The sequence below is a fragment of the Dyadobacter sp. AC419 genome, assembly GCF_979253085.1.
Map to the genome: position 1 here is coordinate 113234 of NZ_CEEDCD010000012.1, position 57671 is coordinate 170904.

Sequence of the window (57671 nt, forward strand, 5' to 3'; positions counted from 1 at the left end):
GCCTTTTAAGCGAAGCCTTGGAATAGCTGGTGAAATCGTAGCCATAAATGTCCAGCAAGTCATTCAGCAAAAGGTCAACATCCTCGTCCTCAATCATTATTCCTATATGTCTTTTAAAAGATGCAGTAATTTATCGACGTCAATCGGTTTAGAAATGTAATCGTCCGCTCCGGCTTGAAGGCACTTTTCGCGGTCGCCCACCATTGCCTGGGCCGTCACTGCAAACACGGGCGTCTGCTTCCTGTGTTCTATTTTTTTGATCATTGGAATCGCGTCATAACCGTCCATTTCTGGCATCATCATATCCACCAAAATGGCGTCCACCGTTTCGCTGGTGCGCAGCAAATCGAGTGCTTCATGCGCGCCGGTGCACGAAATGCAGTCAAACGACTTGGCTTTCAATGTTGCTTTCAATGCGAAAATATTCCTTGCATCGTCGTCAATAATCAACACTCTTTTCTTACTCATAAGAAGCTATCTTTTCCAGCGGATCAAAACTTTTCGTACAGCCAAACGCGCAGCAGCGACATCAGCTGGTCAATGTCAACAGGTTTTGTAATATAGTCCGATGCGCCTGCATTAATGCATTTCTCGCGGTCGCCCGTCATGGCCTTGGCGGTTACAGCAATCACCGGCAGGTTGCGCCATTTATGGTTTTCGCGGATCCGCCTGGCCGTTTCATAGCCGTCCATTTGCGGCATCATCATGTCCAGCAGCACCACATCCACATCCGGATTTTCTTCCAAACGCTGCAATGCTTCTTTGCCATCCAATGCGGTCAGCACATTCATTTTATATGTTTCCAGCGACTTCGAAAGCGAGAAAATGTTCCGGACATCATCATCTGCAATCAGGACTGTCTTATCCTTCAAAATCTCGCCTAATGCGCCCAGATTCGGTCTGTCAGATGATTTTTGTGAACCTTTCTTATTTTCTTCAACCACATGCAGGAAAAGCGAAACTTCGTCGAGCATGCGCTGGTAGGAGTGGGCAGTCTTTACGATAATGGAATCTGCATATTGCTTAATGCGCAATTCCTCAGTCATTGAAAGGCTTTTTCCAGTAAAAACAATGATGGGAATGTGCTCAAATCCTGGGCTTCTTTTGGCAAGCTCCAACATTTCGTAAGCCTTTTTATCCGGAATGCCCATGTCCAGGATCACGCAATCCACCTCATTATTCTGCAATGCTTCCACGCCTTCGTTAATGTCACTTTTTAGCTTTGAATTAATGTTAAAAGAAGACAGAAAGTAAGCCAATGCCTTGGCGTGCATGGAGTTATCTTCAACAATAAGCACTTTCTTGCTTTGCTTGCTGACAACAAATTCGATCTTTTTAAATATCTCCTGCAATTTGTCCAGCGCAACAGGCTTATCAATAAAATCCACGGCTCCTTTGAGCAGACTTTCATTTTTCATGCGGTGCGATGACATAATGTGCACAGGAATATGCCGCGTTTCCGGGCTCGCTTTAAGCTGATCCATCACAGCCCAGCCGCTAATCACGGGCAGCTCAATGTCCAGCAAAATGCCCATGGGCTTGAATGTCTGCGCTAGTTTCAATCCTTCATCTCCCCGCACGGCCACGATTCCTTTGTAACCTTGTTTGCGCGTGTAATCCAGCAGCGATTTTGCAAACATGGTGTCGTCCTCGATGATGAGAATTGTTTTGTCTGTCGCTTCAATGCTGGCCCGGTCATCGGCAATGCTTTCCGGAATTACGGTGCTGATAAAACGCGTGCTGTCGTCCACAGGCGCGGTTTTCAGATATTCTTCGCTGTGGTTGAGGAAATATGTTTTCGGCTCAGGCGCAGGCGCTCCGTAAGCCCTCGCAACCGGGACGGTTAGTGTAAATGTGCTGCCTTCGTTCAAGACGCTGCTCAATGTGATTTCGCCGCCAAGCAATTTTACAAGCTCCCGGCTGATCGAAAGTCCCAATCCCGTGCCGCCATATTTGCGTTTTGTAGAGCCGTCGGCCTGCTGGAATGCTTCAAAAATGTGCTGCTGTTTTTCAGGTGCCACGCCGATGCCTGTGTCGGTTACGGCGAAATTCAGCATGCGTTCATTGCCCGCTTTCGCGCTTACATTGATTTTAACCGAACCTTGCGACGTGAATTTCAATGCATTCGAGATCAGGTTTTTCAGGATCTGCTCCAAGCGCATCTTATCCGTTTCAATCACCGGCGGAACGGCATCTTCGATTTGAATCGCAAATTCGAGTCCTTTTTCCCTGGCCACAGGCGCGAATAATCCTTTCAGGTCATCAGTGATTTCTTTTACCGAAACCGTCATATAATCCAGCTCCATTTTGCCGGCCTCTATTTTAGACAGATCGAGAATCTCATCGATCAGCCCCAGCAAACCGTTTCCTGATGATTGAATGACCGTTGCATATTCAATTTGCTCACCACTCAGATTTTTCTCATCATTTTCAGCGAGTAAGCGGCTCAGCAACAGAATTGAGTTCAATGGCGTGCGCAGCTCATGCGACATATTCGCCAGGAATTCGGACTTGTAGCGCGTGGTGAGTTCGAGTTCCTCTGCTTTTTTAAGGATTTCGAGGTTTTTCTCTTCCAGCAGTCCGCTTCTTTCTTCAAGTTCTTCATTGGTCTGCTGCAATTCTTCCTGCTGCACACGAAGCTCTTCTTCCGACGCCTGCAATTTTTGCGATTGCGCTTCGAGCTCTGCATTCAGGTTTTCCAGCTCATTATGCTGCGTTTGCAGTTCCTCCGATTGCGCCTGCGTCTCTTCCAGGAAATTCTGCAATTTCAAGTAATCAAGCGCAGAGTTAATTCCCGTGGCAATGGATTCAAGGTTATCCTGCAAAAAGTGCTGTTCAAGTGTTCCGGGTGTTTTCAAAAAGCCCAGCTCAATGACGCCAATGCATTCATAAGCATAAATGAGCGGCAGAATTGCCAATGTTGCGGGTTTTGCTGTTCCTAATGTGGAAGTGACACGTAAATAATCGTCCGGCACATCGTGAACAAACATGGGTTTTTTGCTTGCGATCACCTGGCCCGCAAGGCCCGAGCCCGTTATTATAACGTCAGGTGCATTCTCGGCAGCATAACTGCTTGATAATCTGAAATTCCAGTCGTTATCGAGGATGTAAATCGTCCCTAACTGCGCTCCTGAATAAGTTGTAATGGTGTTGATCAGGTTATTCGTCAGCTTTTTCAAAATGCGTTCGCCCCGGATGGCATCGCTGATGTTCACGGCGCCGGTTTGCAGCCAGTTTTTGCTGTTCAGATCCAGGAAAGTTTGTTCGAGTGAAGCTGTCATCCGGTTTAGCGCAGACGAAATGCGGCCCAGGTCATCTTCGCTTTCGTCATTGCTTCTGATGGAATAATCTCCCTCCGAAACTTGCCGCGTAATCTGCTCTATTTGATTGATGCGACGCTCCGTATCAGCGTATTTCGCCATTTCAAGTTTTTGTGCCGCAATCCTTTTATCCATATCATTTTTGATACGCATATAGGCAAACACAGTGATCAGGATGGAAATAAGTGCCGCAAAAACAAGCAGTATGGGCGTGTATTTAATGTAAATCTGCTGCTGTTCAAGTCGGTTGGCAAGAACTTGATTTTCCTCAGCCTTAATGCGTTCGACGAGCAGGCGCAGATCGTCCATGATCTTTTTGCCCTTTGTCATTTCCCGCACCCTCGATTCCTGATCTTCGGTAAGGTTGGCGTTCTTCCGGGTTTGATCAATAATGTATTGCATTTGCCCGAATTTGGCTTCGTACAATGCTTTTACTTCACGGAGATTCTTTTGCTGGACCGGATTATCGGCTGTAATTTCACTGAGATTGTTGTAGCTGTTGGTGGTTTTTTCGTAAGCGTCGTTGTAGGGCTGCAAAAAAGTCGGATCGGCGGTGATCAGAAAGCCGCGTTGTCCTGTTTCCGCATCCTTAACGTGCGAGATAATGCTTTCGGCCTCAATCAAAACCTGGTTGGTGTGATTGACCAGCTCCGAGTTGTTGATCAGTTTTTGTGTGCTGTAATAAGAAGCTAATAAACTGAAAATCAGCAGCAGTATAGAAAATGAAAATACAATTTGTAATTGCTGAATGATCGAGTTAGAGGTTTTTGTCATGGATGCCTGTTACTAATGTTCAGTTTTTGTTTCGGTTAAAACCTGCTCTTGGACGAGGGGCAGGATCAGGATAAATTGAGCGCCATTGTTTTCTGCGCTTCTCGCGGAAATAATCCCGTTGTGCTTGTCCATAATCTTTTTCGCAATCGCCAGTCCAATGCCGGTGCCTTCATAGCTGCCCATATTATTGAGTCGCTGGAAAATCACGAATATGCGGTCCAAGAATTTTTCGTCGAAGCCAATGCCGTTGTCCTCAATCACAATGCGGCAGAATGCACCGTCAGCAGATTCCACAGCATCCATGTGTTTTTCGTCAATGATCGAAGAAGTAATGCTGATGACCGGCGGCGTCCCTTCTTTGCTGAATTTGAGCGCATTACTGATCAGATTCTGAAAAACTTGCCGGATCTGGCTCGGGATTGTGTCAATGATTGGCAGCCGGTCGAGGTGAATGGTCGCCTTTTTATTCAAAATGATCTCGTCAAAATCAGACAGCAGCTCTTCCAGCAGCAGATTCAGGTCCGTAGGCTGGAAATGTGCTTTTACGGAAAGCCGGGAGTAATCCAGCAGGTCACTGATAAGGCGCGACATTCTTGCCGACGAATTAATGGACCGGTTCAGGTAAGAAACTGCTTCCGCATTCTCATTCAGATATTTATCTTTTATCAAATGGCTGAAAGTCTGGATCTTACGCAGTGGTTCTTTCAGGTCATGCGACACGACCCACGCAAATTGCTGCAATTCATGATTGGTCGTTTCGAGCTCTAAATTTTTGTGCAAAAGCTCTTTCGTTCGCAATTCCACCTTATGTTCCAGCAGTTCATTGGCTATTTTTTGCTCATGAATGTCGGTAAAAGTGCCCACCCAGCGCACAGTGCTGCCATTTTGAAGGATAGGGATGATTTTGAGCAGGAAATATTTGTATTCCGCAGTTTCCAGATGTTTCAGGCGGGTTTCACTCGTGAATTCCAAACCCTGTTCGAAATGCGTTTCCCACCGCTCACAGATCTCATCTTCGGGCGGTGTCTCTGGGAATTTGGTAACATCTTTTGAATATTGAAACCAATGCTCGTTCACGAATTCAATGCTGCCGTCCATGCCGATTGTAAAAGCGATCTGCGGAAGCGATTCAAGGATGAAGCGCAATTCCTGCATTCTGCCAGCCAGTTCTTCCTGTGCTTTTTTACGGATTTCAATTTCATATTGCAGCGAATGCTGAATGGCTTTCAGCTCCTGCTGCTGCTCGAAAAGCTTGTAGAACGTCTTTACTTTAAGCAACAAGATATCGGGATCAACGGGCTTGGTCAGATAATCAATGCCCCCGGAAGAATATCCTTTAGTTAATAAAGCGCTTTTCCTTATTGACCGCAGAAAGGAAAATGATGGGCGTATCCTTGGCCCTGCTGTATCCTGAAATGGCTTCGGCGACTTCAAAGCCGTCCATACCAGGCATTTGCACATCCATGATGATCACGGAATAGCTGTTTTTCAATATTTTTTTTAACGCCTCTTCCCCTGACTCGGCACTGTCCGTCTCAAAATGGTGCAGTTCAAGAATTTTTTTTAAGGGTAATATATTTTCCGGCCTGTCGTCGACAATCAGAATCATAATATGGGTAAAATATTATCCATGCAATTTCCTGCTTTTTGTCAGCTGAGAAGTGAGTTTGCAAATCAAAAATTAACCGGTATGTGTATACGCTGGATTTCAATCAGTTATCACGCTGACAGTTACAAGCTCGTGTTTAGGGTATTTTCAAAAGTGGATATTCTTGTCAACAATACAAAAATCGTACCAAATTACGCTCAAATTTGTACTTTTTACTGATTTAAATCGGCTTTCTGATCAATTTTTTCCTGCACGATCAGCTTCAATTCTTCCACCCATTTTTGAATGGTGATCATGGGATGGATAAATGGTTGATCAAATTCTTCTGCAATGGAAGTGTGACCGTCCCCTTTTACAAGCGCAATAATTGCATTTACCAGATATTCGTCGGCTTCATTATAAACCGTATCTTCATTCATTTCGCTCACTCCTTCCAGGAATGTCTGCATTTTCGGCAATAGGCTCGTGTCCATAACGCAACTTGTTAATCTTAACGGTGACTTAATGTAGACCATTTGATGGCACAAGTTATGTGCCCGCTGGCATACTTTTATAGCAAACTGTGTTCTTTAATGAAGATTTCATCAATCTTTTTCAAAATAGTGCACCATGCGGACGTGCTGATGAGCGTGCCGCCGAAGATATGTGTTGTATGAAAATCACTCAAAATGAAGAAAGTATCCAACAATAAAGTAGTAAGAAGATCAGATCACTCCAACGTTACTGTATATCCCGGAGAGCCATATCCGTTAGGAGCCACCTGGGACGGTGAGGGCGTCAATTTCGCCTTATATTCGGAGAATGCGACTGGCGTTGAACTGTGCTTGTTCGAGAGCATGGAAAGTGAGTCGGAGCATATCAAGATCGAAATTCAGGAAGCTTCGCACCACGTGTGGCACGTTTATGTGCCGGGACTGAAACCTGGTCAGTTATATGGATATCGCGTTCACGGACCTTATGAGCCAGCTTATGGCTTGCGATTTAATCCCAATAAATTACTGATTGATCCTTATGCCAAATCCATTTCAGGCACCATTCAATGGCACGATGCGCTTTTTGGATATGAGATTGGTAACGAGCAGGAGGATTTGAGTTTTAGCGAACTGGACAGTGCACCTTACATTCCAAAGTCTGTCGTAACAGACCCGAACTTCGACTGGGAAGGAGTGGAAGCACCTGAGATTCCTTATCATGACACGATTATTTATGAAACGCATGTGAAGGGTTTCACATTCCTGAACCCGGACATTCCTGAGGAAATTCGTGGAACATACGCCGCAATGGCGCACCCTGCTTCCATCGAATATCTGAAAAAGTTGGGTGTTAACGCAGTTGAGCTTATGCCGGTCCATCATTTCGTTTCGGATCGCCATTTGAAGGAAAGAGAACTGACCAATTACTGGGGTTACAATTCCATCGGCTTTTTTGCACCGGATGTGCGTTACAGCAGTTCCGGAACGCAAGGCGAGCAGGTTAAGGAGTTTAAAAACATGGTTAAGGAGCTCCATAAGGCCGGAATTGAAGTTATCCTGGACGTGGTTTATAACCACACCGGTGAGGGAAACCAGATGGGGCCGACATTGTCTTTCAGGGGAATTGATAACATGTCCTATTACCGGCTTATGGACGGACGCTATTATATGGATTACACAGGAACGGGTAACACATTGAATGCCAGACTTCCAAGTGTTCTCCGGTTGATCATGGACAGTTTGCGTTACTGGATTACAGAAATGCACGTGGATGGTTTCCGGTTCGATCTCGCGTCCACGCTTGCGCGCGAATTGCACGAAGTGGACAGGTTAAGTGCATTCTTTGATATCATTCACCAGGATCCGGTTATTTCTCAGGTTAAACTGATTGCGGAACCCTGGGACATTGGCCATGACGGTTATCAGGTGGGTAAATTTCCAATGGGCTGGGCGGAGTGGAATGGCCGTTACCGTGACTGTATGCGTGATTACTGGCGGGGAGCGGATAGTATGCTCGCCGAATTCGCAGAAAGATTTACCGGAAGTTCTGACCTTTACAAAGGTGAATATCGCAGGCCAACTGCGAGCATCAACTTCATCACGGCGCATGATGGCTTTACGCTCAATGATCTGGTCTCGTATAATGACAAGCGTAATTTTGCAAACGGCGAAAGTAACAATGACGGTGATGACCACAACAGATCGTGGAACTGCGGCGAGGAGGGGCCAAGCGACAATCCGGAGATCATTGCGCTGCGAAATAAGCAGAAAAGAAACTTCCTGACTACGCTGTTTTTGTCACAAGGCGTCCCGATGCTGGTGGCGGGAGACGAGTGGGGCAGGTCGCAGGGCGGCAATAATAATGCTTACTGCCAGGACAACGAAATTTCATGGCTTAACTGGGACAAAGCGGATCAGGAACTGCTGGAATTTACGCAAAAGCTCATTGCATTCAGTAAGGCGCACCGCTCATTCCGAAGAAGAGATTGGTTCCGTGGATTGCCCATTAAGGGCATTGGTTTGGAAGATATCGCCTGGTTCTTGCCCAACGGACAGGAAATGCCGGAGGAAAACTGGGGGCACGATTATGCCAAATCGCTTGCTGTATTCCTGAACGGAAAAGGGATTCGCCATGTGAATAAAAAAGGCGAGCCGATTTACGATGACAGCTTTTACATGATTTTCAATGCGCATTACGAGCCCGTTGAGTACACATTGCCTCCAAAACGATATGGAACAGAGTGGAGAAAAGCGATTGATACAAGTGAAAACTGTGTGAGCGAGAATGGGCAGGTTTTTGGTCCGGACGCATCCGTGACCGTTGACAGCAGATCGATCGTTGTTTTTAAACATGCATTGGAAGAACAGAAAATATGATATCAGAATATAAAATGCCGGTCCCTGGGGTCCGGTTCGATGAAACAGGACAGGCAAACGTCGTGGTTTGGGCACCAGAGGCGGATCATGTGAAGCTGGTTTTACAAAAAGATCAGTCTCAAATTGATTTGGCAAAGGAAGATTTTGGTTACTGGACATTAAAAACGGATGCAGTTAAGCCGGGTGACTTGTATCAGTTCATTGTGAAAGACGAACCGCTGCCGGATCCCGCTTCGCTTTTCCAGCCGGAAGGTGTGCACGGCCCTTCGGGCGCCGTTGACCTGAACGAATTTCAGTGGACAGACAAAGACTGGGATAATGTTCCCTTAAAGGATTACATCATCTACGAGTTGCACACGGGCACTTTCACCGAAGAAGGAACATTGCAATCCATTGAGGACAAGCTTGATTATCTGATTGAACTTGGCATAACGGCGATTGAAATCATGCCCGTTTCACAATTTGCTGGACCAAGAAACTGGGGTTACGACGGTGTGTTTCCGTATTGCGTGCAGGATTCTTACGGAGGGCCGAAAGCATTGCAGCAATTGGTAAATGCTTGTCATGAAAAAGGGATCGCGGTGATTTTGGATGTGGTTTACAATCACATTGGGCCGGAAGGAAATATTTTGTCACAATATGGACCTTATTTCACTGACAAATACAACACGCCCTGGGGCAACGCCATCAATTTTGACGATGCATGGTGCGACGGTGTGCGCCAGTTTTTTGCAGAAAATGTGTTAATGTGGTTCCGCGATTTTCACATTGATGCATTGCGCATGGACGCCGTTCACGCAATTAAGGACATGAGCCCGGTTCATATTTTGCAGGAAATGCGGACGAAAGTCGATGAACTGATCGCGCAAACGGGCAGGAAGCATTTTCTGATCGTGGAAATGGATTTGAACGACACGCGCTTCATTAATCCTTTGACCAAAGGCGGTTATGGCATGGATGGGCAGTGGATTGACGAGTTTCACCATGCATTGCGTGTGTCGTCTGGTCAGGAGAAAAGCGGTTACTATTCTGATTTTGAGCCAATCACATCTTTGGCTAAATCATATAAAGATGCCTACGTTTTTGATGGCATTTACTCCGATCACCGCAAACGGATTTTTGGTGTAAAAGCCGAGGGCCGTCCGGGTGAACAGTTTGTTGTTTTTTCCCAAAACCACGACCACGTAGGAAACCGGATGTTGGGCGAGCGGACGAGCCAGCTTGTTTCATTTGAAATGCAGAAATTGCTCGCTGGGGCCGTTTTTGTAAGTCCTTATCTGCCCATGTTGTTCATGGGTGAAGAATATAGCGAGCCAAATCCGTTCATGTATTTCGTAAGTCACACGGATCCCGAGCTTGCGGAGGCTGTCAGAAAAGGCAGAAAGCGTGAGTTTGCAGCATTTCATTTGGAAGGAGAGGCGCCAGACCCTATGTCTGAAGAAACATTCGGCAAATCGAAACTGCAATGGGAACTCACCGATCAGGCTCCGCATCAGACGATGCTGCAATTTTATAAAAAATTGATCGAGCTGAGGAAGCAGCAGCCTGCATTGAATAGTGCCGATCGGGATGCGATTGAAGTGGAGGGTGATGAGGAAAACGAAACCATTATTGTCCGTCGCTGGTCGACGAGGCAAATTGTGGTGGCTGTGCTGAATTTCTCTAAAACAGACCGTGAGGCAACATTACCGGAAGACAAAAATGGATGGCGTAAGCTGATCGCATCATCTGATTCACAATGGAACGGAGCAGGCGATGTGCCCGACTCGCTTTCCGACCGGACGGTAAATGTGCCGGGCGAGTCATTCGTTTTATTTACAAATTCCGAATCTTAATCCTGATTTCTTGCGGAGCAACTTCGTCGCCGCCAAAGTAAGGAAGCAATTTATAAGCGATGCCTACGCCGCCTGAACAGTGGCGTGGCATTTTTGTTTCAACGCCGTGGTAAGTGAAAATGTACGCATTATCCTCTAATGCGATCTTGAAACTGTTTGTCTCATTCAGTTCCGCCGTGCCCAGCTCTTTTCTCCTGGCGCACGCCATTTGCATAAATGTATGCGTAGATCCGGATAGCGCCTTCGCGCCAGTTCCAGCCAAAACGCGCGCTGTTGTTCTGGTGCTGCGAGCTGCAATCTGAAAATCCGTAAAGCTTGTTAATGTCGTTCTGATTCTCTGGAATGGCGGTTTTGTAAATGCAGGAACTGTCGAAAACTGCTTGAAAACGGAGCGAGCTTGCAGAAAATGGTGCATTGCCGTTTTTCTCAACCTCATGGTCGCCCGCTTTGATCGTGTAAGTAATAAAGTCATCTCCGAAGCTGGGCGTGTTGCCGACCCATTCGCACGAAGACGCGATTACCAGCATAAACAGAGCAACAAAAAAGGATATTTTCATGGAAATGAGCATTAAATACGCCGACTAGAAACGAACGGTCAGCATATCAACGAAAGACGCTCCTGAAAATTGAATAACCGCACATTTCAAGCTTTGGCAATTTTATAAGTGTGAAATGTAACAGGCGCTTCTTTCAGCATTTCCCGGAACGTTTCGACCTTATCAAAGGTAAGCTGATCAAGTGTTTTTGATTCAAAATTAACGACAAAACTTTCGGTGTCAAAAGGCCAGGGCTCAACCGTGAGGCGGTTTTCTTCCGTTGACCAAACTTCGTAACATTGCTTGTCCGGCCCCTCACTGATCTGAATTCTCCGGCTCTCGGGAGGGATCAGATTTTGGCAAATGATCAGTGAAAATGCATCGCACCATTCAAGGATGGCATAGGCCGTTTCCAATTCTTTTACCGGAATGCTGGTTTCTTTAAGCCATTTTTTATCCCAGGATTTGAGCTTCTTGCAATAACTTACAATTTTCTCGTCTGTCTCTTTCTCGTATAAAAACTGAATGTGCCTTGACGTAAGCAATGCTACAAACCGGCTTTTGGAAAGTGCAAGCTGTAAGAGTTCTTCGCATTTGTCTTCGTCAAATTCGCGCATTTTGAAATTGACTGGTCCTCCGTTTTCATTAAGGAGCAGATCATCATTTACAAATTCATTAAAAGCGTCGTCGTGCTCGGTGGTTGCGATGATGGTTTCCAGCCATCGCTCGGGCCTGAATTCCTGTTTCCAATGAAAGCATATTTGCCCTGAAAGCAGTCCGTGCGCGCGCTGGGCAATGATCTGCCAGCTGTTTTCCTGATAATTAACGATCATTCGTAGTCAATTTTTCTGTTTGTTGATGTGCAAAAAAGGCCAGGAAAGATTCCCGGCCCGCTTTCAAAAACACATTGATCCAATATTATGCCAGCCGCTTAAACAGCCGGAGCGAATTCACGCCTTGTTCCTTCATAAAGCTCATATTCAAGTAACCGACAGTCAATTGTGCTTGTGTAAAACTCAATTCGGCGTTTGGCTTTCAATCCGATTTTCTTTGCAAGGTCGAGGTTTCCGGTAAAAACGTATCCGAAATAACCTCCACACTTTTGTTTCATAAAATCGCCAATGCGCGCGTAGGTGTCTTCGAGTTCTGCAATTTCACCGAGCCGGTCGCCGTATTCCGGATTAATGAAAAACACGCCTTTGTTTTCCCCTGGGCACTTCGGTGTCAGCGAAATCACAACATGCAAATTCGATCATATCCGCAACACCGGCTGCAATTGCGTTTTTCTTTGCATTGGCGATGGCCACATTGCTGTAATCTGTGGCGATAATGCGCAGGCCGGGCACTTCAATGATCTGCTGTTCGAGTAAATTTTGTTCAGCGAAATATATTTCCTCGTCGTAACCCAGAATGTGCATGAAAGCAAAATTGTCCCGGAAAAGGCCCGGGCGACTGTTTGTGGCGATCAATGCAGCTTCAATCGCTAATGTGCCCGAACCGCACATTGGATTAATGAATGTGGATTTGCGATCCCAGCGGCTGGCCAGGATTGTGGCGGATGCCAATGCTTCAAGCATAGGCGCGCGACCCGGAATCTTTCGGTAACTATGACGCGCCAGCGAGTCGCCGGACGTGTCTATGAAAATTTCAGCGGAATCATTTTTCCAGAACAAATGGATCACCGCACCGATCAGGTCTGAACCCGTGGTCGGCCTTGTGCCTTTTTTATCCCTGAACCGGTCCACAATCGCATCTTTTACACGCAGATTGGCAAACATGCTGTTGTTGATCGTGGGATTTTGAACATTGCTGGTTACGGAAAAATAACCTTCGTTCGGGATAATGTCTTCCCAGGGCATGGTTACCAAAAAGCGGTAAACATCATCAGGATGATTGGCCGTGAAAGAGCCGAGGCTGTACAAAACCTGGCTTGCACAATACAAGTTAAGATTGAGCTTAATGCATTCGTTTATAGATGCTTTGATCCGAATTCCGGTTACAAAAGCTTCCTCGATCTCCACGCCAAGGTCTTTGACTTCCTGTTCCAGATAGGGGGAAAGTCGCTTATGACAAGTAATGATGACGCGGGACGGAGTTGTGAAATAGGACATGCGTGAAGTTTTAAAAGAACAAACTTAGCGCTTTCTGGCTGAATCGCCTATATTCCGTTCAGCTCCGTTTCCGTAAATGCTTTCTCGCGACCGGTCAGTTTCTGACGGACTTTTTCAACTTCTTCTGTCGTGATTTTGTCCGCATCATTGCGCCATGATTTCCGGATAAAGCTGAGCAACTGGCCAATGTCTTCGCTTGGCATATCCTTATCGTAACCAATTCCGGGCATATCGCCGCTCACTTCCGGCGTCTGATACACGTGACCATTTACTCTCACCGGTCCGGTAAGGCCATATAAAACGATGGAAATCAGCTTGTCTTTGCTGCCCGTAACCCATTCCGACTGGTTCAATGGCGGCGCGAGTGATTTTACACCGCCGCCGTCTGCGCCGTGGCAGGTCTGGCATACGGAGGTGAACAATGCTTCTCCTTTCGGGAATTCCTTTTTCAGTGTCTCCGGATTCCGGTTACCGCGGGCGCTGCGCGAACTGGTGATAACCCTTTGCAGCTGCTTGTTAAAAACAAGGTCGGGATTTGTAAGCGATGCTGAAATTTCACCCTGAAAAACCTCTTCCTGATCTTGCAGATTGCTGATGACAGCGTCAGAAACAAATCGGTTGTCAGGATATTTTGTGGCCAGTTTTGTAAGCAGACCTCGGGAAACGGAAGCATCAAAGCGCTCGATCGTTTTCGCGATTAATGCAATGTAAGGCGCTGACAATGTATCGTTTTCGTCGATCATTGTGTTGAAAGCCGATGCAAACTGCTGATATGAACCCGGCGTCATTAATGCTGGTGTGGCCGTCAGGCCCTGCATTTTGAATGTCCAATTGGGCTGGCGAAGCCATGCCATCACTTCCTCAGTTTTTAACGAATTAAGTCCCTCTAATGTCCACAATGCATGAATGGCAAGCAATGGATTAGCAGTTTGTTTCACCGCTTCACGCAAGGCTGGCACCGTCTGGTTGTATTTGCCATCGATGAGCTTTTGCTGCGCACGGTCTCTTACCCAGCCATTCGGATGTCCAAGCAGTTTGACTAGATCGTCAGCATTGGAAGATAGTGTTACGGATTTCGTCTTCGTGTTTTTAGGAACAATCTTATAAATGCGACCACTGGAAAGGGGCTGCGTAAGATCTCTTTTTCCAATTTGATCTTTGAGATACGGCGTCAAATAGGTTTTGTGCTGAATAATCCCGCGATACATATCCAAAATGTACATCGCTCCGTCGGGTCCATTGTAAAGGCTCACGGGACGGAAGCGCTCGTCGGTGCTCGCCAGGAATTCTTTTCCTTTATAAGCTTGCTCACCTTTCACGACGTAACCTTTTTCCGAAAGAATGTTGCGTTTGATCAGGTTTGCGGAAGGCTCGGGCACGAATGCATTCCAAGCATAAGCATTACCAAAAAGATCGCCGCGGTAAACGATTGGCGCAGCGGCGGCAGTGAAATCATTCAGGCGCAGGCTGTCGTCCAGCACTTTGGCCATATACCCACGGTTAACTCCCGGAGTTGGGTGCAATGGATAAACTTTGTTGTTGGCCACCGCTTTTTCGTTGTAACCGGCTACGTTTTTCTGATTTTTATTGGAGGCGCCCAGGCCAGCAGGGAAGTAATCGCCCAGCAGGTTCTGTGAATTGTTGTTGTAATAAAGACGACCGTAATTGTCCTGGCAAATGCCCCACTGGCCCCGGAAATGAGTGTGTTCAATTTCCCATTTATTGCCTCTTTTGCGATAGCGCTTATCCGATTTGGCATTATAGATCCAGTTGTCCATTGCCCGAAGCAAGCCATTCGGCTGGTGCTCCACATTGCCGCCTTCCGTGTATTTGGGATCTACGAGTGTTTTTTTAACGACCTTATCATTTTTTAATTCAAAAAACCAAAGGTTGGTCGGCTCTGCCACGAGTATGCCGTTCTCGATCAGGCAAATGGCTCTTGGCAACACCAGCGAATCGATAATCACATAGCGATCATCGTAAACGCCGTCCTTATTTTTGTCATCCAGGATTACAATGTTTCCGTTCGGAATGTCTTCTCCGGTTCCGATCGTGTCTGGCATGTAACCTGTCATTTCCACAACCCACATTCTGGCTTTATCGTCAAATTGCATGGCAACCGGCGCGCTTACCAGCGGTTCCGCAGCAATGAGCTTCACTTCGAAACCTTCTTCGATCTGCATTTTCTCAATGGTCTTTTCCGGAACAATAAAAGGCGATTTCGCCGCAACCGGAGCTGGTTCCACTTTTTCCGTTGTCGTGCTGACAGCCTGATTTGTAACTGTCTGCTTATTGGACTTACAATAGATCAGGGAGACAGAAAGGGTCAGGAACAGAAAATAAGCGCTTCGTTTTTTCATCTTAATGTGTCAAATTCAGTTTCTTAACGATTCTTCAACCGGTTTCATATTTGTGGTCAGGAAATGAATGATCAGCCATGCAATAATGTAAGCTAATCCGCAGATGATGAACAGGATATTGTAACCTGCACCAATGTTTCCGGCAGCCTTGTAATAGTCGAGTAATGAGCCAACCAGCAGCGGAAACAGCGTTGAGCCTATCGAACCGGCCATGCCGCCGATTCCCACAACGGAACTTACGGCGCGTTTTGGAAAAATGTCTGATACAACCGTAAAAATATTTGCGCTCCAAGCCTGGTGCGCAGCTGCTGCAATGCTGATAATGCCCACTGCAACCCAAATATCAGTCGCATATTTGGCCAGAATGATAGGCAAAACGGCAAATGCGACGATCAGCAATGTTGTTTTTCTTGCTTGAAGCGGCGCATAACCTCTTTTGATCAAATAAGAGGAAAGATATCCGCCGCCAATGCTTCCGAAAGTCGTTGCCGTGTAAACAATGGCCAGGTGAAGACTTGGTTTTTTAAGGTCGAGTGAAAATGTGGTTGCGAAGTAGGAGGGAAGCCAGAATAGGAAAAACCACCAGATCGGGTCGGTAAGCAATTTTCCACTGATAAAAACCCAGGTCTGACGCAGTTGCAGCAGCTTTCCCCAACTGATAGGCTTTTCATCGCCAGATGCTGAGATTTCGTTATCGCTGTGAATGTAAGCAAATTCCTCAGGCGTCACTTTTTTGTGCCGTGACGGGATTTCGTAAAATACCCACCAGAATATCAGCCAGATAAATCCAAGTGCACCTGTAATGATAAATGCTTCCTGCCAGCCATAAGAACCTAATAACCAGGGAACCATAATAGGCGCTGCAACGGCCCCGATGCTGGTTCCGGAATTAAAGATCCCGGTTGCCAGTGCACGTTCGCGTTTGGGAAACCATTCCGCTGTGGCTTTCACTGCCGCGGGAAAGTTACCCGCTTCTCCTAGTCCAAGAATGGCCCTTACTGCGCCGAAACCAAACGTGCTTTTTACAAATGCATGCGCGATTGCTGCAATGCTCCATATAATGATTGAGATCGAGTAACCGAGTTTTGAGCCGATCCGGTCAATGAAATTTCCAAAAATGATGTACCCCAAGGCGTAACAGCCTGCAAAGACCATTACAATGTTAGCATAATCCGTTTCTGTCCAGTTGAATTCGACTTCAAGTGTTGGTTTGAGTAAACCAAGGATTTGTCTGTCGATGTAGTTGATTGTGGTTGCAAAGAATAATAATGCACAAATGACCCAACGGTAATTGCCAGTTTTGGATTGTTCCATAGTGAGAGGTAAAGGATTTCTTCGGATTCAGGAATTGAAAAAACTTCTGTCTGAAAAGAAGACTGTTTTTTAGCCATTCTACCCCTTAACGCATTTGTAAACGCCCCAATAAAAAAGGATCCTGCGGCTAACAAGCTGACTTGTAGCGGCAGGATCCTGCGATATTTTGCAATACTTAATGTTCTATTTATGCAACCGGGTAAGCGCGTTGTGCTTTTTCCAGTTCTGCTTCATTGGTCAGATCAAGGCGGAGCGGCGTGATGGAAACAAAGCCGTTTTCAATTGCCCAGCGGTCTGTTCCTTCTTCTGCGGGCTCCATTGGAATTACTGTAAACCAGTAATGCTTTCTGCCCATCGGATCTAGTGCTGGCACGATCTGATTGTCGTAAAGTCTTACCGATTGTCTGGTCCAGCGCACGCCTTTCGGATCGTGCGGAAAGTTTACATTGACCAGATTAAGGTGATCATTTTTAAAAAGCAGTTCCAAAGCTTGTTCCACAAATGGGTCCAGTGCATTGAAATCAGGCTCAATGTCTGTGGGCGTGCTCAGCGCAATGCCTTTCATGCCAAAGAGCACGGCTTGCTTGGCTGCCGCTAATGTCCCCGAATGCCACATTGCATTACCCAGGTTAGGGCCCATATTGATCCCTGAAAGAACCACATCGGGTTTGTCCCATAAATGTTGTCCCAGCGCAACGCAGTCGGCAGGTGTTCCGTTAACGCGCCAGGCGTCAATTCCTTCAAAGTCTATGGGTGATTTTTTGTAAGAAAGAGGTCTGGAAGCGGTTATGGCGTGTCCCATCGAAGATTGCTCCACATCGGGTGCCACCACTTTCACTTCACCGAAACGTGCAGCAATTTTTGCAAGAGCAGCCAGTCCCGGGCTATATATTCCGTCGTCGTTTGTTACAAGAATTTTCATATTGTCGTCAATTTTAAGGTTTGGGCTAACAAAATTGTGCCTGGTATGTTTTTTATGGTTTCATTGACATCCTAAATACTGTTTATGAAAAGAGTTAACCTTTTGCATAACCCCACAGCGGGCGATAATGACTTTTCCCAAAAAGAGCTTGTCAAACTGATTGAAGCGGAAGGTTTTGAGTGCCAGTATTCGTCGGTGAAGGATGACAATTGGGCCGATTTCAAAGTGGACACTGACTTCCTGATCATTGCGGGAGGCGACGGAACGGTGAGACGTGTTGCCAAAGCAATCATGCAGCGGAAACGCCTTGATAAACAATATCCGCTCGCATTACTACCGCACGGAACAGCAAACAACATTGCCTGCGCATTGCAGATCGATGGCGAAGTAGGAGACATTGTGAAGAGCTGGCACAGCGAGAACAGGAAGCGTTTTGACATTGGAAAGATCTATGGCCTGGGTGATGACCGGTTTTTTCTGGAAGGATTCGGATACGGCGTTTTTCCACGGCTGATGAAAGTAATGAGCAAGATTGAGGAGGAAATCGGCGACTCGGCGGAAGAAAAACTGAAAGCCGCACTTGCCGTTCTATATGATGTCGTGCTCAATTATGAAAAGCTGAGAGATTGCCGGATAGTGGTCGACGGCACGGAGCATGCAGGAAGATTTTTGTTAGTAGAAGTGATGAATATTCGTTCGATTGGCCCAAATCTTGTGCTGGCGCCAAATGCCGATCCGGGTGATGGCGAACTGGAAGTTGTACTGATCCCCGAGTCGGACCGTGAAAAATTTGAAGCGTTTGTGTTGAGCCATATCAATGGCAACGACGACAAGTTTGACTTCATGACGATCAAGGGTAAGAACATTGAACTCTACTGGGACGGTAAGGATCTGCACATCGACGATGAGCGGGTGAAAGTTGAAAAACCGGTAGAGATACGAATCGAAATGCAACCGGATATGCTCAACTTTATCATTACAGAATCAGAGCAGTCATAACTTTTGGTTATGACGGATAAGTTATTGTGATTGGCGTGGAGTTGGTTTGAGCAGTAGTTTTGAAGTATTAAATTATTCCAAAATTCAGAAGATAACAATCATGATTACCACAGATATTTGCATTATCGGCGCCGGCCCTGTCGGACTATTCGCAGTCTTTGAAGCCGGGCTACTCAAAATGCGCTGCCATCTTATCGACGCATTGCCCGTTGTAGGCGGACAGCTTGCCGAGATTTATCCTCAAAAACCAATTTACGATATCCCGGGAGCACCCGGCATTATTGCAGAAGATCTTGTTAAGAATCTGATGATCCAGATCGAAGAGTTTAAGCCTGGCTTCACATTAGGTGAGCGGGTAGAGGCTTTGGAAAAACAAGATGATGAAACTTACATTGTACGCACCAACGAAGGAACCGAAGTCCATTGCAAAGTGGTGGTTATAGCCGCGGGACTGGGAAGTTTTGAACCGCGCAAGCCGGCAGTGGACAAGCTTGAATATTTTGAAGGCAAAGGCGTGCATTATATGGTTAAAAAGCCTGAGCAATTCCGTGATCAGCATGTTGTGCTGGCCGGTGGCGGAGATTCTGCCCTCGACTGGACTATTTTCCTGGCCGACATTGCATCCCGCGTAACATTGGTTCATCGGGGAGACACTTTCCGCGGTGCACCGGATTCTGCTGAGAAGGTTTTTGAACTGGCAGGAAAAGGAAAGATTGATCTGATCCTGCAATCGCAGGTTAGCAGCTTGGGTGGCAATGGTGTTTTGAAAGAAGTCTCTATTGTGCGCAACGACAAAAGCATTACGACAATTCCAACCGATCACTTTATCCCGCTTTTTGGCCTAAGCCCTAAACTCGGCCCGATTGCAGACTGGAATCTTGGCGTTGAAAAATCGGCGATCATTGTCGATACTTTTGATTACTCAACCAATGTCGAACGCATTTACGCGATTGGCGACATTAACACATATCCCGGAAAAGCTAAAACTGATCCTTTGTGGATTTCACGAGGCAGCAATCATGATGCAGAGCGCATTCAAATATGTTTATCCGGATCAAAAATTAAGTTTCAAATACACAACGGTTAACGGTGTTAACGCATTTTAGTCATGATCAATATTCAGGTTGAAGATAATAATGGCGATCGCAGGGACTTGGAAGTGCCTGTGGATATGGGGCTTAACCTCATGGAAATGCTCAAAGCTTATGAGTATGACATTCAGGCGACTTGCGGCGGAATGGGCCTTTGCGCAACATGCCACATTGCCGTGCTGGAAGGCGGAGACGCCCTGCCCGAACAAAACGATAACGAACTCGACACGCTGGACGCATTGCCAGATGCTGAATCGAACAGCCGTCTTGCTTGCCAGCTCCGGTGCAATGAGCAGATGGACGGTTTGGTAATCCGTATAAAAGCTTTGCAAGAGGCGTAATTAAGGTTATAGAATTTTGGAATATTAGTGCATAAACCTTCGCCTTCCTAATGCGGAGGTTTTTAGTTGCGCTATATGCTCGATTTGATCAACGGAAACACTGTATCCACCCAAAGCTGATGCATTTTTCCCGAAAAATGGAGGTTATCCCTCGCTAACATCGAAGGATCGTTCAGCGCCTTGCGGGAAATGGGTGTAATGTCGATGAACCGCACTTTGGCTTTGTCACATGCTTCTTTTGCCACCAGATTAAAAGCATCAATCTCTTTTGCTATGCCTGCACGATCGGAATCTCCGTATGGCGTTACGCCCCAATCCGGAATGGAAAGCACAAAGACATGATCGGCATTTCCGCCAGCAAGCGCAATGCTTTTTGTAAGTAAAGTGCTGAACTCTGTTTTGTATTCTTCAATGCTTCTGCCTTGAAACTGGTTATTGACGCCAATCATGAGCGAAACCAAATCATAATCCGTAGCTGGTTTCGCATTGTCAACGGAGAAAATCAGGTCCCGCGTTGTCCAGCCTGTGGTCGCGATTATGTCTGGTGCACGGAAACGGATCCCGGCATTTTTCATACTTTTTACAAGCAGAACGGGCCAGCGCTCTTCCGCGGTGACGCTTTGACCGATCGTGTAAGAGTCACCAAGAGCAAGGAATTTTGCACCAGGCTCGTTGCTTCCGGGATTATAAGTGGCGTCCGGTTCGTCAGTTCTGCTGCATCCCGAAAGCAGCGTGATGCTTATAATTAAGGCTTTGAACAGCTTCATATCGTGTTAATCTATCGGCACTGAATGGCCGCGTTTTAAATTGCGTTTACATTCATATACCAGCATTTCGCCGACTTAGATCGATATGGGCATTATCTTACAGTGTTAAACTTTATTTCGACTAGAGATTTATCTTAAACTGAGTCAAGCCCATGACCGCGATGAGGTTTAACGCAACTTCGGCGATTTCAACATTTCCATTAATGAGAATGCTCATTTTCGCGTCTGCGGGTTTGATGGCTTTGGTAAATAGTTTCCAGGCAATGCTGGCTGGAATCTCTAATGTTGCAACTGGTTGTTCGAATGTTTCCTTTTCAATGGTCCAGCCGGTTTCTTGTTTGACCAGATATCGCCAGTGCGGCGTTTCCAGTCCAACATTAATTCCTATAACAGTGCCCGCGCTTGCCTGCACGCCTCTGTATGTGTGGGGAAGTCCGCGCAGCAATGTTTCGATAAATGGATAGTAAAGCTCGTCGGTGATGATTCCCTGTTTTCCTACTGCTTCGCGGATCTGCTGCTGATGGTGCCATTTCTCGGTGTATTCGCGCGCAATGTGAAACCAGTTTTTGGATGTCTGCTCACCAGCCCACGCGACAGAAAACACGGCATCAATGTCCGAATTTTGCGCAGCCATAATGCTTGCATATTCTTTCCCAGTTGTTTCCAGAAGTTCAATAAGCACTTGCGGGCTCAGGCGTTTTGTGGCATTCACCCAGTCTGCATTGAGCTTGTTTAAAAAGTCGAGCAGATCCTGGTAAGAGCCGATTTCCCGGTCAGGCGGCATGCTATGGCCGTCCCGCACGCCGGATATCGTGCGCAGGTTGCCGTCCAGCAAATGGGAAGCAATGTCTTTGACAGTCCACAGTCTGGCCACGGTGGGCTTATGCCAATCTTCGGGTGAAAGTGATTTTAAAAGTTCGATCAGTTTTTTATCAAGCACAGGGAAGAGATGCACGGTTTCAATCATGGCAGGCAAGGAAATGTTGACACGGACAATGTATATACGCGGGCGGCAATTTCAAAAAAAATCATTATTAAAAACATGTTTTTTATAAACGCCATTGGGCATTTCGGTACTTTTGGGCATAATTAATGTAGTTGTCGTCCGGTAATACGAGCATTGACACCGATTTCGGACGAGATAATTGACACTCAGAAATGACTTATTGTTTAGGAATAAAAGTAAAAGAAGGGCTTGTTGCATTGGCAGACACCCGTATTACAGCAGGCACGAATACGACTGTAAAAAAGAAAATGTATGTGACGCAAAAGGATAATTATTCCCTTTTTATCATGACCAGCGGACTGCGTTCCGTACGCGATAAAGCGGTGCATTATTTTGAAGAGTTGCTAAGCGAAGGCGTTGTTTATAATAAGCTTTATAAAGCTGTTAATGCCTTTGGTGAGCAAATAAAGCGGGTTGCCGAGGAAGACAGAGCATCTTTGGAGCGTGCCGGATTGAAGTTTAACCTGAATACAATTGTAGGCGGCCAGCTGAAAGATGATGCAGATCACAAGTTGTTTCTGCTTTATTCCGAAGGAAACTGGGTCGAGCTTGACGAAGGTTCGCCTTATGTGATTATCGGGAATTCAGGTCAGGGAAAAGCAATTCTGAACCGCGTGCTGAATGGTGAATCTACAATGAAGCAAGCTTTGAAAGCTGGTTTTTTGTCGTTTGATTCAACTCGCGTCAGCAACAACGACGTTGATTTCCCGATTGACGTGGTTTTGTATAAAAAAGACAGTTTCAAGATTGTCGAACACCGTTACGAGAAGAAGGATTTGGAGCATATCTCAGATATTTGGGCTGAAAAGCTGAAACAGGCACTTGATGACATTCCGGAAGAATGGATGGATCAGAGTTTTGAAAAAATAATTTAAAATAATGGCTGCTTCAAGAATGAGGCAGCCATTACTTTTTTATTCGAGACCGTATTTGTCAATAAGGTAAACCATGGCTGCCATTGCAGCAGCCCCCAGGTCGAGCTCGCGCTTGCTAACCGCCTCGAACTTGTCATTGGACAGCGTGGTGATAATCGAAATAACGTTGCGAATCGGGAATGAGGCCCAGTAACACCGTTCCCTGCTGAGCCAGCGGACCGATATCCGCGCCACCACCGCCCGGCCCGATCTCATGAATGCCATATGCCGCGAAAAGCTTGGTCCATTGCGCAACTCTGGCTTTCTGAGCAGGCGTTCCCACCACGCCGAAGCCGAGCGGCGTAAATCCGCCACGATCCGATTCAATGGCTGCAATGTGCGTTTCCTTTTTCGATTTGGCCGAGTCAGCGTAAGCAATGCCGCCTTTCAGACCGTTTTCCTCATTCATGAACATAACCGCGCGAAGTGTATGGTTCGGCTGATATCCCAATGCTTTCAAAATCCGGATGGCCTCAATAGACTGCACGCAGCCCGAACCGTCATCATGCGCACCTTGTGCAAAATCCCAGGAATCGAGGTGTCCGCCAACGGCAATGTATTTTGCAGGATTTTTCTTGCCTTTTAATTCTCCGATCACATTGTGTGACGGCGCGTCGGGCAGTGTCTCGCAATGTTGTTCAAAGTAAAATTCAGTTTCCGGATTAGCCTTTAATGTTTTGCTTAACAGCTCAGCGCCGTTTGTTGTGATGGCAGCTGCGGGAATAATGGGCGCGCCGCTCACATAACGCATGCTGCCTGTGTGCGGGACATTATCCAGTCGCGTCGTCATGGAGCGTACGATCGCGCCAACGGCGCCTAACTTGCCGGCCTCGCTAGCACCCATGCCGCGCTGCTCCACGGCGCCGGCATAGGCTTCGAATGTGTTGATCTTCGTCGGATCCATAGGCCGGTTGAAGAATACAATCTTGCCTTTGATCTTCTCAGCGCCGAGGTCACGCAGTTCCTGGAAGCTCTTAACCTCTATAATTTTAGCCTTTATGCCGCCTTTTGGCGTTGCAATTGAGCCGCCTAGCGCCGCAATGGGCACTTCTGTTTTCAGTTTTCCATTGATGATATGTGCCTTTTCTTTTGCACCGCGCACCCAGTGCGGCACCATGACATTTTGCAGCATTACCTGGTCAAATTTCTCCTGCTCCATCACTGATTTCGTATAAGTAACGGCTTTTGCAGCGCCCTCGGAACCGCTCAGGCGCGAGCCGATCTGCTGCGTGAGATGCCGCAGCCATTCGTAGGATTTTCCTTCGGAGAGAGAAGTGTTGAAGATTTTGCGGATAAATACCGAATCCGTCTGGTAATCGCTTTGGGCATTGCTTTCATGCGCTATGCAGGCGCATAGCGATAACGTCACCAAAATTTTTTTCATTTTTGATAATAGGAGTTAGTGAAAAGGGAATATACGCCAAAAAGCCGTTTTATTAGCTCGGCTTGACGTTTTTTCCCTGACGCTTGGCAATTGAAAGCAGCAAGGCGGGGAGCAGAATGAGGTTTGTACACATGGCCACAAGCAATGTAATGGACACCATCACACCCATAGCAGCCGTTCCGCCGAAGCTCGATGCAGCAAAGATCGAGAAGCCGCAAAACAAGATTACCGCTGTGTAAATCATGCTGAGCCCTGTTCCGAAAATGGATTGTGTAACGGCCTGTGAAGGCGTCAATCCGTTTTTGTAAAGCTCTTCGCGATAGCGAGTAAGGAAGTAAACCGTTCCGTCGGAAGCAATCCCGAATGTAATGCTGAAAATAAGGATCGTCGTCGGTTTGAAGTAAATGCCGAAATAGCCCATAATCCCGGCGGTTAATGCAAGCGGAATAAGACAAGGCAATTTCGATAACAAAATGATTGGCACAGAGCGAAACAAAACCATCCCAACGATGGCGATCATGCCAATGGCGATCAGCAAGCTTTCGTACAGATTGCTTAACAAGTAATCATTGCTTTTCAGGAACACCAGACTGTGACCGGTTAAGCTAACTTTATATTGCTGCGGACTGAAAATCGAGTCGACTTTCGGTCTGATCTTCTGCATAAGCTCCTTAATGCGTTCAGAACCAACGTCTGCCATTTGAAAACTGACCCGCGTCACACTTTTATCTTTATTTACAAAAGCATTCAACTGCTTGGCAGCGCCCTGCTGATCCTGCACATAATTGGTAAGCTTGTTCAGCTCCAACACGCCGGGCAATGCATAATATTTCGCGTCACCGCCGCGGTAAGCCTGGTAAAGGAACCGGGATGCTTCTACAACAGAGAGTGGCTTTGAGAATTCCGGAAACTTGGCCATCTCATTCTGAAATGCCTTGATCTTGTAAAGCACCTGGGCCTGATCTGCGAAAATTCCGTTCGGTTGTTTTGTGTCAATCATCACTTCAAAGGGCAAAACGCCGTTGAAGTTCTTTTCAAAAAACCGCAAATCTGTGTAAACGACATCCTTTTTTGGAAGGTCATCAACCACATAACCAATCGTCTTAATCTTTGTCATCCCGAAAGCTGAAACAATGATCAACAAGACCATGGCCATGTAAATTTCTTTTCTGCGATTGTGAACGAGGAAATTCACTTTGGTAAGAAAGCCGGAAGCCCACTTACCGTCCAGATGTTTGAGGTGACGCGCTTTTGGGACGGCCATATAATGCAATGTGATCGGCAAAAGCAGTAAGCAAAGCACGTACGTCGCCATAACGCTGATCGCAGCGACTACGCCAAACTCTACGAGCAAAATGCTGTTGGTAAAATAAAACACACCAAAACCGATGGCTGTGGTCATGTTTGCCAGGAATGTCGATAAGCCGATCTGACGGATCATTTCCAGCAACGCTTCGTCCTTATTGCTGTGGGACCGAAGTTCTGCCTGATATTTATTAATTAAAAAGACGCAATTCGGCACGCCGATCACAATGAGCAGGGGAGGGAGCAGGCCGGTTAATGCGGTAATTTTATAATTGAAAAGATGCAGGATCCCGACGGAGAAAATAACACCGATCAGCACGACCACAATCGACAAAAGTGTAAGTCGTAACGAGCGAAAAACGCCCACAGGATGAGTAATGTCACAAAAACAGCCAGTCCCATGAACAGCTCCATTTCACCCGAGATCTTTTTCATGTTCACCGTCCGGATGTAAGGCATGCCTGAATAATGGAGGTCAGCCTTGTATTTCGTTCCGAATTCCTCCGCCATCGCTTCAATGTCGCTGACAATGGTCAGCCGGCGCTTGGAATTGAGTTCCTTGTCATTGAATGTGACAACGATCAGCGTTGCATTTGTCTTGCTATTAAGGATCAGACCGTCATAAATGGGCAAATTCGCGATTTGCTTTTTAATGCTATCGGCCTCGGCCTGTGTCTGCGGAATCTGCTTTATTACAGGGGAAACGTCGAATTTTCTGAGGCTGTCGTTGCGGTTAATTTTATAAACATTGGCCAACGAAAGCACATTTTTTATGCCTTGCGTCTCCTTAATGCGTTGTGTCAGCTTACACCAGTCGCGAAATTTGTTGATTTCAAACAGTTGCGGATCCTGCCAGCCGATCACCATTACGCTGCCATCTTCACCAAAAAGCTTTCTGAAATCCTGATATTCTTTTTCGACGGGATCGTTGGAAGGAAGTATCCTTGCGAAATTGTAGGAGAGCTCGATTTTGCTCGCTTCGTATGCCATGAAAACGGTTGATACGAGCACCAATGCAACCCACATAAGCCGGTAGCGGATAATGTAAGTCGCTATTTTATTCCACATATTAAGTTAGTCAGTTCCACAAAAAGTTGCAAATATACGGACAGGGAAGAGAATTTGAGACTTTTCCACAGATTATAACGGTTCCTTAATGTTTACAAAAGCCGATCCAACTGGTTTTACGGGGATTACAATTCGGCTATTTTTTCGAGATGGTGATAGCCAATGCCAAAATACGCTTTGGCATCCTGAATCTTTTGATGGATCGCCGCCCTATCGGGTGCATGGCGGGTGTCTTTTGTGCCTACGATCATCACATTTTTGGGCGTATGTGCGTCGGAAATGAATTCGAACACTTTTGTTTTGTATCCGAAATATTCCAGGATCAAAGCCCGGATGCCGTCAGTAACCATCTCAGCCTGCCTTTCGAGGAATATCCCGTATCGGGTAAGAAACTGAACATCATTCCCGGTTTTGGTTTTCTCAATTTCACGGCGGATCTGCTTGTGACAGCATGGCGCAACGACAATCAAATCTGCACCTGCGGTGATTCCTTTGAAGATTGCATCGTCAGTCGCGGTGTCACAGGCGTGTAGCGCGATCAGCATATTAACATTTGTGCTGTCAAATTCTTCAATGGTCCCTTCCTCAAAATGCAGGTTTTCGAATCCTGAGTCCCGCGCAATGTCATTGCAAAGCGCAACGAGATCAGGCCGGAATTCGACTCCGGTGATATGCGCATCCATTTGCAGGACATTTTTGAGATAATCATAAAGGGCGAAGGTCAGATAACCTTTGCCGGAACCCATATCGGCCACATTGAGCTGCTTATCAGCAGGAATTTCCTTGATCAGCGGACTCAGGAGTTCAATGTAATGGTTGATCTGGCGAAATTTGTCCTGTGCTTTCTTGAACACATTTCCCTCGGCGTCCGTAATGTTCAGCGCGTGCAAATAAGGTTTTTGCTGGCTTGCAATCAAGCGATTCTTCGTCTTATCATGCTCATCAGAAGGCACTTCCTTTATTTCTGTGACCTTTTCTTTTAGCACAATTTTATTGTTCTTCAGTATTTCAAATTGCAGTTCTGAATGTGTTGTGAATAGCGTCGCGATGTGAAAGTCATTTGCCAGCATGGTTTCAAGCATTGTTCTGGCCTCATCCAGAATGTAATTTTTTACAATGTCCCGGGTTTTATATCTGTAAGTGAAGCTGAACTTTTCCTCTTTCTTAATCAGCGCTTTTTTAATGTAAATGTTCTTGAGATTTTCTTCATTCCCGTGGTAATTGCCCAGCGAGAGCTTTATGAAAGCGTTATTTTGAAGGCTTTGCTCGAATGCAGTGATAAATTCTGCGGCTTTTGGTAATGTGTTCATGATGAGGTGCTCAGAGAATCGTTTTCGGGATTTCAATATCAATCTTCAAACCTTTGGAAGGCTCGCTGACGATCTGCACTTTGCCACGAAGACTTTCCACGCGGCTCTTTACATTTTTCAAACCCACACCCTGACGAGAAGGTTCGATCAGTCCGTTGCCGTTGTCTGTAACGATGAGGTGAATATTTTTATGATTTTCAGTGAGATCAATGGATGCGAGCGTGGCACCCGAATGTTTGATAATGTTGTTGGTCAGCTCCAAAACAATGCTGTAAAGCTCAAATTCCGTCTTGTTATTAAGCCGGTGCGACATCCCTGAAATGCTGAAATTGAACTCAATCGATTTGTTCTCGTTCATTTTATCGATCAGGCGGTGAAGCGCCATGACGAGGCCGTGTTCCTCCAATTCTGCGGGCATCAGGTTGTGTGACAGGCTCCGCACTTCGCGATATGCGGCACCAACCATCTGATGCACACTTTCATAGATTTTCTGCTCTTCCGGTGACAGCACTTTTTTGTCGATCCCGAATAAATACCAGTTTAATGAAGCCAATGTTCCACCCAAATTATCGTGCAACTCAGCCGCAACGCGCTTACGCTCAATGGCTTGTCCGCGTGCCATGGCCTCGCGTATTTCAGCATTCTTCTGCCTTAACTTATTATTGTTAAACCATAAAAATGCTGCAAATGCAATGATAAGAGCTAAAAACACTGTCAAAAAGCGCGATAGTGTTTTCTGTTCTGCGATGATCTTTTCTTGAATTGCAGAGTCCTTCAGCTGGTTGTCGTAGCTCAGCTGATACATGGTATATTGGCGCTGCACGTAGTCTGTATGAAGCATTCGTCGGCTGAAAATCACTTTTTCCATATGATCGAGTGCTTCCTGAAACATTTTTTTGTTCTTATAAGCCCGCGCCAGAGACAGCAGTGCCCAGTTTGTCTGTTGTGAGGAATGGAAGATCGTGGAATAATCAAGTGCCATGCTTGCTGTTTCAATGGCGGCATCATTCTGATCAGTAAGGCAGTAAACATTGGCAAGATCGTTCAGGACATTCAACTCGCCGTATCGGTTGTGAATTTTTTGAAACAAAACGAGCGATTGCCTCATGAGTTTCTCGGCAGTTTTACTGTCATTTTTAACAATGTGCATGTAACCCCTGTTTTGAAGCACAGTTGCACGCCCCCAATCTGAATCTATTTTGTCAAAAATGGCATAAGCCTGATTATAATAAGGAATTGCCTCATTAAACATGCCTTTTTCCCGGTAAGAATTTGCCAAATTATCCAGGCAAGTTGCCCTTGCACTGTCCTCTCCCAGTTTCTGGAAAATCTCGATCGCCTGTCTGTAATTGATTCTGGCTGAGTCCCATTGCCGATATTCCGAATAACTTTCTGCCATAAAACGTTTGGCATGAGCGGTGTAAAGAGGCAGATCCTTGGATAAGGTCATTGTTTCATTAGACAGCTCGCGGAGCACATCGTAACTGCCATCCAGCAAATAATATGTGCTTAACAGATTGTAAGCCAGGATCTTGCCTTTGCTCCATTGGTGTTTTTGTGAAAGTCGGAGCACATGTTTGGCATAAAACATTGCTTTTTCCGCATCCTGAAAGAGATATTCCTTTGCAAAAGCGTGGTATTTTAAAATAAGAACTGTGTCTTCGGCGAAACCTTTAACGGGCATTGCGGTAACCACATCAGCTTTGTCCGCAGCCGTTGTGTTTTGAAAAATAGAAGTGCATTGGCTTCCGCTCAGGAGCGTAGCCACAATCAAAACCGAAACCAGCCTGAAAAAATCACCCATGGAAGTGCTTGCGTGGGTGGGCAATATTGGCTGTAAACAGCTGTAAGTAGAAGATTTTCATACAGGAGTTGAGTATAGTTAAGCTATCAAAGATAAAAAAAGCAATGGCAAAATGTGCAGGATATTTTGCCCAAAAAGCGTTTTTATATAAATATTCCTGCAATAAATTATAGTTTGCTAACGAAACTGTTGCCCTTTACATAAAAACGATAAGGCAGATCTGCGCCGACATTAATGCCGATCCGGGTTGAAGTTGCAATCTCCGGAACATGGGCAGTGCGTCCGTTGATATAGAGCGGATCTTCGGTTAATAAATGGTTGTTATGCTGCGCACGATCAATGCCCATCGCCCGGACAAGCTTTCCAGGCCCTTTGCATAACTCGTTTAATTTCAGTTGTTCGCTTCGGATCTTTTCAACGGATTTGCCCGGGATAAGCTGCCTCCGCATTTCCATTAGTTCTATGCCTCGGACAGGTTCCAAAGCGCGGATCAGCACTGCTTCTCCTACGCCTTCTCGGTTGCTCACCACATTGAAACATTGATACATACCGTAGATGAGATATACGTAGCTCGTTCCGGCGATTCCATACATGGGCTCTGTGCGGGCGGTGCGCCTGTTGAATGCATGACAAGCCGGGTCGTTTTGCAGATATGCCTCCGTTTCGACGATGATTCCGCTCGTTAAACCTTCGGGACTTTCGTGGACAAGCTCGCAGCCGATCAGTTGCTCCGCTAGCGAAAGCGTGTCAAATGCGTTATAGAATGATAAGGAAAGTCGATTTTCCTGCACCATTTAGATAATGTTCATGGTCTGCTCCTTGATTTTTTCCAGCTCGTCTTTCATCTGCACAACAAGATGCTGAATCGTCGCGTCATTGGCTTTTGAACCGATTGTGTTGATCTCTCTGCCAATTTCCTGCGCGATGAAGTTGAGCTTCTTACCATTGCTTTCAGACGCTTTCAGCGTTTCTGTGAAGTAAGTAAGGTGATTGGCCAATCTGATTTTTTCTTCGGAAATGTCAAATTTCTCAACGTAATAGATCAGCTCTTGTTCAAAACGGTTTGTGTCAAAATTATCATCTGCCAAAAGCTCCCGAACCTGCTTTTCAAGCCTTTCTCTTACGGCCGGAATGCGTAATTTATCCTGGTCTGAAACTTTGTCCAGCAGAGTTTGAATGGTGTTAATGTATTCTGTGAACTTGTCAGCGGTCATTTTTCCTTCCTGCTCTCTGAAAACCGAGCATTTCCGGATCGCTTCAAGCACGGCAACTTTAATCTGCGTCCAGTCATTTTCCTTGCCCGATTCGTCAACTGTTTCGTTGTTATAAGCATTCGGCATTTGCAATGCAATGCGTAACAGCTCCGTCGTTTCCGGGATGAAACCAAGGTTTTCCGCTGTTGCAGCAAGGTCATTATAGTAAGCAGAAACAAGCGCCCGGTTTACGGAAGTTGAAGCAACGGTTTTGCCAACTGGCTGCACTGAAAGCGTGAATTCCACTTTTCCGCGTTCCAGCGATTGGGTCAGCAAGTTTCTGATCTCAATTTCTCTTTCCGAAAACTGCCTTGGAATACGGCAATAAATGTCCAGGAATTTCGAATTAAGGGTTTTTATCTCAACCGTTACATTGATTGATTCGGACTCGATGTTGGATACACCGTATCCGGTCATTGATTTTAACATTAGTGAAGATTTTATCTAAATAATTCATTAAAAGTGCCACATCAACTGCTAACAACCTAATTGTTAAACCGTTGCTTGCCGCCAGCCTTCGCAGGATGCTGACTTTCGGATTGTTGTGGCTTGGAAATAAGTGCATGCTTATCGATCTGTTCATTCACCGTCCGAAACCTGGAAATATCGCAGGCCAGATAAACGGCTTGGAGTAATGAGCCGGGTTCGGCCAGGTTTTTTCCGGCAATGTTGTATGCCGTTCCGTGATCAGGCGAAGTCCTTACGGCAGAAAGTCCGGCGGTGAAATTGACACCTTCATTGAAAGCCAATGTTTTGAACGGAATCAATCCCTGATCGTGATACATGGCCAAAACGGCGTCGTATTGCTTATAAGTGGAAGCTGCGAAAAAGCCATCGGCAGGGAAAGGTCCGACAACCAGCTGTCCTTTTTCTTTAAAATTCTTGATAACCGGCTGGATAATGTCAATCTCTTCTGTTCCCAGCAATCCATTTTCACCTGCATGCGGATTGAGTCCCAGGACGGCCAGTTTCGGCTTTTTTATGCCAAAATCACTTTTCAACGATTGTAACATTTGCTCAATCTTTGCGGTGAGCTTTTCTGCGGTAACATATGAACTAACTTTTTCCAAAGGAATGTGGCCGGACAGTACGCCAACCCGCAGTTCGCCTGAAACCATGAACATTAACGCGTCTTCCTTATTGAATGACTGGGCAAGATATTCGGTGTGACCTGGAAACTTGAATTCCTCGCTCTGAATGTTGTCTTTATTGATCGGACCGGTCACTAGTGCATGAATTCTGCCTTCTTTTAAATCTTCGACAGCACGTTTCAGTGAAGCCAGCGAACCTTGTCCAGCTTCCGTCGTGACTTTTCCAGGCTGCACCTCCGTTTGGTGGTCATGCCAGCAAGTGATGACATTGGTAAGTTTCGGATTTGCTTGTTCGACTTTTTGTATTCCATGCAAAGTCCAATCTTTCATTTCCAGCAAATTGCGATATTGGTTCAGCACCCGCAGCGAACCGTAAATGATGGGTGTGCACAATTTTGCTAACTGGTTTCCTTCTAATGCTTTGAGTATTACTTCCGGGCCAATTCCGTTGTAATCACCGATTGTAATGCCTATAACGGGTTTATCACTGATTTGATCGCTCATGTAGGTAAAATGCTATTGTAACTGTTCTTCTGAGTAATTCTGTATTACTTTTGCGCAATGAATGTCCGGCAAGTTACAAAAAATCCCGTGCTCCTATGAAAATCCTGATCGCAGACTCGATGCATTCCTCTCTTTTTGACATGCTGCGCGACCAGGGCTGGGAGTATGCTTACCATCCTGAATTTCGTCGTGAAGATATTTTAGCGGCAATTCCAGCCTACGACGGCCTCTTTATACGCAGCAAAACTTTTGTGGATGAGGCAATGCTTTCGGCTGCAAAGAACCTCCGTTTCGTCGCCAGGGCAGGAGCAGGGCTTGATTTGATCGATTTGGACGCCGCAGAAAAACGTCACATTGAAGTCTTTCACGCGGGAAAAGGCAATCGCGATGCCGTTGCAGAACATGCGCTCGGAATGCTGCTGGCGCTCTTTAACAATATTTTAAAGGCTGACCGGGAGGTTAGGGGCGGAATTTGGGATCGGGAAGGCAACAGGGGCGTTGAGTTGATGGGCAAGACGGTCGGCATCATTGGATATGGAAACAATGGCTCGGCCACAGCGCAGCGATTAAGTGGTTTTGGCTGCCGCGTGCTTGCGTATGACAAATACCGTGACCATTATGGTGACGCTTTTGCCTTGGAATCAAGCTTGGAGGAGATTGCGGCGGAAGCTGATATTCTAAGTCTGCACATTCCTTTGACGGAGATCACGCGTTATCTGGTGAATGCTGATTTTATCCAAAGCTTTGCCAAACCGTTTTACCTGCTCAACCTTTCACGCGGAGAAACTGTGCAACTGGAAGCTGTTGTTAGTGCACTTAAATCAGGGAAAATTCTTGGCGCTTGCCTGGATGTGCTGGAAAATGAGAAAATCAATAATCTGACCGTTTCTCAGCAACAGACGTTCGATTACCTGCGAACCTCGGACAAAGTTGTCCTGACGCCGCATATCGCAGGCTGGACGCACGAAAGTTATGTGCGCATCAATAAAGTGCTGGTAGAACAGATCCGGAACTGGCTATAAACAAAAAATGCCGACCAATGGTCGGCACGTTTGCATCTATTAGCCATGAAAAATAAAATACTTACTTGCCAAGTGTACCTCTCAGTGCACGTGGGATCTCAACTTAAGCAATCGGGTTGCTTGCGGCTGTTAATATAACAAAATTTTCAGCCTTAATAGCACCAACTTTCACAGATTTTCCTAAATCCAGCTCAGTAACGTCAACATCTACATAGTCTGGAATGTTTTCAGCCAAACCTTGTACGCGCAATTTACGCAATTTTTGATTCATTTTACCACCTTTCATTACTCCGGAAGAAGTACCAGTCAATTTTACGGGTACGTCAACTTTTATTTCCTTGCCATCAACGATCTGCAAAAAGTCTGCATGAATCAATGAATCGTTAACAGGGTGAAATTGTCTTTCTTGTAAGATGGCATTATATATGGTACCCTCGATATTCAGCGTAACATTAAAAATATCCGGTGTGAAAAGCAACTCGCGGAACAACATAGCCGGTGCGTAAAAATGAACCTGCTCAGCTCCACCATACAGCACAGACGGAACATAACCTTGTGAACGTAGTTCGGTCGCTTCCGTCTTGCCGAGATTCGCTCTTTTAAACCCTACAATCTCATGCGTTTTCATAAGAATATTTTAATTAAGAAGTTAAAAAAATAAAAATTTACTGATAATTTATAAACAATGAACTAATAGATTCATGATCACGAATACGACCGATTGCTTTTGCAAATAATTCAGCAACTGACAATACGCGTATTTTCTCGTTTTGTTGCTTCAAAGGAATTGTGTCTGTGATGATCAATTCTTCTAAAACAGAGTTTGCAATGTTTTCGTGCGCTTTTCCGGACATAATTGCGTGTGTACTAATGGCACGAACTGAATTAGCGCCTTTTTCCATGATCAATTCTGCGGCTTTGCAAAGCGTTCCGCCCGTGTCGATCAAGTCATCCACCAACACAACGTCCATCCCTTCCACATCCCCAATCACCTGCATACTCGCAATTTCGTTGGCTCTTTTCCGGTGCTTATCGCAAAGGATCATGTCCACATTCAAAAACTTAGCAAAATTCCGTGCCCTGGCTGCTCCGCCCATATCAGGAGAGGCAATCAGCAGATTTTTAAGGTTCAGGGATTTGATATAAGGAACAAAAATCGACGTTCCTTCAAGGTGGTCAACAGGCAAATCGAAAAATCCCTGGATCTGTCCAGCATGCAAATCGACGGTCATCAAGCGGTCCACACCGACCGAAGTCAGCAGGTTGGCAACCACTTTTGCAGCAATGGCGACGCGCGGTTTGTCTTTTCTGTCTTGCCTCGCGTAACCGAAGTAAGGGATAACCACTGTTACATAATGTGCAGAAGCGCGACGTGCGGCATCCACCATTAAGAGCAATTCCATCAGATTGTCAGCCGGAGGAAACGTGGATTGGATCAGGAAAACATCACAGCCTCTGATCGATTCTTCGAAGCTGGGCGAAAGTTCTCCGTCACTGAATTTCCTTAATGTGTAACCTCCCAGCTCCTTGCCATAATACCTGGCAATGTCTTTGGCCAAATATTCGGATTGACTTCCCGAAAATATTTTTACTGTATTAAATGAACCCATTGGCCAAACTGAAATTTGCGCAAAATTAAATAAAATCAATCAATTAAGGTAATATCTCGTCAAAAAAGTCTGGTAAAGTTTAATGCAGCCCCACCCGACTAGCAGCCCAATCATCGTGCCAATCACAATGTCCGCAGGAAAATGGACGCCGACATACACTCTGCTATAAGAGTAAATCGCTGCCCAGACGAACAAAAACCACATATAATTGTAACGCGTTTTTAGGAATGCGAACCACGTTATGGCTAGGGCAAAACTGGTCGAAGCATGAGACGATGCAAAACCATACATGCCGCCGCAACCCGTGACCTCGTGAACCAACCCGTCCAGCGTTGGGTCATGGCAGGGCCTTAACCTTAGAAAATAGGGTTTCATAAATCCGGAAGTAATTTTATCGGCAATGATGACAGCAATCAGCACGACGGCAATTTGAATCAAACCGCGTTTCCAGTCCTTCCGAAGGTGCAATGCAATTAAAATCGCATACATCGGCGCCCAGGTGTATTTGTAGGTGATCCAATACATGAGCGTGTCGAGCCAGGGCGTGTGATGGCCGTTGAGCCAAAGAAAAATTTCCTGGTCAGACCTGATCAGCGCGTCGATGCTTTCTGTCATGAGCTGTAACCGAGGACTTTACGCACCTTGCCAATTGTGTCTTGCGCGATAGCGCGTGGCTTTCGATTCGCCAGCGATGAGTATCGCTTCCAGCTCTTCGCGGTTTTCCATATAATAGTTGAAAATGCGGCGCGGTTCTGCGAATTTTTCAAGCATTGCTTCCAAAAGTGCTTGTTTGGCATGTCCATAACCATAACCACCATTCAAATAATGCTGACGCATGGTTTCAACATCGCTATCTGACGCAATCAGACTATATAATTTGAATGTAATGTCGTTTTCAGGATCTTTCGGTTCTTCTAATGCTTTGGAATCAGAAACGATTTTTTTGATAACCTTTTTCAGCTCGTTTTCCGGCAGGAAAATATCAATGTAGTTGTGATATGACTTGCTCATTTTCTGCCCATCCAGCCCAGGAATGGTCATAATGCGTTCGTCGATCTGTGGTTCCGGCAAAACCAGGATTTCTTCTCCCGCAATCTGGTTGAAACGGCTCGCAATGTCTTTCAGTCATTTCAAGATGCTGCTTCTGGTCTTTTCCAACGGGGATAATGTTGGCATTATAAAGCAGAATGTCCGCAGCTTGCAAAACAGGATACGTAAATAAACCTGCATTCACATCCGCCAGTTTTTCTGACTTTTCCTTAAAGGAAGTTGCGTTCGCAAGCATAGGGAATGGCGTAAAGCAATTGAGATACCAAGCCAGTTCCGTATGTTCAAACACCCTTGATTGCCTCCAAAAGACATTTTTTTCGAAAATCAAAACCAAAAGCAAGCCAGGTCGATGCAATTGCGCGCACATATTCTTCTCTTTCAGTCCCGCTTTTGATAGAAGTAAGCGAATGAAGATCAGCAATGAAAAAGAAGGATTCGTTCTGCGGGTTTCTTGACAATTCAATCGCGGGAACGATCGCTCCTAAAATATTCCCCAAATGGGGCCTCCCGCTACTCTGAATGCCTGTAAGGATTCTGGCCATTTATAGATTGTTACTGTTTGATTCTTTATTCTAGCGATTTGATTAATGCGCGAAGCTCTTTGATTGGAATGGTATCCCTTTCAGATTTATCATAAATAGTCACTAAACGAAGCTTTTCATTATCAAGCCTGAGATATGTGATTACCCTGATTCCTCCGCTCTTTCCTTTTCCTTTGCATCTTACCTGCCACCGCACTTTAAAAATACGTGATCCTAGTGGTTTTCCTAGCATTGGATTTACCGACAGATTTTCGATAAGTGCTTTAATGTCAGTTTCTAATGATGGGTATTTTTTTGAAAGTCTTTTGTATTCTTTTGAAAATTCATGTGTGTAAGTGATTTTGATCATCGGAAGGCAATGTTAATCTTTAAACAAATCATTAATGTCAGGCTCAGGCAGTTTGCCTTCTTCCATGAGCTTTACTTCTTTTAAAGCCCTGGTAAGTGAATCAAATAGCCACTGTTTGTCTGCTTCCTTTTTTTCTGCTTTTGCTTTCAAGTCCGGCAGGTCTTTATTTGGCCTGGAAACAGCAGGCTTCTTCTTCTCTTCCTTGGACAAAAATGGACGGTTCATAGCTTTCTCCTGATTATCAGTTTTTAAGAAGTTTTCCGATTTCTAATTCCCAAAATTCGTTAAATTGGATAACAAAACGTAGTAAATTTGATTTTTATAGCTTCACCACCATACGATGGAATCCAAAACACTTCAATTTTTAAGTCAACTCGCAGAAAACAACAACAGGGATTGGTTCCAGCAAAATAGAAAAGATTATGACGCAGCAAAGGCCGATTTGGAGAAACTAGTTGCTTACCTTATTGAGGAAGTGGGCAAGTTTCAGGATCTGGGCAATCTGCAAGTCAAAGAATGTATTTTCAGGATTAACCGCGATATCCGGTTTTCCAAAAACAAAGCGCCTTATAAAAACAATCTGAGCGCAGGCATTGGCCCAGGCGGCAAAGGGTCTGGAAAAATTGATTATTATCTTCAAATCCAGCCGGGTAACAAAACGTTTTTAGGGGGAGGAATGTGGGAAACCACGCCGGAGCAGATTGCCAGATTTCGTCAGGAAATCGATTACAATGCGGACGAGCTCAAACAGATCATTGAAGACAAAGAATTTCATGCCTACTATCCGAATATTGAAGGTGAGACATTGAAAACGACGCCGAAAGGATATGCCAAAGATCACCCCGAGATCGAGTTGCTGAAACGGAAACAACTTTTTTTCTCACACAATTTTTCAGATAAAGAAGTGGCTTCCAAAGACTTCGGTAAGATGGTCGTAAAAGGAATTTCAATCCTTAAACCTTTTACGGACTATATGAATTATGTTATATATGAACAGCCTGCGGAGTCCTGATTAGCGTGCCTGCCTTTCTGATTAATCCAAAGTTCCAAACCACAAACTATTAATATGCAATTTTCACACTTGCACTGCCACACGCAATTTTCCCTTCTGGATGGTGCGGCGGATATAAAAAAGCTTTTCAAAAAGGCCAAGGAAGACAATATGCCTGCCGTTGCCATTACGGACCACGGAAATATGTTTGGCGTGTTCGAATTCGTGGCTGAGGGCAATAAACAAGGCATTAAGCCGATTGTGGGATGCGAATTTTATGTGGTGGAGGACCGGCACATCAGGCAGTTTACCAAGGATAAAAAAGACGTAAGGCATCACCAGCTGCTTCTTGCCAAAGATGAACTGGGTTATAAAAATCTGGTCAAAATGTGTTCGCTCGGCTTTATCGAGGGAATGTATGGCAAGTATCCGCGGATTGATAAGGAACTGATTGTTAAGTATCACAAAGGGCTTATCGCCACAACTTGCTGCATCGGGGCCATCATTCCAAAAACCATTTTAAGAAAAGGTGAAGAGGAAGCGGAGAAAGAATTTAAATGGTGGCTGGATTTGTTTGGCGATGACTTTTATGTCGAGCTGCAACGCCACGAAATCCGGGATCAGCTGATTGTGAATCAGGTTCTTGTGAAATTTGCCAGGAAATATAATGTGAAGATCATCGCTTCCAACGATTCGCATTATGTGGATCAGGAAGACTGGAATGCGCATGATATTTTGCTTTGTATCAACACTGGTGATAAGCAAAGCACGCCTTCGGCAAAGGATTTTGATGATGATAAAGGCATTCCGAAAGGCTCACGTTTCGCGTTTTTTAATGATCAGTTTTATTTCAAAAACACGAGCGAAATGATGAAGCTGTTCAACGACTTACCCGAGTCGCTGGACAATACGAATGAGATTGTCGATAAAATAAAAGCGCTGGATCTGCGGAAAGACATTCTGCTGCCCAACTTCCCGATTCCTGAGGAATTTAAGACGCATACGCTGTCGGAAATGGTTGGTAAAAGGAACTTACGGCCGATGTGTTAAACCAGTGGGAATATCTGAAACACCTCACATTCGAGGGTGCAAAGTTCAAATATGGAACCATAACGCCTGAAATTGAAGACCGACTAAACTTCGAATTGCACACGATCCGGAACATGGGTTTCCCCGGTTACTTTCTGATCGTGGCCGACTTCATTGATGCAGGCCGGAAAATGGGCGTTTTCATCGGCCCGGGGCGTGGTTCTGCAGCTGGATCCGTGGTGGCTTATTGCACAGGGATCACCAACATTGACCCCATTAAATACGACCTGCTTTTCGAGCGTTTCCTGAATCCTGACCGTATTTCACTTCCCGATATTGATACGGACTTCGATGATGAAGGCCGGCAGAAAGTGATTGATTATGTGGTTAAAAAATACGGTTACAATCAAGTTGCACAGATCGTCACGTATGGCACAATGGCCGCGAAATCGGCCATTAAGGACGTTGCGCGGGTTATGGACCTGCCGCTGGCAGATGCCAATGCACTCGCCAAGTTGGTTCCGGATAAGCCCACCTATAATATGACGCTCAACCGCATCTTCACAGCGCCGCTGGAAGGAGAGGGGAGTTTGACAAAAAAAGAAGGCATAGCGCCCGAAGAGCTGGATAATGTAAAGAAAATGCGAGCGATTGCATTAGGTAATGATTTGCAAGCGAGTGTTTTACAAGAAGCGCGAAGGCTTGAAGGGACGGTTAGGAACACGGGAATTCACGCAGCGGGGATCATTATCGCACCAAGCGATCTGACTGAAATCATTCCGGTAAGCACATCGAAGGATTCGGATTTCCTCATTACACAATATCAGGGAAAGATCATTGAGGATGCGGGCGTTATTAAAATGGACTTTTTGGGCCTGCGAAACCTGACAATTATCAAGGAAGCATTGCGGCTCATCAAGCAAAATCATAATGTAGACATTGTGATCGACGACATTCCGCTCGATGATCCGAAAGTGTTTGAATTGTTCCAAAGGGGCGAAACCAATGCAATTTTCCAGTTTGAATCCGACGGGATGAAAAAGTACATGCGCGACCTGATCCCAGATCGTTTCGAGCACTTGATCGCGATGAACGCGTTATACCGCCCCGGTCCGATCGCTTACATTCCAAACTTTATCCGTCGTAAAAACGGATTGGAGGAAGTAACTTATGATTTGCCCGAATTGGAAGAATATCTGGCTGATACTTACGGGATTACGGTTTATCAGGAGCAAGTAATGCTTTTGTCCCAAAAACTGGGCGGATTTACCAAAGGACAAGCCGATACATTGCGTAAAGCAATGGGTAAGAAGCAGATAGAGACGCTGAACAAGATGAAGGGCGACTTCATGAAAGGTGGAACGGGAAAAGGACTCGATGCCAAGAAATTGGAAAAAATCTGGACTGACTGGGAAGCTTTTGCATCCTATGCCTTTAACAAATCCCACTCAACCTGTTACGCCTTTGTTGCCTACCAAACTGCTTACCTGAAAGCCCATTATACAGCGGAATATATGTCGGCTGTATTAACAAGCTCGCTGGGCAACATTGAGAAGATCACGTTCTTCATGGAAGAATGTAAAGCGCAGGGATTGAAAGTGTTAGGTCCGGATATTAACGAATCTGACAGACAATTTAATGCGAATAAGAAAAGCGAGATCCGTTTTGGATTGGCTGGCGTGAAGGGAAGCGGGGATGCGGCTGTTGAGGCGATTATTGAGGAGAGAAACCAGAATGGACCATTTAAAGACATTTTTGATTTTATCATAAGGGTCAATTTAAGGACTGTTAATAAGAAAACGATTGAAAGTTTGGCTTATGCGGGTGGATTCGACTGTTTCCCAGAATATCACCGTGCGCAGTATTTTGCGACTGAGCCGGGAGAAACAGGAACATTCATTGAGAAACTGATTCGCTACGCCAATAACTATCATGCTGAAAAAGCGTCTGCGCAATCATCACTTTTCGGGGCATTTGGTGGAAATGAAATTTTGATGACCAAACCCAAAGCGGCCGATGTGATGCCTTGGGATGACCTTGCGAAGCTGCGTTACGAGCAGGATGTGGTTGGATTTTACATTTCCGGGCACCCGCTGGATACATTCCGGGTGGAGCTCGATAATTTCTGCAATTGCACGGTCGATAAGGTGATGGAGATTGGCGAAAATGAAAAGGCGCCCAAATATTTCGGTAAGGAGATCAATGTCGGGGGGATTGTTACCAGCGCGATGGAACGCATGTCGCGCAACGGCAGCTTGTTCATGATCTTCAAAATTGAGGATTACCGCGGTTCAATGGAAATGCTTTTGGGCGGAGAAGATTATATCCGGTTTAAGAATTATTTACAGGTGGGGCAGTTTCTTTACATCAAAGGAAAGGTGCAAAACCGCTGGAAACAGGAAGATCAGTTTGAATTTAAAATTTCCCAAATTCAGCTTTTGACAGAGATCAGAGAGAAAATGTGCCGGAAGATCCGCATTAATCTCACATTGGATCAGATCGACGCCCAATTCATTCATTTGCTGAACGAAACGTTTGGTAATCATCCGGGTGCGTGTGCGGTGAACATGACCGTTGTGGATCCGGAAACGCATCTGGAAGTGGAAATGGTGTCGCGCGGTTTCCGAGTGGCTCCTTCCAATGAATTGTTTAAAGTGCTGAACGGATTTCACGGGGTGAAATTCTTTTTAAACTAGTTCGATGCAAGTAGAATCAGGAACTTTTAGGCATTAATAATCCTTATTACATCAGATTTATAAAATAACATTAGACATTTTTTCGACATGGGAAAAGCACTTGAAATTACCGATAGCACCTTTGAAGATCTCATCCAGGGAGATAAGCCAGTACTTGTTGACTTTTGGGCTGAATGGTGCGGTCCTTGTAAAATGATCGGACCGGTTGTAGAACAATTGGCCGGCGAATATGAGGGCAAAGCAGTTATTGGTAAAATGGATGTGGATATGAATTCGTCGGTGCCAGCTAAGTTCGGTATTCGCAGTATCCCAACATTAATGATCTTTAAAGGCGGACAACTAGTAGACAAAGTTGTAGGCGTTGTGCCAAAAACAACTTTGGAAGATAAATTAAACGCACAAATCGAAGCTACGGTTTAGTAGTAAGCGATTTGTAAAAAGACTAAAAGCTCCCAACCGGGAGCTTTTTTTGTGGGTGGTGATTTGGAAATGGTATATTATTGTATACCTTTGAGTATAACACTTTGCTCACACTATCAATGAAATATTCAGAGTTTCACCGTATCATACGGCGTAATGGCTGGTTGCTCGTACGAACACGGGGCAGCCATTGCATATATCGAAAGGGCAGCATTACTTATGCTGTCGCCAACCATGGTTCCAAAGAAATGGCGGAGCCCACGCGTTTGGCAGCAATAAAAATCATGGGCTTAGACATAGAAAAGAGATGAAAACAATCAAGGTGCTTATAGGCCGAAGCAAAGATTTCTACGGAGCACATTCCGAGAATGTTAAAGGGATAAATGGCGGCGGTGAGACAATTGACGCGGTAAAAAAATCGGTAATGGAATGCATTGAGATCATCAAGACTTTTGATGATAGAAACATTCCGGCCGCTTTAAAAGGGGAGTATGAAATTGAATGGAGGCTGGACGTGGGCAGTTTCTTGCAATATTATAAAGGCATTTTTAGCCAAACGGGCATTGCACGCCTTACAGGAATCAATGAAAAACTCTTGAATCATTATGCTTCAGGCTTAAAAAAGCCAAGACCGGCGCAGGCGAAAAAGATTGAAGCTGCACTGCACCAATTGGGCAGTGAGCTTCTTGCACTTAAATTATGATTACAAACATTACTCGCTTATCTCAATAACAAACTTAGCCTCAAACTTCTCGCCAGCAGCAAGCTTCAAAATGCCTTCTTTTGTTTCGAGATTTTGATCTGAATCTGCGCTGTCGGCGATGCCCAGCCACGGTTCGATGCAGACGAAGTGGCCGCCGGGTTTTGCCCAGACGCCTAAATATTTGAAGTCGTCGTAATGGACGGTGATAACCTCGGAAGATTTTGTGCTGCGCAGGCTTACTTGTTTGGAGACCAAATGTTTGAAGATCAACGCGTCGTTGTCGAACAAATGCTTGTTTAGATGAAGCATGTTGGTGTTTTCAAGAACGGGTTTTGTTTCGTTGCTTACCAAACCATTTTTTTCCAGCAACCAGGTCGAGTCATTTTCAACTGCGTAGAATTCCAGGTAATAATCCTCGTAAACTTCGTCGTCGTGGAGCGGGCATTTAAATGCTGGGTGTCCACCAAGTGAAAACAACATTTCCTCACTTCCATGATTGATCACTTCGTGATTGACTACAATCTTGTTTTTATCAAGGCTGTATGTGATTAAAAATTCGAACTCAAACGGGTAAATTTCTAGCGTTTTTTCACTTGATTTCAAACCGAATGTCAGACTGTCAGCGGTTTGATTTACCAGCTTCACGTCAGCATTGTTGCGGATAAAGCCGTGGCGGGGCACAGCGTACTGCTTGCCTTTATAAATTACAAATCCATCCTTAATCGCTCCGATTACAGGAAAAAGAACAGGAGCATGGCTTGCCCAAACATTGGGATCGGCATCCCATAAAAAATCTTTCCCAGTTACAGTGGATTGTATTTGAGCCAGTTCTGCACCAGTTTCCTGGACTGCAATTTTTAGAAATTCGTTTTCAATCGAGTAATTCATGGTTTCTATTCGTTCAAAACTGCTAAAATAACTTCACAAGCTTCCTTAATTTGGTCTTCCGTAATGATTAGTGGCGGAGCAATGCGCATGGCATTATCGCAAAACAAAAACCAGTCCGTCACCACGCCGCGTTCAATGCAACGGTCGATTGTATGCTTTAATTTTTCAAAAGACGCCATCTCGGCAGCCAACATTAAACCCTTTCCACGCACTTCCTTAATGTCTGCATGAACCAACAGCGACTTAAATAGCGCGCCTTTCCCGACCGCCGATGCCGCCAGATTTTCTTCCAATGTAACCTGCAAAGCCGCAAGCGAAGATGCGCAGCTCACCGGGTGCCCACCAAAAGTAGTAATGTGCCCGAGAATCGGATTATTTTTGAAAACGGACATAATCTCGTGCGACGCCATAAATGCACCAACCGGCATGCCGCCACCCATGCCTTTAGCGCTCAGTAAAATATCGGGATAAATGCCGAATTGCTCAAATGCCCAGAATGTTCCGGTGCGACCGAATCCCGTTTGTATTTCGTCTAATATCAGCAGCGCACCAGTTTCAGTGCATTTCGCACGTAAAGCCGGAAAATAATGTTCAGAAGGAATTCGCACACCGGATTCTCCACCAATGACTTCAATGACAACAGCCGCCGTTTTTTCAGTGATTTTGTCAAGATCGGGCAGCGAACCGTGCGGAATGTTGGTCACGCCGGGAAGCAATGGACGGAAATTTCGCTTAAAAAATTCTGCCCCTGCAAGACTGAGTGCGCCTTGCGTAGCGCCGTGATAGGCATTGTAACAAGAAACGAAACCATCCCGGCCCGTGAAACGCTTGGCCAGCTTCATCGCGCCTTCGACCGCTTCTGTCCCGGAATTGGTAAAATAAACATTGTCTATCAATCCAAAAGGAGACGGATTAAGCATTGGTAAATCCAATGTTTCGGTCAGTGCTTTTGCCAATTTTACCTGCGCGCTTTGGACATATTCGCCATAAACGAGCAAATGCATGTGCTTATCCAACTGCTCGTGCACGGCGGCAAGCACCTTCGGATGCCTGTGTCCAACATTACTAACAGCAATTCCGGAAATGAGGTCCATGTAACTTTTTCCCTCGGGACTGTACATGTAAACGCCCTCAGCTTTCTCAATTTCTAAGGCAAGCGGATAATCTGAGGTCTGAGCCAGATGGTCGAAAAAATGCTGGCGATGTGATATATGCATTCTAAAAGATAAATACTTTTAAAAAGTATCTTTAATATTTTATTAGTAAAATGTATTAAACTTTATTTTTCGAAAAACACAGCGCTTCCGCCAACCCAGGTGAAATCTTTGTTATAACGGACGCCTATCATTTCACCGCGGCTCAATCTGCTCAACCCGATCAAAAGCTCCGGTTCGCCTGCATTGTCATTCCATCCGTACATCATTCTAATCTCACATTTAACCATTCCATCGGGTGCCTGAATAACCGGCTCATAAACGACCTTTTTCTGTAAAATGTAGTTTTCAGGATCGGTTAAGGAAGTTAAATCGGACGCTGAAATGTGCAACTGAACGCCTGAACCGGCAAATGAGAACAAGGGTTTTAAGACATAATTCTCTAAATCCGCTGGAAAATCGCCGTTATAATCACTTACAAACTTCGTGTCCGGAATGTATTCGCTTTGTAAAAATGGAATTGAAAATTTGCTGATCCTGAAAAACCAGTTGGGATGTCCGACCCACGTCACATCCACGTCGTCCGTGAAATGGTAACTCGTTTGCAGGTCCGGATAGTTGAGCAAATCATCGAAAATCAGGCGGTTGTAAATACGCTTAACCTGTATTTTCCGGCCATCTTGTTCATAGAAAAGCTGTTTCCCTTCCTTGATTAGCTTGGTATAGCACACGGCTTTAATGCCCAGCATGGCTTCGGTTACAGCAAAATCAACTCTGGTTTTTTGTTTTTCCGGAAAGATTTCCAGCAAAATGACGTTCTCAGGATTTTCATCAGCGAGGATGAGTTCCCTGAGTTTTTGGACATAAGATTCATAAGAATCAGACCCGAAACTGTAATGAAAATTGTCCGGGATTTCGAAATGCTTTTTGAAAGATTCAGACAAATATGCCTGATAACCGAAGACAGAAGGAAATCCTTGCAGCTCAATCAGTTGTGGAACAAGCTCACCATTTTCATCTTTACAAATTGCAAAGTCAATGGCCAGGAATGATGTGTGATTATTCTCATTGGGAACATGCTGGCCTGCCGGAACAGCCCTTTCCGTGTTCGCGACGAATGCTGGCGAGCGTAATGTTTCAATGATCTTCTCCGAAGCATTCGTTATTTTTTCAAGCACTGCTTTTGGCACAAAAACCGGCGTTTCCGCCACCCGAAAATCCAGCTGTCCGGGAAAATCCACTTCAAAAGAATTGACGAAAGCCTCATATTTGCTTTCTGTAAAAGAACTGTTGAATGCTTCTCGGGCTTGCTTATGCATAGGCAGGCTTTAAAGATTGGTTCAATGCATTTTTGAGAAAAGTCGGAATCACCACAGCTTCCGTGAGCATAATCTTGTCCGGATCATTCAAATGCGTAATCATATCATTGTATTTTGTTTCACCGTGATTGGCGATAATTGCAGCCTTTTTATCGTCACGCAGGAAGTAACGGAGCATGCCTTCGGCGTCTGCTTCGGGGTGAAATTGCGTTCCAACGATTTCTTTGGAAAAGCGGATCGCCATCACAGCACGTTCCAGCGGCACATGCGGTCTGATCTTTTCCAGGCAAAGCAATTTTGCGCCCATGTTATCGAGCATAAATTGATTGGGTTGCGTCACCTGAAAATCACGCGAATCGACGATCCAGAATGGGTCTGCTAATGCATTGAGCAGCGGATCTTTCCTTCCGGCAGCCGTTTTATGCACGGGAAATGTGCCAAATGAGGTTTTTCTACGCTTGCTAACACCGGCGAGCTGCCAGTGGATGCAGGCCATCTGAAACGAATGGCAAATCAGAAAAAGATGCTTTTTATTCTTGTTATGCCGGTTCGCGTTATGCTGGAAAATTTGGTCCAAAAAACTGAAAAACCGCTTTTCCCAAGGTTCGCCGACAGGCGAAGGATTTCCCGGGCCACCGGTGGAAATGTATGCATCGAAATCCATTCCTGGCACTTCGAGCTTTTGACGCACATCAAAAATGGTGTACGAAACAGACACAGATTCTTGCTCACCAAATGCAGTCACGATCTTTTTGATGCACCGCATTCCTTCATTTTCGAAACCATCGTACATGTCCAGAATTGCAATCCGGAAATGTTTTTTGTTATCATTCATCTTAACCGTGCCGGACGATTTAAGCCAGCCATTTATATATTTTTAACAGAACAGGGTAAGTTTTATTAACAACACGATGCCCTAATAGTTCGCAGTAAACCAAAAAAATCCGGTTAAACCAAGCCAATCTTTGTCTCGGCGACAATGTAATCGACCACTGCATTCATACTTCCAGTTTGTTCAAATACAGCCAGTTGTCTGTCTGCGCCGGTGCCCATTTCCATGATTTGGTGAATGTAATCGATCTCTTTCCGGCTGCCGAGTTCGTCGATCACGTCGTCAATAAAATCGAGCAATTCCACGACTAATGCTTTGTATTCCACTTCTTCCTGCTTTCCAAAATCGATCAGTTTTCCATGAATTCCATAACGAGCTGCCCGCCATTTGTTTTCATTGATCAGCATGCGGTGATAGGGCCTGAATGTCAGATTCATGCGGTGTAATTTGTGGATTTTGGCCACGAGCGCCTGCATAATGGCTGCCAGACAAATGGTTTCATCCGTGCGCATCGGCACGTCGCACATGCGGAATTCAATGGTGTCAAAAAACGGATGCACGCGAATATCCCACCAGATCTTCTTGCCGTTGTCAATGCATTTGGTTTTGATCAGCAGGTTAACATATTCGTCGTATTCTGCTGCGCTCGAAAAGGAATCGGGAATTCCTGTTCTCGGAAATTTATCAAAAACCTTTGAACGATAAGATTTAAAACCCGTATTGCGGCCGCACCAGAAAGGTGAATTGGTGGACAAAGCATAAATGTGCGGCAAAAAATACCGCACCGCATTCATGATCTGGATCGCCTCATCGCGGTTTTCAATGCCCACGTGCACATGCAAGCCAAAAATCAGGTTTCCACGCGCAACGTCACGCATTTCGTCAATGATTTCGTCGTAACGCGGGTCGGGCGTGATGAGCTGTTCCACCCAGTCCGCAAACGGGTGTGTTCCGGCTGCCGCAACCTGCAAATCCTGCTTTTCAGCCAGATCCAGGATCATTTTACGCAAATAAGTGACTTCCTCTCGCGCTTCCTGAATGTTATGACAAATGTTGGTGCCGACTTCCACGACAGCCTGATGCATTTCGGCCTTTACCCGTTCTTTCAGGGTAATTTTTCCATCTTCAACAAGCTTCGACATGTGTGACCGCAGATTCCGTGTGACCGGGTCAATGGTCTGAAACTCTTCTTCAATTCCCAGCGTGAAAGAGGCCATAATGCGTGCGTATTCGGGTGATTAAGGTTTTTTTAGTTTTGAATTGGCAGCAGGTGCTTTTGTTGCAGCCGCTTTTTTGGTCGGGATTTTTGGCGTTGGTTCGCTAGGAACGGGCTGATCACCTTTATCTTCAACGAGTTTTGAAGTTTTCTTTGGCGCGACTGCTTTCACTTTCACTTCCTTAGCCGAAGGAGGAGCGATTACAGGCGTTTCTGCCGGTGCAGCTGCAACCGGAGCCGAGGCCGAAATGCCCAGCGCATCCTTAACAAATGTTCCCCAAGTTAGGTTGGTTTGTCCCGGAACCTGCGCTTTGGCTCGTTCAATGGCCATATTGGCCGCAGCTTCTACAACCCATTCAAAATTATCGCGGCCGACAGAATAAATGTCCGCGTCAGGCGCGGGATTGCAAAAGTCGATGGCGATCGGAATGCCATCCCGCACAGCAAATTCCACGGTGTTGAAGTCATAACCAAGTGCAATGTTCAGCTTCAATGTGTAATCGCGGATCGTTTCCAGCAATTTTTCACCCTCTTCTCCCGTCGCCTTCATTTCAGCTGCATAGCGCAAATGATGCGGATTCCTTGGTTCGTAAGGCATGATCAGCACTTCTTTCTGGCCAATGCAATAGCAACGAAAATAATCAGTGAAGTCGATTTCTTCTTGCAGCATCATGACCAGCTGGCCCGTTTCCTCATGCTTATGCCACATATCCTGCGGATTAACGACTTTGTAAACGCTTTTCCAGCCGCCGCCATCATGCGGTTTCATATAAGCCGGAAAGCCAATGTATTGAAAAATTTCCTCCCAGGCCATCGGAAAAGCCAGGTTACGGAAAGATGTTTCAGATGTATTTTCAGGACGTTCTTTTGAAGGCAAAAGCACTGTTTTTGGAACCGGAACACCTATTTTTTCAGCCAATGCATTGTTGAAAAATTTCTCATCAGCACTCCACCAGAAAGGATTATTGATCACAGCCGTTCCGGAAAGTGCTGCATTTTTCAGGTAAGCGCGATAAAATGGCACGTCTTGCGAAATTCTATCTATAATGACCGCATATTCGGTTGGATCGGCCTGAACAACCTTATCTATTGAAACAGCTTCGGCGATAAAGCCGCTGTTTTTACTGTTAACTCTTTCAATAAAAGCGTTCGGAAAAGTGTTTTCCATTCCAAACAAAATTCCAATTTTCTTCATAATGAGGTTTTTGTTTTGTTTTTATAAAATCCTGGACAAGTAGTCAGGAAACATTTTGTTCCAAAGCGGCCAGTCATGTTTTTCCCAGCCACGAATATCGAGCCAGTGTTCAATTCCCTTGTCGCCGAGGATTTTTGACATTTTTAAATTGCTATCGAGGCAAATATCCCAATCAGAAGTGCCAAGCACGATCTTCATATGGCCATAGCGCCAGCCTTGTTCGTTGGGCATAAAATCGATCGGGTTGTTGAAATAAACCGTGTCGTCGTAAAAGCCGTCTGTGAAGCTGCGGATATCGAATGCGCCGCTCATGCTGATCATATAGGCGACTTGCTCGGGATGTTTAAAAGCAAAATTAGCTGCATGAAAACCACCAAAGCTACAACCCGCAACGCCGATCCGGTCGACATGACATTCGTTCCTTATATAGGGCACGAGCTCGTTTTTAAGAAACTTATCATACTGAATGTGGTTCAGCACGCGATATTGCGGGTTCAAATGCTTCGCATACCAGGACTCAGCGTCAATGGAGTCGATGCAATAAAGCTTGTATTTCCCAGATTCCACAAGTCCGCGAACGGATTCGATCAGTCCCATGTCTTTGGCTTGATAATATCGGCCTAATGTGGTCGGGAAAATCAGGATCGGATAGCCCCAGTTTCCGTAGACGAGCATGTCCACGTCACTGTCCAGATGATGCGAGTAATATTTAATATGCTTCTCTTCCAAAACCCAATTTTTAAAGTGATAGCATTGATATTGAAATATACAAAACAAATTAACGGAACCAAATTATAGGCATTTATTAACTTGCAGGCCTTTCTTGCATTCATTTCAACCCGGAATTTAATTTGAGTTTTCACAACGAATCTTCATTTCCAATTTTTAAAAACGTGTTTTCTGTCGCGCTGCAAAGGGACGTAACGATTTCGATCATAGAGCCGATCGACTTCGATTCATCCGTTTCCTACAAGCTGGTGCTGTTCAATGATGGGCAGGATTTCGAGCGGCTGCGTATGGAACCGATCAGCAAAGCATTGCAGCGTGAAAATGAAATCGCGCCGGTCCTGATAGTCGGCATTCATGCGAATGAAGATCGGATCCATGAATATGGTGTTGCGGCGGAAGCTGATTATGCGGGCCGGGGAAACAGGGCAGGCCGAACAACACAGTTTGTTGTTGACGAATTGCTGCCTTGGCTTTCAGCGGAATATCAAATTGGTAAAGAAGTTGTTTATGCCGGATTCTCACTCGGAGGCTTGATGGCGCTGGACGCTGTCTGGAATAATCCCGGCACATTTGCAAAAGCGGGTGTCTTTTCAGGATCATTATGGTGGCGAAGGACGGCGCTTCACGACAATTATCAGGAATCGGACCGGATTATGCATGCGCAAATCGCTAATTCAGTGCACAAAGATGGACTGGCTTTCTGGTTTCAATGTGGCTCTCTGGATGAATATGATGACCGCGACGGCGATGGCGTCATCGACTCTATTCAGGACACACTCGAATGCATTGCAGAACTGGAACGCAAAGGTTACGCCTGGAACCGGGACGTTTTTTATACAGAAATTGAAATGGGAGAGCATAATCCGGAAACCTGGTCAGCGGCTCTCCCTGCATTTTTCAAGTGGGCGTTAGCGGACGCTTAACATTAGAATTTTGCTAAAAACGCCATTGTGTCAACGCCATCCGCATATTCATTCAATGTTGGTTCCTGGGTTTTACCAAAAGGGACGATTGCTGGCGCATGAAGCGGCGCGTTTGTGACCACACATTGAATCTTTTCAGCCTCCCCGGTCAGTTGTGGTTCAATGTCGCTAACAGACTCATATGTCTCATAATGCAGCACGCTAATGGCCGAAACGAGCGCTTTGCTTTCGGTAAGGATCAAAAATCCGTTGTCATAATGCGGAACACGATTAACAAGAAATATCGACTTGTTGTATTCGTAGTTGTTGAAATATTTATGGTGGTGCAAATACGTCTTATCCAGATCTTGAATTGATTCGTAAAACTTGGTAAAGTCATATCCGGCCGGCACGTAGAGCTTTGAAACATTCCTGCATCCCAGGCCGAAATACTGTAAAACATCGCGCCCCAGCGCACGCAGTTCTTCAACTGTTTCCGAACCGGAAAGCACGGCAACGGACGTCCGGTTTCTGCGTATAATGTTGGGTTTTTTGGCAAAATAATAATGGAAATAGCGCGCCGTATTGTCGCTTCCTGTGGCAATGTAAGCATCGGCATCATTGAGCCTCTCCACAAATTGAATGTAATCCTTGACTGCAGGCTGGATTTCAACAAGCGTATCCAGCAGCGCATGAATCAGGAACTGATCGTCTGAGCTTGGTTTTGCCATCAGCACATGCCCGCTCACCAGCACCGACAAGGCATCATGAAAACCAACCGCCGGAATGTTTCCTGCCATCACCACGCCAATTTTTTGCGAAGAACCCGGCTCCGGATATTGCGCAGCCCACACATTGAGTTTATCCGCGTCAAGAAATTGATTTGCAATCGCTGTCAAAGATCTGGCGACATTTTCGGGGGTAAACCAGTTATTTTTGCTGTTGGCGCGTGCGATCCATTCGGCTATTAAAAGTTCGTTTCCAGGGTTTGTGATGAATTTTCCAAGATCTATAAATGCATTTATTCGCTCAACTCTCGATATCATTCTGATGAAACTGTAAAAAGTTTAATTAAGGTATTCGTTTTTATTTTTCTGATTGTCGGGAAACTATAAATAGTTATATTTGTTACTTTAACAGAAGAAATAGCAACAAATATAAACAATCCGGCGATATGGCTATAATGATAACCGATGAATGCATAAATTGTGGGGCGTGCGAGCCAGAGTGCCCTAATACAGCAATTTATGAAGGAGGTGTAGAGTGGACCTGGGGAGATGGTACAAGTTTGGACGAGGTCGATTTTGGTGATGGAACCGTTGTTAGCGGTAAGGAAAAACAGTCGCCCGTTTCTGACGAGTTTTATTATATAGTATCAGATAAATGTACCGAGTGCGTAGGTTTCCATGAAGAGCCTCAATGTGCAGCAGTTTGCCCAGTCGATTGCTGTGTGCCGGACCCTGATAACGAAGAAGAGGAAGATACTTTACTCGCTAAAAAAGCTTGGATGCACGGTGAATAAGTCCTGCTAACCAAATAAGATTTCGAAGCCCCGCCAGCAGCGGGGTTTTTTTGTGCCCAAACCTTTCTGTAAATGTCATTATAATAATAAAATATCTTAATAATTCCGTCGAGCCTTGATTTAGGAAATTTTGTGGATGTCTGTTTATACAAAATTTAAATTTTTGACTTAATTCTGTCAAATCGTTCATTTTATGTTCATAAAACAATAATTTAGAGTATAAAAAAATGAAAATTGTGTTTTTTAATATAAAATTTGACTTACATATTTGATAAATACAATTTATGTTCAATATTTGATCCAGTAATACCGCCGGAGAATAATATTAACTTAAACAGAATATAATTATGAAAAAAGTCTATTGTACAGTATTATCTTTGATGGTTCCTTTTTTGGGTTTTGCAAAGTCTGATGAAGAGAAAAAAGCTGCCAAGGCTGATACAATAGTGGTCGTTGAGGCGCAGGACGAAGATGATGCGAAAGGTGCCTTTGCGTTTTCGGGCTATCTGGATTCGTATTACATGGCTAATTTCAACAAACCTGCTTCACGCTCTAACATGGGTGCAGCGGGAACCGGCCGTGTGTTCGATCGTAAGTCAGGTCAATTCTCGTTAGGTTTGGTTCAGGCGAAGGTTGCTTACACCAATGCAAAATCAGAAGCAGTTGTGGACCTTACATTCGGACCCAATGCAGATTTCGGTAACTACGGAAACTTGCTGAGCCCGCTTGACGGAGCAAGCACGAGCACCGCACTTGCTATCAAACAGGCTTATTTTACTTACAAATTCACAGATAAGTTTTCCATGACTGCCGGACAGTTTGGAACGCATATCGGTTATGAAGTGATTGATGCCCCAGCTAACTTTAACTACTCTTTATCAAACCTGTTTAACAACGGCCCATTCTATCACGCCGGTTTGAAAGCGACTTACGCATTTTCAGACAGAGCTTCTTTAATGGTTGGGGTTGTTGGAGAATGTAGATACGGATTAGGTGACAACAACCGCAAAAAAGGAATCATCAGCCAGCTATATTTCAAACCGGTTGAAAACTGGAACGTGTATCTGAACTACATTGGCAGCAACGAGGCAAAACCCGGATTCACTGGGCAAACAGCCAGAAGGTTACTATCAGGTGTTTGACGTTACAACGAGTTTCCAGGTTACTCTGAGCGATTCCTGCTTGGACTTAACGCCGCTTACGGAAGCCAAAAAGGAGATTATCAAGGTTACGGCGGCCCGGTTGATTCTCAATCATGGGGTGGCGTTGCAGTGTACGCAAGCACAGCAACAACGGACAACGTCGGACTTAGGAGCGCGTTACGAATATTTTAACAACGACAATGGTGTACGTGGACTTTTGACCGCCGCAGGTCTTGGTACAAGCGTAAACTCCATTACATTAACAGGAAACATCAGCCTGGCTGATGGACACATTCTTGTCAAACCTGAATTCCGCCTGGATGCATATCCAAAAGTAAACGGTGCAAATGAATTGCAGCAGTTTGAAGACGAAGACGGCGCATTTACAAAAAACAGCCAAACCACTTTCGGACTGGCATTTATTTACGAATTCTAATTTCAATCATATACCTTCTTAATCTACCAATAATAACAATTTACTAAAATGGAAAAACGTAATTACATTCCACTGATTATCCTGCTCGTAATCAGTATCCTCGGTGCCTTCATCCCCAATGTTCCGACGCAGATCGTGACGGAAGGCATTAATTCCGGTGACACCGCCTGGTTACTTGTTTCTGCTGCGCTGGTTTTGCTTATGACTCCTGGTCTGGCTTATTTCTACGGCGGAATGGTGAATAACAAGAACGTTATCTCGACAATGCTTCAAAGCTTCATCGCAATGGGCGTTATCAGTGTCCTTTGGGTTGTTATTGGTTTCAGTCTCTGCATTCGGTGACGACATCGGCGGATTTATCGGTAACCCAATGACGCACTTCATGTTCAAAGGCGTTTTGGACGGACCAGTTTGGGGAACAATTCCTTTCGCTCTTTTCGCAAATGTTCCAGATGAAATTCGCGGTGATCACACCTGCACTTGTTACTGGTTCAATGGCTGAGCGTGTAAACTTCCGTTCTTACGTGTTGTTCATCATCTTGTTCTGTATCTTCATTTACTCGCCATTGGCGCACATGACATGGCATGCGGACGGCATCCTTTTCAAAATGGGTGTGCTTGACTTTGCAGGTGGAACGGTTGTTCAACATGTCTGCTGCTGGGGCTGCTTTGGCCGGTGCACTTTACCTGAAAGACGTAAGTCACTAACAGAAGATCACGTATTGCCGCCTGCAAACATTCCTTTCGTTCTTTTGGACTGGTTTACTTTGGTTCGGTTGGTTCGGTTTCAACGCAGGTTCTGCGCTTTCAGCTTCTCCTTTGGCAGTTTCTGCTTTCGAACGACTAACACTGCTGCTGGTGCCGCTGGTCTTTCATGGGTTTTGTTTGATGTTGCAAGAGGCAAAAAAGTGTCAGCACTTGGTTTCTGTATCGGTGCAGTTGTAGGTCTTGTGGCTATCACGCCTGCTGCTGGTTTCGTAACGGTTCCTGCATCTCTTTTCATCGGAATGATTGCAGCCGTGATCAGTAATCTACGTTGCTCACCTGCGCACACGTTCTACATTGGATGATACATTGGATGTGTTTCCTTGCCACGGTGTAGGCGGTATGGTTGGTATGTTGATGACTGGCGTGTTCGCAACAAGCGGTGTTAACTCACTGGTTACGGATCAAGGTCTTGCTTTCGGCGAAACAACATTGTTTATTAACCACGTGATTGCTTTGGTTGGTGTGTCTGTTTTTGCATTCGGCGGTTCATTGCTGCTGCTTAAAATCACAGACCTTATTTTGCCACTTCGTGTATCTGAGATGGATGAGAAAGCTGGATTGGATATCAGCCAGCACGATGAGTTTCTTTATAGAAGCGTAACTTTTCTCAACGTCGTTTTAATATAAAAGTCCGCCTCGGGTAAAACCGGGGCGAGACTTCTTTTGTATTTTATTAAAAAAAACTTTAACCTAAACCAAAACAGGCGCAAGCTCCTCCACTTCCGAAACTTCCATTAAACCAAGCTCATTTAGATGTGACTGTAACGAACCGCTTTCGTTTCATTGATCAACAAAGGGTCTAGACCTCACAGCCACACGTACATAATTGTCGGTGCAGCCAAGCATTTGTCCGTTCTGTATCTCATCTTCAAACAGCACACAGTTCCATGTTTATCAATCTGCTGCTCGTGAAAAAAGCGCTTTTTCTTTCAGAAAGGCTATGCAGCATATTTGGAACGGTCAGCTCTCACATTTTTTGCAACAACCGGCTTAATGCTCAGCGCTGCTGTATTTTCTCTTTCAGAATAAGTGAAAACGTGCAGATAGGAAACTTCCAGCTCATTTAAAAACTGATAACTTTCTTCAAAAAGCTGCTGCGTTTCGCCCGGGTGCCCCACGATAACGCTCTCACGACCAAATGCAGCATTCAGGCCATTAACGATTTAATCTTCGCAACGCGTTCCGCATAAAGTTCACGCTTGTAACGTCGCTTCATCAATGCCAAAACAGAGTTCGAGCCCCGATTGTAACGGAATGTGAAAATGGTGCGCGAAACGTTTAGATTGGGCTACAAATTCAATGATCTCGTCTGTCAGCAAATTAGGTTCAATAGACGAAATGCGGAAACGTAAAATGCCTTCTGACTTCATCCAATGCTTTAACGAGATCCAGGAAAGTCTGCCTTACGCTCACCATTTTGTAAACCGAAATCACCAATGTTGACACCAGTCAAAACGATTTCTTTTACATCTCTTGCCGCAATGTCCTGCGCTGCTTTCACAATGTTGGCTATTGTATCCGAGCGGCTTTTGCCTCTTGCCAATGGGATGGTGCAATACAGGAGCAGGGATAATCGCAGCCGTCCTGCACTTTCAGGAAAGTCCGTGTGCGATCATTCAGGGAATAAGAAGTGTGATATTCAACCGCGTGATCAATGGTCGAGGCAATCACCTGTGCAGGCTGACCGAGCGGTGTTTTTTCAAATGTATCAATCAGTTCAACCAGACGGAATTTTTCCGCAGCGCCTAAAACTGCATCCACGCCAGGAATTTCAGAGATATCTTTTGGTTTCAACTGCGCATAGCAGCCGATAATGGCCACATAACCATCCGCATTGATCTTTTGTGCTTCGCGTACGATCTTGCGGCATTTCTTATCCGCATTCTCCCGTAACCGAGCACGTATTAATGATAAAAATATCTGGGGACTCATTAAAACTCCACTTTCTGATATCCCTTTTGCTCAAACATGCGGCCGATGGACGATGTTTCGGAATAATTCAGTTTTTACAGCCTAATGTATAAAAAGCGACTTTTTTCATTGGTTTTAAAAATATGCTGCAAAATTACATCATTTACTGATCAACGCTTCGGAGAATCGCTGAAAGAAGACTGCAAATATGCTTTTCCTAATTTTTCTTCTTCGGGCGTAAGTGCGCCGGATTTTTCGATAATGTTTCCGCCAATGTTGTCCCGCACGAGAAATCCGCCGGGTTTCATCCAGCCCAATCCATTGTACTGCTAAATGCGAAGTAGGCAAACGGGACACGGTTTTTGCCAAAAATATCATTGCTCCAAGTAAATGAACCCGAAGGAAGGTGCAACTGGTTCAGATAATGTGGCTGGAAGATCGGTTCGAGAAGCCAATGAATCGATTTTCGAAGGCTGCGTTTTTGCAATGCGCGGCCCGACCGAAAGCATCGGAATGCGGAACTCGGCCGGTTTGGTTTTATCGGTTTCCGGAAGCGGATGTCCATGGTCGGCGATGATGATAATCAATGTGTTATCCCACGAGGGTTTTTGTTTTGGCTGTTTTGATAAATTCGCCAATGGACGCATCCGTATAATGATGTGCATTCAAAAACAAATGTTCGGCGTCGTTGCTTACCGGTAATGGCTGTTGGCACCGGAACTTCAAACGGTTGGTGGCTGCTTAATGTGAATAATGTTGAGAAAAATGGCTGCTTTTG

54 protein-coding genes and 6 pseudogenes (2 of these 60 running past the window's edge) are annotated in these 57671 nt (G+C 45.3%); 18 read left to right on the forward strand and 42 right to left on the reverse strand.

Annotated elements, in window-relative coordinates:
- From AC0IYG_RS05735 to AC0IYG_RS05760, 6 genes are all read right to left on the reverse strand, one after another.
- Positions 1-97: the start of a CheR family methyltransferase gene (locus AC0IYG_RS05735; RefSeq protein ID WP_471710126.1), read on the reverse strand. Its footprint begins 713 nt before the window's first position; 97 of the gene's 810 nt are visible here — the first part of the coding sequence; it begins with the start codon at positions 95-97; its stop codon lies off the left edge, out of view.
- Positions 98-102: 5 nt separating this feature from the next.
- Complete coding sequence (locus AC0IYG_RS05740) at positions 103-468, reverse strand: response regulator (protein WP_471710127.1); 366 nt, start codon at positions 466-468, stop codon at positions 103-105.
- A 23-nt stretch (positions 469-491) separates the two neighbouring features.
- Positions 492-4094, reverse strand: a complete 3603-nt coding sequence (locus AC0IYG_RS05745) for a response regulator (protein ID WP_471710128.1) — start codon at positions 4092-4094, stop codon at positions 492-494.
- A gap of 12 nt (positions 4095-4106) precedes the next feature.
- Positions 4107-5375: a sensor histidine kinase gene (locus AC0IYG_RS05750; RefSeq protein WP_471710129.1), complete on the reverse strand. Its 1269-nt coding sequence runs from the start codon at positions 5373-5375 to the stop codon at positions 4107-4109.
- Positions 5376-5430: 55 nt separating this feature from the next.
- Positions 5431-5703: a response regulator gene (locus AC0IYG_RS05755; RefSeq protein ID WP_471710130.1), complete on the reverse strand. Its 273-nt coding sequence runs from the start codon at positions 5701-5703 to the stop codon at positions 5431-5433.
- Between the two features lie 212 nt (positions 5704-5915).
- Positions 5916-6176 (reverse strand): hypothetical protein, encoded by a 261-nt coding sequence (locus AC0IYG_RS05760; RefSeq protein WP_471710131.1) that lies wholly within the window; start codon positions 6174-6176, stop codon positions 5916-5918.
- A 195-nt stretch (positions 6177-6371) separates the two neighbouring features.
- Here AC0IYG_RS05760 and glgX point away from each other — a divergent pair, with 195 nt between their 5' ends.
- Positions 6372-8552, forward strand: a complete 2181-nt coding sequence (glgX, locus tag AC0IYG_RS05765) for a glycogen debranching protein GlgX (protein WP_471710132.1) — start codon at positions 6372-6374, stop codon at positions 8550-8552.
- Positions 8549-10387, forward strand: coding sequence for a malto-oligosyltrehalose trehalohydrolase (gene treZ, locus AC0IYG_RS05770; protein WP_471710134.1), 1839 nt, complete (start codon positions 8549-8551; stop codon positions 10385-10387). Before glgX ends, treZ begins: the two co-directional genes overlap by 4 nt.
- Here the strand turns inward: treZ and AC0IYG_RS05775 are convergent.
- The 8 genes from AC0IYG_RS05775 to surE all read right to left on the reverse strand — a co-directional run bounded on the left by AC0IYG_RS05775 (position 10368) and on the right by surE (position 17630).
- Positions 10368-10595: a hypothetical protein gene (locus tag AC0IYG_RS05775; protein WP_471710136.1), complete on the reverse strand. Its 228-nt coding sequence runs from the start codon at positions 10593-10595 to the stop codon at positions 10368-10370. The two genes, treZ and AC0IYG_RS05775, sit on opposite strands and share 20 nt — an antisense overlap.
- Positions 10549-10944 carry a hypothetical protein gene (locus AC0IYG_RS05780; protein ID WP_471710137.1) on the reverse strand — a complete coding sequence of 132 codons (396 nt, stop codon included), beginning with the start codon at positions 10942-10944 and terminating at the stop codon, positions 10549-10551. Before AC0IYG_RS05780 ends, AC0IYG_RS05775 begins: the two co-directional genes overlap by 47 nt.
- 86 nt (positions 10945-11030) lie before the next feature.
- Positions 11031-11756 carry a DUF3891 family protein gene (locus AC0IYG_RS05785; protein ID WP_471710138.1) on the reverse strand — a complete coding sequence of 242 codons (726 nt, stop codon included), beginning with the start codon at positions 11754-11756 and terminating at the stop codon, positions 11031-11033.
- A 98-nt stretch (positions 11757-11854) separates the two neighbouring features.
- Positions 11855-12118, reverse strand: a complete 264-nt coding sequence (locus tag AC0IYG_RS05790) for a hypothetical protein (RefSeq protein WP_471710139.1) — start codon at positions 12116-12118, stop codon at positions 11855-11857.
- On the reverse strand, positions 12105-13034 hold the full coding sequence (locus tag AC0IYG_RS05795; RefSeq protein WP_471710140.1) for a THUMP domain-containing class I SAM-dependent RNA methyltransferase: 930 nt from the start codon (positions 13032-13034) through the stop codon (positions 12105-12107). The genes AC0IYG_RS05790 and AC0IYG_RS05795 overlap by 14 nt, the downstream gene beginning before the upstream one ends.
- Before the next feature lie 47 nt (positions 13035-13081).
- On the reverse strand, positions 13082-15394 hold the full coding sequence (locus AC0IYG_RS05800; RefSeq protein WP_471710141.1) for a DUF7133 domain-containing protein: 2313 nt from the start codon (positions 15392-15394) through the stop codon (positions 13082-13084).
- Positions 15395-15409: 15 nt separating this feature from the next.
- Positions 15410-16708: an MFS transporter gene (locus AC0IYG_RS05805; protein WP_471710142.1), complete on the reverse strand. Its 1299-nt coding sequence runs from the start codon at positions 16706-16708 to the stop codon at positions 15410-15412.
- A gap of 187 nt (positions 16709-16895) precedes the next feature.
- Positions 16896-17630, reverse strand: a complete 735-nt coding sequence (surE, locus tag AC0IYG_RS05810) for a 5'/3'-nucleotidase SurE (RefSeq protein ID WP_471710143.1) — start codon at positions 17628-17630, stop codon at positions 16896-16898.
- 84 nt (positions 17631-17714) lie between these two features.
- On the opposite strand from surE, the gene AC0IYG_RS05815 reads away from it, so the two are divergent.
- The 3 genes and pseudogenes from AC0IYG_RS05815 to AC0IYG_RS05825 all read left to right on the forward strand — a co-directional run bounded on the left by AC0IYG_RS05815 (position 17715) and on the right by AC0IYG_RS05825 (position 20061).
- Positions 17715-18629, forward strand: a complete 915-nt coding sequence (locus AC0IYG_RS05815; RefSeq protein WP_471710144.1) for a diacylglycerol/lipid kinase family protein — start codon at positions 17715-17717, stop codon at positions 18627-18629.
- 100 nt (positions 18630-18729) lie between these two features.
- Positions 18730-19735 (forward strand): annotated as a pseudogene (locus tag AC0IYG_RS05820) (NAD(P)/FAD-dependent oxidoreductase).
- A 2-nt stretch (positions 19736-19737) separates the two neighbouring features.
- A complete protein-coding gene (locus AC0IYG_RS05825; protein ID WP_471710145.1) occupies positions 19738-20061 on the forward strand; it encodes a 2Fe-2S iron-sulfur cluster-binding protein in 324 nt (107 codons plus the stop codon).
- A 71-nt stretch (positions 20062-20132) separates the two neighbouring features.
- On the opposite strand, the gene AC0IYG_RS05830 is transcribed toward AC0IYG_RS05825, so the two are convergent.
- Both AC0IYG_RS05830 and AC0IYG_RS05835 read right to left on the reverse strand, forming a co-directional pair.
- The gene (locus AC0IYG_RS05830; protein WP_471710146.1) at positions 20133-20828 is read right to left on the reverse strand and encodes an SGNH/GDSL hydrolase family protein; all 696 of its coding nucleotides are present in this window, start codon (positions 20826-20828) and stop codon (positions 20133-20135) included.
- A gap of 121 nt (positions 20829-20949) precedes the next feature.
- On the reverse strand, positions 20950-21795 hold the full coding sequence (locus AC0IYG_RS05835; RefSeq protein ID WP_471710148.1) for a maleylpyruvate isomerase N-terminal domain-containing protein: 846 nt from the start codon (positions 21793-21795) through the stop codon (positions 20950-20952).
- A 191-nt stretch (positions 21796-21986) separates the two neighbouring features.
- Here AC0IYG_RS05835 and AC0IYG_RS05840 point away from each other — a divergent pair, with 191 nt between their 5' ends.
- Positions 21987-22709, forward strand: coding sequence for a proteasome-type protease (locus tag AC0IYG_RS05840; RefSeq protein ID WP_471710149.1), 723 nt, complete (start codon positions 21987-21989; stop codon positions 22707-22709).
- 39 nt (positions 22710-22748) lie between these two features.
- On the opposite strand, the pseudogene AC0IYG_RS05845 reads toward AC0IYG_RS05840, so the two are convergent.
- From AC0IYG_RS05845 to pdxA, 8 genes and pseudogenes are all read right to left on the reverse strand, one after another.
- Positions 22749-24132 (reverse strand): annotated as a pseudogene (locus AC0IYG_RS05845) (M20/M25/M40 family metallo-hydrolase).
- Between the two features lie 52 nt (positions 24133-24184).
- On the reverse strand, positions 24185-25804 hold the full coding sequence (locus AC0IYG_RS05850; RefSeq protein WP_471710150.1) for an efflux RND transporter permease subunit: 1620 nt from the start codon (positions 25802-25804) through the stop codon (positions 24185-24187).
- A complete protein-coding gene (locus AC0IYG_RS05855) occupies positions 25750-26505 on the reverse strand; it encodes a hypothetical protein (RefSeq protein WP_471710151.1) in 756 nt (251 codons plus the stop codon). Before AC0IYG_RS05855 ends, AC0IYG_RS05850 begins: the two co-directional genes overlap by 55 nt.
- Before the next feature lie 125 nt (positions 26506-26630).
- On the reverse strand, positions 26631-27815 hold the full coding sequence (locus tag AC0IYG_RS05860) for a class I SAM-dependent methyltransferase (RefSeq protein WP_471710152.1): 1185 nt from the start codon (positions 27813-27815) through the stop codon (positions 26631-26633).
- A gap of 10 nt (positions 27816-27825) precedes the next feature.
- A complete protein-coding gene (locus AC0IYG_RS05865; protein WP_471710153.1) occupies positions 27826-29619 on the reverse strand; it encodes a tetratricopeptide repeat-containing sensor histidine kinase in 1794 nt (597 codons plus the stop codon).
- A gap of 167 nt (positions 29620-29786) precedes the next feature.
- Complete coding sequence (locus AC0IYG_RS05870) at positions 29787-30413, reverse strand: DNA-3-methyladenine glycosylase (protein ID WP_471710154.1); 627 nt, start codon at positions 30411-30413, stop codon at positions 29787-29789.
- Positions 30414-31301 carry a YicC/YloC family endoribonuclease gene (locus AC0IYG_RS05875; protein WP_471710155.1) on the reverse strand — a complete coding sequence of 296 codons (888 nt, stop codon included), beginning with the start codon at positions 31299-31301 and terminating at the stop codon, positions 30414-30416. It lies immediately after the preceding gene.
- Between the two features lie 56 nt (positions 31302-31357).
- Complete coding sequence (gene pdxA, locus AC0IYG_RS05880; protein WP_471710156.1) at positions 31358-32467, reverse strand: 4-hydroxythreonine-4-phosphate dehydrogenase PdxA; 1110 nt, start codon at positions 32465-32467, stop codon at positions 31358-31360.
- A 95-nt stretch (positions 32468-32562) separates the two neighbouring features.
- Between pdxA and AC0IYG_RS05885 the strand changes: the two genes are divergently transcribed.
- Positions 32563-33489 (forward strand): 2-hydroxyacid dehydrogenase, encoded by a 927-nt coding sequence (locus tag AC0IYG_RS05885; protein ID WP_471710157.1) that lies wholly within the window; start codon positions 32563-32565, stop codon positions 33487-33489.
- A gap of 103 nt (positions 33490-33592) precedes the next feature.
- On the opposite strand, the gene AC0IYG_RS05890 is transcribed toward AC0IYG_RS05885, so the two are convergent.
- The 6 genes and pseudogenes from AC0IYG_RS05890 to AC0IYG_RS05915 all read right to left on the reverse strand — a co-directional run bounded on the left by AC0IYG_RS05890 (position 33593) and on the right by AC0IYG_RS05915 (position 37265).
- A complete protein-coding gene (locus AC0IYG_RS05890; RefSeq protein ID WP_471710158.1) occupies positions 33593-34117 on the reverse strand; it encodes a 50S ribosomal protein L25/general stress protein Ctc in 525 nt (174 codons plus the stop codon).
- A gap of 37 nt (positions 34118-34154) precedes the next feature.
- Positions 34155-35099: a ribose-phosphate pyrophosphokinase gene (locus tag AC0IYG_RS05895; RefSeq protein ID WP_471710159.1), complete on the reverse strand. Its 945-nt coding sequence runs from the start codon at positions 35097-35099 to the stop codon at positions 34155-34157.
- 39 nt (positions 35100-35138) lie between these two features.
- Positions 35139-35714, reverse strand: a complete 576-nt coding sequence (locus tag AC0IYG_RS05900) for a phosphatase PAP2 family protein (RefSeq protein ID WP_471710160.1) — start codon at positions 35712-35714, stop codon at positions 35139-35141.
- Positions 35711-36691, reverse strand: a pseudogene (gene trpS / locus AC0IYG_RS05905) (tryptophan--tRNA ligase). Before trpS ends, AC0IYG_RS05900 begins: the two are co-directional and overlap by 4 nt.
- A gap of 25 nt (positions 36692-36716) precedes the next feature.
- Positions 36717-37040, reverse strand: coding sequence for a type II toxin-antitoxin system RelE/ParE family toxin (locus AC0IYG_RS05910; protein WP_471710161.1), 324 nt, complete (start codon positions 37038-37040; stop codon positions 36717-36719).
- 12 nt (positions 37041-37052) lie between these two features.
- Complete coding sequence (locus AC0IYG_RS05915; protein ID WP_471710162.1) at positions 37053-37265, reverse strand: hypothetical protein; 213 nt, start codon at positions 37263-37265, stop codon at positions 37053-37055.
- Between the two features lie 115 nt (positions 37266-37380).
- Between AC0IYG_RS05915 and AC0IYG_RS05920 the strand changes: the two genes are divergently transcribed.
- The 5 genes and pseudogenes from AC0IYG_RS05920 to AC0IYG_RS05940 all read left to right on the forward strand — a co-directional run bounded on the left by AC0IYG_RS05920 (position 37381) and on the right by AC0IYG_RS05940 (position 42879).
- Positions 37381-38052, forward strand: a complete 672-nt coding sequence (locus AC0IYG_RS05920) for a DUF2461 domain-containing protein (protein WP_471710163.1) — start codon at positions 37381-37383, stop codon at positions 38050-38052.
- A 54-nt stretch (positions 38053-38106) separates the two neighbouring features.
- Positions 38107-41756, forward strand: a pseudogene (gene dnaE, locus AC0IYG_RS05925) (DNA polymerase III subunit alpha).
- Positions 41757-41843: 87 nt separating this feature from the next.
- Positions 41844-42176: a thioredoxin gene (gene trxA, locus AC0IYG_RS05930; protein ID WP_082216473.1), complete on the forward strand. Its 333-nt coding sequence runs from the start codon at positions 41844-41846 to the stop codon at positions 42174-42176.
- 119 nt (positions 42177-42295) lie between these two features.
- On the forward strand, positions 42296-42487 hold the full coding sequence (locus tag AC0IYG_RS05935; protein ID WP_082216474.1) for a type II toxin-antitoxin system HicA family toxin: 192 nt from the start codon (positions 42296-42298) through the stop codon (positions 42485-42487).
- On the forward strand, positions 42484-42879 hold the full coding sequence (locus AC0IYG_RS05940) for a type II toxin-antitoxin system HicB family antitoxin (RefSeq protein ID WP_471710164.1): 396 nt from the start codon (positions 42484-42486) through the stop codon (positions 42877-42879). Before AC0IYG_RS05935 ends, AC0IYG_RS05940 begins: the two co-directional genes overlap by 4 nt.
- Before the next feature lie 9 nt (positions 42880-42888).
- Here the strand turns inward: AC0IYG_RS05940 and AC0IYG_RS05945 are convergent, their stop codons facing one another.
- From AC0IYG_RS05945 to AC0IYG_RS05975, 7 genes are all read right to left on the reverse strand, one after another.
- The gene (locus AC0IYG_RS05945) at positions 42889-43767 is read right to left on the reverse strand and encodes an aldose 1-epimerase family protein (protein ID WP_471710165.1); all 879 of its coding nucleotides are present in this window, start codon (positions 43765-43767) and stop codon (positions 42889-42891) included.
- Positions 43768-43772: 5 nt separating this feature from the next.
- Positions 43773-44984: an aspartate aminotransferase family protein gene (locus AC0IYG_RS05950; RefSeq protein ID WP_471710166.1), complete on the reverse strand. Its 1212-nt coding sequence runs from the start codon at positions 44982-44984 to the stop codon at positions 43773-43775.
- A gap of 62 nt (positions 44985-45046) precedes the next feature.
- Entirely contained in the window at positions 45047-46240 is a 1194-nt protein-coding gene (locus AC0IYG_RS05955; RefSeq protein WP_471710167.1) for a hypothetical protein, read from the reverse strand.
- Positions 46233-47075: a type 1 glutamine amidotransferase gene (locus tag AC0IYG_RS05960; protein WP_471710169.1), complete on the reverse strand. Its 843-nt coding sequence runs from the start codon at positions 47073-47075 to the stop codon at positions 46233-46235. Before AC0IYG_RS05960 ends, AC0IYG_RS05955 begins: the two co-directional genes overlap by 8 nt.
- A gap of 113 nt (positions 47076-47188) precedes the next feature.
- Positions 47189-48289 (reverse strand): carboxylate-amine ligase, encoded by a 1101-nt coding sequence (locus tag AC0IYG_RS05965; protein ID WP_471710170.1) that lies wholly within the window; start codon positions 48287-48289, stop codon positions 47189-47191.
- Positions 48290-48310: 21 nt separating this feature from the next.
- Entirely contained in the window at positions 48311-49483 is a 1173-nt protein-coding gene (locus AC0IYG_RS05970) for an ATP-grasp domain-containing protein (protein WP_471710171.1), read from the reverse strand.
- A 21-nt stretch (positions 49484-49504) separates the two neighbouring features.
- Positions 49505-50212: an esterase family protein gene (locus AC0IYG_RS05975; protein WP_471710172.1), complete on the reverse strand. Its 708-nt coding sequence runs from the start codon at positions 50210-50212 to the stop codon at positions 49505-49507.
- A gap of 164 nt (positions 50213-50376) precedes the next feature.
- On the opposite strand from AC0IYG_RS05975, the gene AC0IYG_RS05980 reads away from it, so the two are divergent.
- The gene (locus AC0IYG_RS05980; protein WP_471710173.1) at positions 50377-51135 is read left to right on the forward strand and encodes an alpha/beta hydrolase; all 759 of its coding nucleotides are present in this window, start codon (positions 50377-50379) and stop codon (positions 51133-51135) included.
- A gap of 2 nt (positions 51136-51137) precedes the next feature.
- Here AC0IYG_RS05980 and AC0IYG_RS05985 read toward each other — a convergent pair whose 3' ends face one another.
- Positions 51138-52160 (reverse strand): acyl-CoA reductase, encoded by a 1023-nt coding sequence (locus tag AC0IYG_RS05985; RefSeq protein ID WP_471710174.1) that lies wholly within the window; start codon positions 52158-52160, stop codon positions 51138-51140.
- A 128-nt stretch (positions 52161-52288) separates the two neighbouring features.
- On the opposite strand from AC0IYG_RS05985, the gene AC0IYG_RS05990 reads away from it, so the two are divergent.
- The 5 genes and pseudogenes from AC0IYG_RS05990 (at position 52289) to AC0IYG_RS06010 (ending at position 55609) form a co-directional block, all read left to right on the forward strand.
- Positions 52289-52636 carry a 4Fe-4S binding protein gene (locus AC0IYG_RS05990; RefSeq protein ID WP_234613222.1) on the forward strand — a complete coding sequence of 116 codons (348 nt, stop codon included), beginning with the start codon at positions 52289-52291 and terminating at the stop codon, positions 52634-52636.
- A gap of 347 nt (positions 52637-52983) precedes the next feature.
- Complete coding sequence (locus AC0IYG_RS05995; RefSeq protein WP_471710175.1) at positions 52984-53778, forward strand: porin; 795 nt, start codon at positions 52984-52986, stop codon at positions 53776-53778.
- The gene (locus tag AC0IYG_RS06000; protein WP_471710176.1) at positions 53771-54214 is read left to right on the forward strand and encodes an outer membrane beta-barrel protein; all 444 of its coding nucleotides are present in this window, start codon (positions 53771-53773) and stop codon (positions 54212-54214) included. The genes AC0IYG_RS05995 and AC0IYG_RS06000 overlap by 8 nt, the downstream gene beginning before the upstream one ends.
- Before the next feature lie 48 nt (positions 54215-54262).
- On the forward strand, positions 54263-54556 hold the full coding sequence (locus tag AC0IYG_RS06005; protein WP_471710177.1) for a hypothetical protein: 294 nt from the start codon (positions 54263-54265) through the stop codon (positions 54554-54556).
- 110 nt (positions 54557-54666) lie between these two features.
- A pseudogene (locus AC0IYG_RS06010) lies at positions 54667-55609 on the forward strand (ammonium transporter).
- 63 nt (positions 55610-55672) lie between these two features.
- Here AC0IYG_RS06010 and mtaB read toward each other — a convergent pair.
- From mtaB to AC0IYG_RS06030, 4 genes and pseudogenes are all read right to left on the reverse strand, one after another.
- Positions 55673-57023: pseudogene (gene mtaB / locus AC0IYG_RS06015) on the reverse strand (tRNA (N(6)-L-threonylcarbamoyladenosine(37)-C(2))-methylthiotransferase MtaB).
- Positions 57024-57063: 40 nt separating this feature from the next.
- Positions 57064-57201, reverse strand: coding sequence for a hypothetical protein (locus AC0IYG_RS06020; RefSeq protein ID WP_471710178.1), 138 nt, complete (start codon positions 57199-57201; stop codon positions 57064-57066).
- Between the two features lie 66 nt (positions 57202-57267).
- Entirely contained in the window at positions 57268-57480 is a 213-nt protein-coding gene (locus AC0IYG_RS06025; protein ID WP_471710179.1) for a hypothetical protein, read from the reverse strand.
- A protein-coding gene (locus AC0IYG_RS06030) for a sulfatase-like hydrolase/transferase (protein ID WP_471710180.1) crosses the window boundary here: on the reverse strand, positions 57477-57671 show its 3' portion. The gene runs 120 nt beyond the window's last position; the window shows 195 of its 315 coding nt (coding positions 121-315); its start codon lies off the right edge, out of view — the gene reads right to left on this strand; its stop codon occupies positions 57477-57479. Before AC0IYG_RS06030 ends, AC0IYG_RS06025 begins: the two co-directional genes overlap by 4 nt.

Bases quoted from the DNA above. Each gene is read 5' to 3' on its own strand.
- AC0IYG_RS05740 (WP_471710127.1), bottom strand. From the start codon at position 468: ATGAGTAAGAAAAGAGTGTTGATTATTGACGACGATGCAAGGAATATT.
- AC0IYG_RS05745 (WP_471710128.1), bottom strand. From the start codon at position 4,094: ATGACAAAAACCTCTAACTCGATCATTCAGCAATTACAAATTGTATTT.
- AC0IYG_RS05755 (WP_471710130.1), bottom strand. From the start codon at position 5,703: ATGATTCTGATTGTCGACGACAGGCCGGAAAATATATTACCCTTAAAA.
- AC0IYG_RS05760 (WP_471710131.1), bottom strand. From the start codon at position 6,176: ATGGACACGAGCCTATTGCCGAAAATGCAGACATTCCTGGAAGGAGTG.
- glgX (WP_471710132.1), top strand. From the start codon at position 6,372: ATGAAGAAAGTATCCAACAATAAAGTAGTAAGAAGATCAGATCACTCC.
- treZ (WP_471710134.1), top strand. From the start codon at position 8,549: ATGATATCAGAATATAAAATGCCGGTCCCTGGGGTCCGGTTCGATGAA.
- AC0IYG_RS05775 (WP_471710136.1), bottom strand. From the start codon at position 10,595: ATGGCGTGCGCCAGGAGAAAAGAGCTGGGCACGGCGGAACTGAATGAG.
- AC0IYG_RS05780 (WP_471710137.1), bottom strand. From the start codon at position 10,944: ATGAAAATATCCTTTTTTGTTGCTCTGTTTATGCTGGTAATCGCGTCT.
- AC0IYG_RS05785 (WP_471710138.1), bottom strand. From the start codon at position 11,756: ATGATCGTTAATTATCAGGAAAACAGCTGGCAGATCATTGCCCAGCGC.
- AC0IYG_RS05795 (WP_471710140.1), bottom strand. From the start codon at position 13,034: ATGTCCTATTTCACAACTCCGTCCCGCGTCATCATTACTTGTCATAAG.
- AC0IYG_RS05800 (WP_471710141.1), bottom strand. From the start codon at position 15,394: ATGAAAAAACGAAGCGCTTATTTTCTGTTCCTGACCCTTTCTGTCTCC.
- AC0IYG_RS05805 (WP_471710142.1), bottom strand. From the start codon at position 16,708: ATGGAACAATCCAAAACTGGCAATTACCGTTGGGTCATTTGTGCATTA.
- surE (WP_471710143.1), bottom strand. From the start codon at position 17,630: ATGAAAATTCTTGTAACAAACGACGACGGAATATATAGCCCGGGACTG.
- AC0IYG_RS05815 (WP_471710144.1), top strand. From the start codon at position 17,715: ATGAAAAGAGTTAACCTTTTGCATAACCCCACAGCGGGCGATAATGAC.
- AC0IYG_RS05825 (WP_471710145.1), top strand. From the start codon at position 19,738: ATGATCAATATTCAGGTTGAAGATAATAATGGCGATCGCAGGGACTTG.
- AC0IYG_RS05830 (WP_471710146.1), bottom strand. From the start codon at position 20,828: ATGAAGCTGTTCAAAGCCTTAATTATAAGCATCACGCTGCTTTCGGGA.
- AC0IYG_RS05835 (WP_471710148.1), bottom strand. From the start codon at position 21,795: ATGATTGAAACCGTGCATCTCTTCCCTGTGCTTGATAAAAAACTGATC.
- AC0IYG_RS05840 (WP_471710149.1), top strand. From the start codon at position 21,987: ATGACTTATTGTTTAGGAATAAAAGTAAAAGAAGGGCTTGTTGCATTG.
- AC0IYG_RS05855 (WP_471710151.1), bottom strand. From the start codon at position 26,505: ATGTGGAATAAAATAGCGACTTACATTATCCGCTACCGGCTTATGTGG.
- AC0IYG_RS05860 (WP_471710152.1), bottom strand. From the start codon at position 27,815: ATGAACACATTACCAAAAGCCGCAGAATTTATCACTGCATTCGAGCAA.
- AC0IYG_RS05865 (WP_471710153.1), bottom strand. From the start codon at position 29,619: ATGGGTGATTTTTTCAGGCTGGTTTCGGTTTTGATTGTGGCTACGCTC.
- AC0IYG_RS05870 (WP_471710154.1), bottom strand. From the start codon at position 30,413: ATGGTGCAGGAAAATCGACTTTCCTTATCATTCTATAACGCATTTGAC.
- AC0IYG_RS05875 (WP_471710155.1), bottom strand. From the start codon at position 31,301: ATGTTAAAATCAATGACCGGATACGGTGTATCCAACATCGAGTCCGAA.
- pdxA (WP_471710156.1), bottom strand. From the start codon at position 32,467: ATGAGCGATCAAATCAGTGATAAACCCGTTATAGGCATTACAATCGGT.
- AC0IYG_RS05885 (WP_471710157.1), top strand. From the start codon at position 32,563: ATGAAAATCCTGATCGCAGACTCGATGCATTCCTCTCTTTTTGACATG.
- AC0IYG_RS05890 (WP_471710158.1), bottom strand. From the start codon at position 34,117: ATGAAAACGCATGAGATTGTAGGGTTTAAAAGAGCGAATCTCGGCAAG.
- AC0IYG_RS05895 (WP_471710159.1), bottom strand. From the start codon at position 35,099: ATGGGTTCATTTAATACAGTAAAAATATTTTCGGGAAGTCAATCCGAA.
- AC0IYG_RS05900 (WP_471710160.1), bottom strand. From the start codon at position 35,714: ATGACAGAAAGCATCGACGCGCTGATCAGGTCTGACCAGGAAATTTTT.
- AC0IYG_RS05910 (WP_471710161.1), bottom strand. From the start codon at position 37,040: ATGATCAAAATCACTTACACACATGAATTTTCAAAAGAATACAAAAGA.
- AC0IYG_RS05915 (WP_471710162.1), bottom strand. From the start codon at position 37,265: ATGAACCGTCCATTTTTGTCCAAGGAAGAGAAGAAGAAGCCTGCTGTT.
- AC0IYG_RS05920 (WP_471710163.1), top strand. From the start codon at position 37,381: ATGGAATCCAAAACACTTCAATTTTTAAGTCAACTCGCAGAAAACAAC.
- trxA (WP_082216473.1), top strand. From the start codon at position 41,844: ATGGGAAAAGCACTTGAAATTACCGATAGCACCTTTGAAGATCTCATC.
- AC0IYG_RS05935 (WP_082216474.1), top strand. From the start codon at position 42,296: ATGAAATATTCAGAGTTTCACCGTATCATACGGCGTAATGGCTGGTTG.
- AC0IYG_RS05940 (WP_471710164.1), top strand. From the start codon at position 42,484: ATGAAAACAATCAAGGTGCTTATAGGCCGAAGCAAAGATTTCTACGGA.
- AC0IYG_RS05945 (WP_471710165.1), bottom strand. From the start codon at position 43,767: ATGAATTACTCGATTGAAAACGAATTTCTAAAAATTGCAGTCCAGGAA.
- AC0IYG_RS05950 (WP_471710166.1), bottom strand. From the start codon at position 44,984: ATGCATATATCACATCGCCAGCATTTTTTCGACCATCTGGCTCAGACC.
- AC0IYG_RS05955 (WP_471710167.1), bottom strand. From the start codon at position 46,240: ATGCATAAGCAAGCCCGAGAAGCATTCAACAGTTCTTTTACAGAAAGC.
- AC0IYG_RS05960 (WP_471710169.1), bottom strand. From the start codon at position 47,075: ATGAATGATAACAAAAAACATTTCCGGATTGCAATTCTGGACATGTAC.
- AC0IYG_RS05965 (WP_471710170.1), bottom strand. From the start codon at position 48,289: ATGGCCTCTTTCACGCTGGGAATTGAAGAAGAGTTTCAGACCATTGAC.
- AC0IYG_RS05970 (WP_471710171.1), bottom strand. From the start codon at position 49,483: ATGAAGAAAATTGGAATTTTGTTTGGAATGGAAAACACTTTTCCGAAC.
- AC0IYG_RS05985 (WP_471710174.1), bottom strand. From the start codon at position 52,160: ATGATATCGAGAGTTGAGCGAATAAATGCATTTATAGATCTTGGAAAA.
- AC0IYG_RS05990 (WP_234613222.1), top strand. From the start codon at position 52,289: ATGGCTATAATGATAACCGATGAATGCATAAATTGTGGGGCGTGCGAG.
- AC0IYG_RS05995 (WP_471710175.1), top strand. From the start codon at position 52,984: ATGAAAAAAGTCTATTGTACAGTATTATCTTTGATGGTTCCTTTTTTG.
- AC0IYG_RS06005 (WP_471710177.1), top strand. From the start codon at position 54,263: ATGGAAAAACGTAATTACATTCCACTGATTATCCTGCTCGTAATCAGT.
- AC0IYG_RS06020 (WP_471710178.1), bottom strand. From the start codon at position 57,201: ATGAAACCCGGCGGATTTCTCGTGCGGGACAACATTGGCGGAAACATT.